Source organism: Nocardioides sp., assembly GCF_025965415.1.
GTDB lineage: Bacteria > Actinomycetota > Actinomycetes > Propionibacteriales > Nocardioidaceae > Nocardioides.
Genome location: NZ_JAOPWY010000012.1, coordinates 1 through 50,312 on the forward strand (window position 1 = coordinate 1; position 50,312 = coordinate 50,312).

Here is a 50,312-nt window from a genome sequence, read left to right on the forward strand (position 1 = left end):
AAGAAGCGGGTCACCCTCGACGGCGTCGAGTGCGCGCCGGGCTACCAGGTGAAGTTCACCCCGCACCTGCCGGTGTTCCGGCTCGAGCGGAAGCTGGCCCGCCTCGCGCCGAAGCTGCGGCAGTCGCCGGCCGTTGGTGTGACCAGCCGCGCCGTGGTCGCCGTGCGCCCGGTCGCGACGGTCCCGGTCCGCTGCATCCAGGTCGCGGCTCCCAGCGGCATGTTCCTCGTCGGCCGCACGTACGTCCCGACGCACAACTCCTCGCTCGGGCGGCTCGGCCTTCTCACCCACTCGACCGCGGGCTTCATCGACCCGGGCTTCAGCGGCCACGTCACGCTCGAGCTGTCCAACGTCGCCAACCTGCCGATCAAGCTCTACCCGGGTATGAAGATCGGCCAGATCTGCGTGCTGCCGCTGACGTCGCCCTCGGAGCACCCGTACGGCTCGGACGTCTACGGCTCGCGGTACCAGGGGCAGCGCGGGCCGACGCCGTCGCGGTCGTGGCAGCGGTTCTCGAGGACGCCCACGGCCTGAGCCTCCGTCGGCCAGGTCCGCTAGAGTCGGACCGTCTACGCGGGCGTAGCACAATGGTAGTGCGCTTGCTTCCCAAGCAAGACACGCGGGTTCGATTCCCGTCGCCCGCTCCAGCAGCCAGACGACAGCGGCCGCCCTCCCGGACTCGGGAGGGCGGCCGCTGCCGTTCGAGCTGGTGCCTAGGCGACCGGGGGCTCGTGCCCGCCGGGGCCCTGACCCTCGCTGTCGCCGCCGGGCGCGCTGCCCGGCTGGCCGGTGCTGTGCGCCGGATCGCTGCCGGGGTTCGCACCCGCCACCGGGTCGACGGTCGCCGCGGGGGCGCCCTCGGTGGAGACCGGACGGAGCGTCTCGCCCGAGGAGGCGGGGTCCTTCACGGTGCCCTCGCCGGTGATGCCGGCGGTCTGCGCCAGCTGCGCCTGGTCGGCGCCCGCGGTGGCGTCCGGGGTCGCGCCGACCGGACCGGGCGCCTCCGTCGCGGCATCGGCCAGGGCCGCACCCACGAGCGCCGGCTCCTTCGCGACCAGCGAGCGCGCCAGGATCTGCGAGACGTCGAGGACCTGGACGCCCTCCTTGGCGGTGCCCTCCTGCTGCTTGGCCGTGACGGCGTCGCTGAGCATGACGATGCAGAACGGGCAGGCGGTCGAGATCAGGTCGGCGTCGGTCGTGAGCGCCTCGTCGGTGCGCTCGACGTTGATCCGCTTGCCGATCTTCTCCTCCATCCACATGCGCGCGCCGCCGGCGCCGCAGCAGAAGCCGCGCTCCTTGCAGCGCTGCATCTCCACGGTCTGGAAGCCGGGGATGGCGTTGAGGATCTCGCGCGGCGGGGTGTAGACCCGGTTGTGCCGCCCGAGGTAGCAGGGGTCGTGGTAGGTCACCTTCTCGTCGACCGGGGTGACCGGAACGAGGTGGCCCTCCTCGACGAGCTTGCCGAGCAGCTGGGTGTGGTGGACGACCTCGTAGTGGCCGCCGAGCTGCGGGTACTCGTTGGCCAGGGTGTTGAAGCAGTGCGGGCAGGTCGCGACGATCTTGACGTGGTTCTCGCGGCCGGCGCCGACGCCGTTGAGGACCTCGACGTTCTGCATGCCGAGCATCTGGAAGACGAACTCGTTGCCCAGGCGGCGGGCCGGGTCACCCGAGCACGCCTCCATCTCACCGAGGATCGCGAACTCCACGCCCGCGGTGTGCAGCAGCTCGGCGAACGCGCGGGTGACCTTCTTCGCGCGGTCCTCCAGGCCACCGGCGCAGCCGACCCAGAACAGGTACTCGACCTCGTCCGGGATGGTGTCCTCGACGACGCGGACCTCGAACGGCAGGCCCTCGGTCCACTCCATGCGGGCGCTGTTGTTCAGGCCCCACGGGTTGCCCTTGTTCTCCAGGTTGCGCAGCATCACGCCGGCCTCGCTCGGGAAGGCGCTCTCGATCAGCACCTGGTAGCGGCGCATGTCCAGGATGTGGTCGACGTGCTCGATGTCGACCGGGCACTGCTCCACGCAGGCGCCGCAGGTGGTGCAGCTCCACAGGACGTCGGGGTCGATGACCCCGCCCTCCTCGGCGGTGCCGACCAGGGGGCGCACGGCCTGGTCGTGGTTGGTGCCCTTGACGCGCGCGTAGCCGTCCTCGGGCACGTCGTGCCCGGTGTCGGTGCCGGCGTCGTGGAAGTTCGGGACGTGGTCCTCCGGCGCGGTCTTGCTGCCCAGGACGTACGGCGCCTTGGCGAACAGGTGGTCGCGCAGGTTCATGATCAGCAGCTTGGGAGACAGCGGCTTGCCGGTGTTCCACGCCGGGCACTGGCTCTGGCAGCGGCCGCACTCGGTGCAGGTGGCCATGTCGAGCATGGCCGTCCACTTGAAGTCCTCGACCTTGGCGACGCCGAAGGTGTCGACCTCCGGGTCGGCCTCCTCGAGCTCCAGGACCTTCCCGCCGCTCATCATCGGCAGCAGCGCGCCGAGGGCAGGGGTGTCGCTGTCGGGGTTGCGCTTGGTCAGCACGTTGATCGGCGCGGTGAAGATGTGCAGGTGCTTGGAGTACGTCACGAGCACCAGGAAGCCCATGATCACGGCGATGTGCGCCACGATCATGACGTCCTCGAGGCGGGCGGCGAAGGTGTCCCCGAGCGGCTCGATCGCCAGGCTGATCGTCTTGCTCGCGAACGGCGCCCACGGCGTCTCCTGCCACGGCGAGGTGCCGTGCGCGAGCTGCGCGGCGCGGATGAGCAGCAGCGTCAGGACGACCAGGCCGATCATGCCGAGCACGCCCCAGGCGGCGCCGTTGTGCGAGCCGTAGAAGCGCGAGCTGCGCTCGATGCGGGCCGGGTCGTTGCGCTTGCGGATGATCGCGAAGGTGATCAGGCACAGCGCGATCGCGACGGCGAAGAAGTCCTCGAGGAAGCCCAGCGCGCGCGTCTGGCCGATCAGCGGGATGTGGAAGGCGTCGGTGAACAGGTGGCCGTACGCCTCGACGATCGTCAGGAACAGGACGATGAAGCCCCAGAAGACGAAGAAGTGCGCGATGCCGGGGACGTTCCACTTCAGCAGCCGGACCTGGCCGAGCACCTCGAAGGTGTGCGCCATGAAGCGCCGGCCGAAGTCGTCCAGCCGGCCGGGCGAGGGCTGCCCGGACGCGATCATGCGCGTCAGGAAGGCCACGCGCCGGGCGGCGATCGCCAGGCACACGACGGTGATCAGCAGGCCGAGCACCATGCGCACGAGGATGTGCGTCTCCACGGGGTCCTCCAGGTACGGGCGGCGCGCAGGCCGCAGCCTCGGAAGCGTACGGCGCGTCAGGACCCGCTCCTACCGGCGGGTAACCGACGCGCCGCGGGCGTCCGGCGCCCAGTGTCCTCGCCGCTCCGGCCGCCCGCGCGGCGGGCCTGCTAGATCGCCAGGTCGAGGACCCGCGCGGCGGCCTGGAGCAGGAAGACGGTCAGCGGGCCGGCCAGCAGCAGCGCGAGCACGACGGCGAGAACGCGCATGCGCCAGTTGGGGCCGCCGCGGTCGTTCCGCATCTCCGAGAGCACCTCCCCAGCATGCCAGAGCAACCTTGTTGAGCCGGGGACACTCACGTCGGTTTGACGCTTGTTCGACATGACGCCATCATGAGCGGCAAGCACTCAGGTTCGCACCCACTCGAAGGAGCACCACATGGCCCGCGCCGTCGGCATCGACCTCGGCACCACCAACTCCTGCGTCGCCGTCCTCGAGGGCGGCGAGCCCAGCGTCATCGCCAACGCCGAGGGCGCCCGCACCACCCCGTCGATCGTCGCCTTCGCCAAGAACGGCGAGGTCCTCGTCGGCGAGGTGGCCAAGCGCCAGGCGGTCACCAACGTCGAGCGCACCATCCGCTCGGTCAAGCGCCACGTCGGCACCGACTGGAAGCAGTCGGTCGACGGCAAGGACTTCACGCCGCAGCAGATCAGCGCGTTCGTCCTGCAGAAGCTCAAGCGGGACGCGGAGAGCTACCTCGGCGAGACGGTGACGGACGCCGTCATCACCGTCCCGGCGTACTTCTCCGACGCCGAGCGCCAGGCGACCAAGGAGGCGGGCGAGATCGCCGGCCTCAACGTCCTGCGCATCGTCAACGAGCCCACCGCGGCCGCGCTGGCGTACGGCCTGGACAAGGGCGAGAGCGAGCAGACGATCCTGGTCTTCGACCTCGGCGGCGGCACGTTCGACGTCTCGCTGCTCGAGATCGGCGACGGGGTCATCGAGGTCAAGGCCACCTCCGGCGACAACACGCTCGGAGGTGACGACTGGGACCAGCGCGTCGTCGAGCACCTGGTCAAGCAGTTCGAGCTCAGCAACAACGGGGTCGACCTGTCCGGCGACAAGATGGCGATGCAGCGCCTGCGCGAAGCCGCGGAGAAGGCGAAGATCGAGCTGAGCGCGTCGCAGTCGACGACCATCAACCTGCCCTACATCACGGCCAGCTCCGACGGGCCGCTCCACCTCGACGTGACCCTGACGCGGGCGGAGTTCCAGCGGATGACGCAGGACCTGCTCGACCGCTGCAAGGGCCCGTTCCAGCAGGCCATCAAGGACGCCGGCATCGCGCTGTCCGCGATCGACCACGTCGTCCTCGTCGGCGGCTCGACCCGCATGCCGGCCGTCTCCGACCTGGTGCGCGAGCTGACGGGTGGCAAGGAGCCCAACAAGGGCGTCAACCCCGACGAGGTCGTGGCCATCGGCGCCGCCCTGCAGGCCGGCGTCCTCAAGGGCGAGGTCAAGGACGTCCTGCTGCTCGACGTCACCCCGCTGTCCCTCGGCATCGAGACCAAGGGCGGCATCATGACCAAGCTGATCGAGCGCAACACCACGATCCCGACCAAGCGCTCCGAGGTCTTCACGACCGCTGACGACAACCAGCCGTCGGTGCAGATCCAGGTCTTCCAGGGCGAGCGCGAGATGGCGGCCTACAACAAGAAGCTCGGCATGTTCGAGCTGACCGGTCTGCCGCCGGCACCGCGTGGTGTGCCGCAGATCGAGGTCGTCTTCGACATCGACGCCAACGGCATCGTGCACGTGTCGGCCAAGGACCTCGGCACGGGCAAGGAGCAGTCGATGACCATCACCGGCGGCTCGGCCCTGCCGAAGGACGACATCGAGCGGATGATGCGCGACGCCGAGCAGTACGCCGAAGAGGACTAGAAGCGCCGCGAGGAGGCCGAGACGCGCAACTCCGCGGAGGGGGTCGTCTACACGACCGAGAAGTTCCTCGGCGAGAACGGCGACAAGCTGCCGGCGGAGGGCAAGGGCGAGGTCGAGTCGCTGCTGACCGACCTGAAGTCCGCCCTCGGCGGGAGCGATGTCGCGGCCATCCGTACCAAGGCCGACGAGCTCTCGCGCAAATCGCAGGACCTCGGTGCGGCCCTCTACGCCGACACCCAGGCACAGGGTGCTCCCTCCGGCGACGCCGGCCCGGGCGCGGCTGACGAGGGTGTCGTCGACGCTGAGATCGTCGACGAGGACGGCCAGGGCGCTGCATGAGCGGAGCATGCGCGCAGCGCCCTGCGACGAAGGAGCGGGCGTGCTGCAAGCTTGAGAAGCGAAGCGTGGATGTGATCGCATGACGGCACCCGACACCGAGTTCGACCCCGAGCGCGTCGTCGTCCGCGACAAGCGGCGCATCGACCCGGTCAGCGGCGAGGTCCGCGAGGGCTACGGCGCGGACGCACCCGCGGCCGCTGACGCCGGTGACGAGCTCTCCGCGGACCTCGACCGGGTCGCCGCCGAGCTCACGGCGGACCTGCAGCGGGTGCAGGCGGAATACGCCAACTACCGCAAGCGGGTCGACCGCGACCGCGCACTCGTCGTCGAGATGGCGACGGCCGGCTTGCTGAACGAGTTGCTGCCGCTGCTCGACGACGTCGAGCGGGCCCGTCAGCACGGTGACCTCGACGGCGCGTTCAAGAGCGTCGGCGAGGGCATCGAGGGGCTTGCCGACAAGCTCGGCCTGCAGCGCTTCGGCGCGGTCGGTGAGCCGTTCGATCCCGCCGTGCACGAGGCACTGATGACGGTGGAGCCCACAGGTGACAGCGACGTGGCGGTCTGCGCGCAGGTGCTGCAGCCCGGCTACCGGCTGACCTCTGGTCGCGTCCTGCGGCCGGCCCGCGTGGCGGTCGCCGAACCGGCGGCGTCACCGGAGCCGATGGCCGCCGTACCAGAAACGCCTGAGCAGTAAGGGAAGGAGGGACGCCATGAGTGCACGCGACTACGTGGAGAAGGACTACTACGCCGCACTCGGCGTCCAGAAGGATGCGCCGACTGCGGAGATCAAGAAGGCCTACCGCAAGCTGGCGCGCGACCTGCATCCCGACAAGAACCCCGACAACAAGGCGGCGGAGGACAAGTTCAAGGCCGTCTCCGAGGCCTACGACGTGCTGTCCGACGACACGAAGCGCAAGGAGTACGACGAGGCGCGCAGCCTCTTCGGCTCCGGGGGCTTCCGCGGCGGCTTCCCCGGTGGCGGGGGACAGCAGGGCCCGGGCGGTTTCACGTTCGATCTCGGCGACCTGTTCGGTGGCCAGCAGGGTGGCGGCATCGGCGATGTGTTCGGCGGGCTCTTCGGCGGTCAGGGCGGGCGTCGTGGCGGCGGCCGGGGTGCCCATCGGGGGAGCGACCTCGAGGCTGAGGTGACCATCGCGTTCGGTGACGCCGTGAGCGGAGCCACCGTGCCGCTGCGGCTGTCGAGCCCCGGCACGTGCGAAACCTGCGCGGGCTCCGGCGCCGCACCCGGCACCGCACCGAAGACGTGCGGTGTGTGCAACGGCGCGGGTGTGACGAGCCGCAACCAGGGCGGCTTCGCGTTCGCCGAGCCGTGCAAGGCCTGTCGCGGATCGGGTCGCGTCGTCGAGACGCCCTGCCCGACCTGCCGGGGCACGGGGGCCTCGACGAAGGAGCGGACGCTCACCGTCCGCATCCCGGCCGGGGTGAAGGACGGTCAGAAGATCCGTCTCGCCGGCCGCGGCGGGCCGGGCGACCGGGGCGGTCCCGCTGGTGACCTGCTCGTGCTCGTCCACGTGACGCCCCACGCCGTCTTCGGGCGCAAGGGCGACAACGTCACGATCACCGTGCCGGTGACCTTCCCGGAGGCCGCCCTTGGCGCCAACATCAGCGTGCCGACGCTGGACGCACCGGTCACCTTGAAGGTCCCGGCCGGCACGAGCAGCGGCCGCACCTTCCGGGTGCGTGGCCGCGGGGTGGCGAAGAAGACCGGCCAGGCCGGCGACCTGCTGGTCACCGTGGAGGTCGCGGTGCCGGCCCGCTTGAACGACGAAGCCCGCGAGGCCCTCGAGAAGTACGCCGCCGCGGCGGAGCACGATCCGCGTGAGCACCTGAAGGGCGTGACGCGGTGATCGAGGACGACGCCCCGGTCTTCGTCATCTCGGTGGCCGCGACGCTCGCGGGCATGCACCCGCAGACTCTGCGCCAGTACGACCGGCTCGGCCTCGTCACACCGACCCGATCCGGTGGCGGAGGTCGGCGCTACTCCGCGCGCGACGTCGCGCTCCTGCGCGAGGTGCAGCGCCTCTCGCAGGAGGAGGGCGTCAACCTCGCGGGTATCAAGCGCATCATCGAGCTCGAGAACCACGTGCAGGCCCTGCAGGAGCGGCTCGTCGAGGTGCACGCCGAGCTCGAGGGCACACGCGCGGCTCTCGCCACGGCGCACAGCACGGCGGTCGCCAGCCTGCGGCGGGACCTCGTGCCCCTGCGCGACAGCGCCCTTGTCGTCTGGAAGCCCGATCGTGGACGCTGACCGCCTCACCACCAAGTCGCAGGAGGCCGTCTCCGTCGCCGTACGACGGGCGGCGACCGATGGACATCCGGACGTCGAGCCCGTGCACCTCCTGCTCGCCCTGCTCGACCAGACCGAGGGCATCGCCACCCCGCTGCTGCAGGCCGTCGGCGCGCAGCCGGAGGCCGTGCGCAGCCGGGCCGAAGCGCTGCTGCGATCACTGCCGGTCGCCTCCGGCTCGACGGTCGCCGCACCGCAGCTGTCCCGATCGCTGATGGCCGTCATGAAGAGCGCTGCTGATGCGGCCGCCAAGGTGGGCGACGACTACGTCTCCACCGAGCACCTGCTCGTCGGGCTCGCCCAGGACGGCGGCGCGGTCGCGGAGATGCTCAAGGGCGTCGCCCCGGCCGGCCCGCAGCTGCCGAAGGCACTCGTCGACGCGTTCGAGAAGGTCCGCGGCGGCGTGCGGCGCATCACGACGCAGGACCCGGAGTCGACCTACAGGGCGCTCGAGAAGTACGGCGTCGACCTGACGCAGGCTGCCCGCGAAGGAAGGCTCGACCCGGTCATCGGTCGCGACACGGAGATCCGCCGCGTCGTGCAGGTGCTGTCGCGTCGGACGAAGAACAACCCGGTCCTCATCGGTGAGCCCGGCGTCGGCAAGACCGCCGTCGTCGAAGGGCTCGCGCAGCGGATCGTCGACCACGACGTGCCCGAGACGCTGCGCGGCAAGCGCGTCGTCTCGCTCGACCTCGGCTCGATGATCGCCGGTGCGCAGTACCGCGGCCAGTTCGAGGAACGGCTCAAGTCCGTGCTGAACGAGATCAAGGACAGCAACGGCGAGATCATCACGTTCCTCGACGAGATGCACACGGTGGTCGGTGCCGGTAAGGCCGAGGGCTCGATGGACGCCGGCAACATGCTGAAGCCGATGCTCGCCCGCGGCGAGCTGCGCATGGTCGGTGCGACGACCCTCGACGAGTTCCGCGACAACATCGAGAAGGACCCCGCACTCGAGCGCCGCTTCCAGCAGGTCCTCGTCGGGGAGCCCTCGGTGGAGGACACGGTCGCGATCCTGCGCGGGCTGAAGGGTCGCTACGAGGCGCACCACAAGGTGGAGATCTCCGACGCCGCGCTGGTCGCCGCCGCCACCTTGTCCGACCGCTACATCACGAGCCGCTTCCTGCCCGACAAGGCGATCGACCTCGTCGACGAGGCCGCCTCGCGGCTGCGGATGGAGATCGACTCGCGCCCGGTCGAGATCGACCAGCTGCAGCGGTCGGTCGACCGGATGAAGATGGAGGAGCTCGCGCTCGAGCGCGAGACCGATGAGGCGTCGCGGCAGCGCCTGGCCGAGCTGCGCCGCGAGATGGCCGACCAGAACGAGGAGCTCCAGGCCCTCAACGCGCGCTGGGAGCGCGAGAAGGCCGGGCTCAACCGGGTCGGAGAGCTGAAGAGCCGGTTGGATCAGCTGCAGACCGAGCTCGAGCGCGCCCAGCGCGACAACGACCTCGAGACCGCGTCGCGGTTGAAGTACGCCGACATCCCCGTCGTCGAGAAGGAGCTCGCCGAGGCCAGCACGGCGGCCGACTCGCGCGATGCGATGGTGAAGGAGCAGGTCGGTCCCGATGACGTCGCCGAGGTCGTCTCCGCGTGGACCGGCATCCCGGCCGGCCGGATGCTCGAGGGCGAGACCGCCAAGCTGCTGCGGATGGAGGAAGCCCTGGCCGAGCGGCTCGTCGGCCAGACCGCCGCCGTGCGCGCAGTGTCCGACGCGGTGCGCAGGGCCCGGGCAGGTATCTCCGATCCCGACCGCCCGACCGGCTCGTTCCTCTTCCTCGGGCCGACCGGCGTCGGGAAGACCGAGCTCGCGAAGGCCCTTGCGGCCTACCTGTTCGACGACGAGCGCGCGATGACGCGCATCGACATGAGCGAGTACGGCGAGAAGCACTCGGTCGCCCGCCTCGTCGGGGCGCCCCCCGGTTACATCGGCTACGACCAGGGTGGCCAGCTCACCGAGGCCGTGCGCCGCCGCCCCTACGCCGTCGTACTGCTGGACGAGGTCGAGAAGGCGCACCCAGATGTCTTCGACGTGCTGCTGCAGGTGCTCGACGACGGCCGGCTGACCGACGGTCACGGCCGCACCGTCGACTTCCGCAACGTGATCCTGGTGATGACGTCCAACCTGGGGTCTGCCTTCGTCAGCGACCCGACGCTGGACCCGGCCCAGCGGTCGGCGGCGGTGCTGGACGTCGTGCGGGCGTCGTTCAAGCCGGAGTTCCTCAACCGGCTCGACGACATCATCGTGTTCGACGCCCTCGGCACCGAGGAGCTCGCGCGGATCGTCGACCTGCAGATCACCCGGCTGGCGCGACGTCTCGCCGACCGGCGCCTGACCCTGACCGTCACCGACGCTGCGCGGGAGTGGCTGACCCTCGCCGGCTACGACCCGGTCTACGGCGCCCGGCCGCTGAAGCGGCTCGTGCAGTCGGCGATCGGCGACAAGCTGGCCCGCGCGCTCCTGGCGGCTGAGGTGCGCGACGGTGACGAGGTCGTCGTCGACCGGGTCCCAGGTCAGGACGAGCTCTCGGTCGCGACCGCGGTGACCGCGCAGGTCTAGACCGCGGCCGCGGCCTGCGACAGAGTGCCGCCATGAGCAGCGTGTCGGGAAGTGCCGTGCTGGAGTGCCCGCCCGAGCAGGCGTGGGCGCTCGTCGCCGACGTGACCCGGATGGGCGAGTGGAGCCCTGACTGCGAGTCGTGCGAGTGGATCGACGGGGCCACCGGCCCTGACGTCGGCGCACGTTTCACCGGCCATGACAAGCGCCGGCTGCTGTCGCGGTCGACGACCTGCACGGTCACGGAGTGCGAGCCCGGACGCGTCTTCGCGTTCGTCGTGGGTGACGCCGCCGACCCCGACAGCACCTGGAGATACAGCTTCGTGCCGCACGTCGACGGCACCATGGCGACGGAGACCTGCGAGATCCCGAAGCCCATGTCGACGGGAGCGAAGCTGGCCGCGCGACTCACGCATCCGGGCGGCGACCGGGAGGCCGATGTGCAGGCCGGCATCGACGCGACGCTCGCGAAGCTCCAGGTCGCCGCGCGCGCCGCGAGCCTCTGAGCGACATGAGGCTCCTCGTGCTCGGCGGCACCCGGTTCGTCGGCCGGGCGGTCGCGGACAACGCTGTCGCACGTGGCTGGGACGTCACCGTCCTCAACCGCGGCGCGACGGCCGTACCCCCGGCCGGGGTCAGCGCCCTGACCGCCGACCGCACGTCGTACGCCGCGCTGACCGAAGCCCTCGGCGCGCAGCAGTGGGACCTCGTCGTCGACACGTGGGCCGGCGCTCCGTCGGTGGTGCGCGATGCGGCCGGGCTGCTGGCGTCGCGCAGCGAGCGCTACGGCTACGTCTCGACCCGGTCCGTCTACGTCTGGCCCCCGCAGCCCGGCGCAGACGAGTCCGCGCCGCTCGTCGACGCCAGCCCCGACGCCGACCGGATCGACTACGCCGCGGACAAGCGCGGTGGCGAGCTTGCCGCGATCCGGGAGTACGGCCCTGACCGCGTGCTGATGGGACGCGCCGGTCTCATCCTCGGGCCGCACGAGGACGTCGGCCGGCTGCCCTGGTGGCTCGGTCGCGTCGCGCGCGGCGGCAGGGTCGTCGCCCCCGGCGATCCCGACCGCGGGCTGCAGTACGTCGACGCCCGCGACCTCGCGGCCTGGTTGCTCGACAATCTCGTCCGCCACACGGTGGGTCCGGTCGACATCGTCAGTCCTCGCCGGCACACGACGATGGGGGCGCTGCTCGAGGCGTGCCTGTCCGTCACAGGTGCCGACGCGGAGCTCGTCTGGGTACCCGAGAGCGTGCTCGAGGAGGAGGGCGCCGAGGGCTGGACACACTTCCCCTGCTGGGTTCCGAGCACGGGGGAGCTGGCGGGGATGATGGAGTCCGACACCTCGCTCGCCGTGTCGACCGGTCTGCGCTGCCGGTCGGCCGAGGAGACCGTCCGCGACACCTGGGACTGGGTGCAGCGCGCCGGTATGCCCGCGCCGCGCGAGGGCCTGCCCCTGAACGGCCTCCCGACCGAGCTCGAGCAGCGCCTGCTGGCTAGGGTCGAGGCGTGACCGACTCGACCGACCTGCTGGCCCTCGTCCGCGACCTCGCCGTCGTGCACGGCAGGGTGACGCTGTCCTCCGGCCGCGAGGCCGACTACTACGTCGACCTGCGCCGCGTGACGCTGTCCGGCCGCGCAGCGCCGCTGGTCGGGCGGGTGATGCTCGAGCTCACGGCCGACCTCGACTTCGACGCGGTCGGCGGGCTCACCATGGGCGCAGACCCCGTCGCCACGGCGATGCTGCATGCAGCCGCGGCCGAGGGGCGGACGCTCGATGCCTTCGTCGTACGCAAGGAGGCGAAGGCGCACGGGATGCAGCGGCGCATCGAGGGCCCGGACATCAGCGGCCGCCGGGTGCTCGTGCTCGAGGACACCAGCACCACGGGTGGCTCGCCGCTGGCCGCGCTCCAGGCGGTCCGGGAGGCCGGCGCGACTGCCGTGGCGGTCGCCGTCATCGTCGACCGCGACACCGGTGCCGGCGAGAAGATCGAGGCGGAGGGCGTTCCGTACCGCTATGCGTTCTCACTCGAGGACCTGGGCCTGACCTGATCGGTCGTTGACGCATCGCCTCCGGAGCGACAGCGTTCAGGTGTGGCCGCTCTTCCGATCGTCATCGTCGTGGTCGGGCTCGCGCTCGTCATCGTGGTCGCGGTCCTGAGCTACCAGGCCGACAAGAAGCGCCGAGCACTGCTGCAGGGGTTCGCCCTGTCGAACGGCTGGGCCTACACCGCCCGCGACGACAGCTGGTGCGAGCGGTTCGTCGGGACGCCGTTCGGCGAGGGGGACAACCGCAAGGCGGTCAACGTCCTGCAGGGCCCCTATCAAGGCGTCCCCATGGCTGCCTTCGAGTACAGCTACGAGACGCACTCGACAGACAGCAAGGGCAACCGGTCGACGACGACGCACCGCTTCGCCCTGTGCGCGCTGCAGCTGCCGGCCCCGCTGCCCGGCCTGGAGCTGTCGCCGGAGTCGGCCTTCAGCCGGCTGGCCGGGCACCTCGGGTTCGGCGATGTCGAGCTCGAGAGCGAGGACTTCAACCGGCGCTACCGCGTGACGGCGCGCGACCAGAAGTTCGCCTACGACGTCCTGAACCCGCGCACGATGGAGTCACTGCTGGCCCGGCCCACCCTGCACATGCGGCTGCTCGACGTCGACGCCGTCTGCTGGGAGAACGGCCGGCTCGACCCCGCGACCCTGCTTGCCAGGCTGTCGACCCTCCAGCTCGTCATCGCGGGCATCCCGTCGTTCGTCTGGGCCGACCGCGCACCATCCGCTGAACAACCGCCAGGGGGAGCACCCGCATGACTGCTCTGTACGTCGTCCTCGGTCTCGTCGTCCTCGCGCTCCTCGCGGTGGTCGTGAGCTACAACCGCTTCGTCCGGCAGCGCAACCTCGTGCAGGAGTCGTGGCGCCAGATCGACGTCGAGCTGCGTCGGCGCCACGACCTCATCCCCAACCTGATCGAGACCGTCAAGGGCTACGCGGCGCACGAGCGCACCGTCCTGCAGAACGTCGTCGACGCCCGATCCGCGGCCGTCAGCGCGGGCAACGGCGTCGCCGCCCAGGCGAAGGCGGAGACGCAGCTCGCGGGATCGCTGCGCGGGCTCTTCGCGGTCGCGGAGAACTACCCCGACCTCAAGGCCGCTGGGCCGTTCCAGCAGCTGCAGGCGCAGCTCGCGGAGACCGAGGACCGCATCGCGGCCGGTCGCCGCTTCTACAACGGCAACGTGCGTGCGCTGAACACGCGCGTCGAGGCCTTTCCCTCCTCGCTCGTCGCGTCGACGTTCCACTTCGAGAAGGCGGAGTACTTCGAGGTCGACGAGCCCGACGTGCGCGACCCGGTGAAGGTCGACTTCAGCTGATCAGGCCGGCTGGCGCGCCAGCTCGCGCCCGAGGCTGTCGTAGGCGACGTAGTAGGCGACCGGATAGGTGCTGTCGTCGACGCGGACCGACCACACCGGCACGAGGAACCGTGTCCCGTCGACGATCGTGGCCTCGTACTCCCGGCCGTCCTTCATGTGCACCCCGACTCGGGCCGCGCCTGGCGGGACCAGCCCGGCGACCACGTGCTCGCGGTCGACCGTGATCGACGCCGAGCCGGAGGGAAGCACCCGGCTGAACCCCTGGTGCTCCGGGTTGACGGGTCCGAAGCAGGCGTAGCCATGGGTCACCCGCGTCGTGACGGTGCACCAGTCCGAGCCCTGCCACCAGGTGAGAACCGACGCCTTGTTGATGCTCTGCAACGTCACGACGTCGGAGGTCGCGGCCGGGAAGCGCGGGTCGCGTGTGATCCCGGCCGACTGCCCCTTCTTCTGCTGCAGGTCTTGGATCGAGCTCGCGATGCCCGGACCGAGGAGGAGGCCGGCAGCGACGACGGCGGTCGCGACACCGGCGCCTGCGATCCGCGTGCGCGTGCGCCGGCGCCGGGCCCGCCGTCGTACGTCGTCCGGAAGCGACGCGGAGGGCTCGAGCGTCAGGGCCGGCGAGTGCAGCAGCACGCGAAGGTCGTCGTCGCTCATGCCACTTCTTCCCGTTGGGCGGACAGGCCGGGGTGCTCGCGGAGCTTGGCGATCGCCCGGGATGCGGCGCTCTTGACCGTGCCGGGTGAGCACCCGAGGACGCTGGCTATCTCGGCCTCCGACAGGTCTTCGTAGTAGCGCAGTACGACGACGGCACGCTGGCGGCGCGACAGGCCGCCGAGTGCGGAGAGCACCGCCTGGCGGACGTCGTACGCCGATGCCTGGTCGGGGACCGGCAGCTCGGGCAGCTCGGCGGTCGGCTCCTCGCGCCAGGGCTTGCGCCGCCACCAGTCGATGTGCGCGTTGGCAAGAGTGCGTCGCACGTAGCCCTCCGGGTCCTCCGACACGATCCGGTCCCAGCGCAGGTATGCGCGGGTGAGGGCGGTCTGCAGCAGGTCCTCGGCGCGGTGCCGGTCGCCCGTCAGCAGGTAGGCCGTCTGCAGCAGATGGCGGGACCGAGCCGAGACGAACGCGTTGAACGCCTGCTCCTGCTCGGGCTTCACGCCACCTCCCTCAGTGCCGAGGACGAGTCCGGACGGGGATCGGTTGCAGGACCGGCGGACGAGTCAGGCGCTCCGGCCTGCCCGGCGGGCGCGCAGCAGCTCGATCACGATTGGGAGCACGGAGATGCCGACGACGATGATCGCGACGTATTCGAGGTTCTTGCCGATGACGTCGACGCTGCCGAGGAAGTAGCCGAGCAGGGTGACCCCTGTGCCCCAGAGGATCCCGCCGACGACGTTCCACAGCGCGAACGTCCGCGCCGGCAGCTGGCCGGCCCCCATGAGCGGGTTGAGGAACGTCCGCACGATCGGGATGAACCGGGCCAGCACGATCGCCTTGCCTGCGCCGTAGCGCTCGACGACCTCCTCGGCCTTCGTCACGTAGGAGCGCTTGAACAGGCGTGACTCCTCGCGCTGGAACAGGCTCGGTCCGGCGCCGCGCCCGATGAGGAAGCCGACCTGCGCTCCCGCGATCGCCACGATGCTCACGAGGAGGCAGACCAGGGCGATGTTGGGGTGCAGCTTGTCGGACAGCTTGCCGGTCGCGGCGTAGCCCGCGGCGAACAGCAGTGAGTCACCGGGCAGGAAGAAGCCGAGCAGCAGACCGGTCTCGGCGAAGACGATGCCGAGCAGGCCGATGAGACCGAAGGTCTCGACCAGGTGCTGGCCGTCGAGGATGGCGGGGAGGGCGTGCGCTGGTTCCACCCTCGCAGGCTAGTGGCCGCGCTACGGTCCGGCCATGGAGCGCCTTGTCGTGATCGGCGGTGACGCCGCCGGGATGAGCGCCGCGTCGCAGGCCCGCAAGCGCCGCGGTCCCGACGACCTGTCGATCGTCGCCTTCGAGCGCGGCCGCGCGACGTCGTACTCCGCCTGTGGCATCCCGTACTGGATCGCCGGCACGGTCGGGACGGAGGCGGAGCTGATCAGCCGGTCGCCCGAGCAGCATCGCGCCAACGGCATCGACGTGCGCACGCGGCACGAGGTCGTCGGCATCGACCTCGGCGCCCGCACCGTCGCCGTGCGTGACCTCGAGGGCGGCACCGACCTCACTGAGCCCTTCGACTCCCTGGTCTACGCGGCCGGGTCGGTCCCGATGCGCCCGCCGGTGCCCGGTATCGATGCGGCGGGCGTCTACGGCGTCCAGGTCCTCGACGACGGCGCAGACCTGATCCGTGAGCTCGACAGCGGGGACGTACGACGGGTCGTGGTCATCGGCGGCGGCTACATCGGCCTCGAGATCGCCGAGGCCTGCCGCATCCGCGAGCTCGAGGTGACGGTCGTCGACCTGTCGGCAACCCCCGTCGGCACGTTCGACCCGGACATCGGCACGTTCATCGCGGACGCCGTGCGCGGACTCGGGATCGAGCTCGTGCTCGGCGACGGCGTCGCATCGATCGAGACCGACCCGGCCGGCCGTGCGGTGGCTGTGCACACGGCGAGCGGTCGCGCGCTCCCGTGCGACCTCGTCGTACTCGGTCTCGGGGTTCGGCCCAACGTCGCTCTCGCGCGAGACGCCGGCATCCCTGTCGGCTCCTCGGGCGGTCTGGTCGTCGACCGGCGGATGCGGTCGCCGGTCGACGGGGTGTGGTCCGCCGGCGACTGCGTCGAGAGCGTGCACCGGCTGTCGGGCCAGCGGGTGGTGGTCGCCCTCGGGACGCATGCCAACAAGCAGGGTCGGGTCGCCGGGATCAACATCGGTGGCGGCTACGCGACCTTCCCCGGCGTCATCGGCACGGCGGTCACGAAGGTCTGCGACCTCGAGGTCGCGCGCACCGGGCTGTCGATGAAGGAGGCCGACGCGGCCGGCTACCGCTACGTCACCGCCCACGTCGACTCGACGACGCGCGCCGGCTACTTCCCGGGCGCGAAGCCGATCCGCGTCAAGCTGCTCGCCGAGCAGCGCAGCGGCCGGCTGCTCGGCGCGCAGGTCGTGGGCCGGGAAGGCGCGGCGAAGCGGATCGACGTGTTCGCGACGGCGATCTGGAACGAGATGAGCGTCGACGAGATCCTCTCGCTGGACCTGTCCTACGCCCCGCCGTTCGCTCCGGTCTGGGACCCGGTGCTGATCGCCGCCCGCAAGGCCTTCGAGGCCGTCGAAGCCGACGTCCGCTCCTGACTACTGGAAGTAGCCGGCCAGGTCGGCGATGAGCTGGAGCGAGCCGCCCTCGTTGCGGAGCCTGACCCGGCCGTCGTCACCGGGCTTGACGATGGCGAGGTTGGCCCGGGTCGCGCCCTTGGTCAGGTTGAGGTTGCTGACCGTCGGCGGGGCGCCGCTGGTCGCCGGCTTCGCGTAGGCCCGGACGTCGGTGCTCGACGAGACGCTGGTCGCCGTGATGTTGACGACCGCCGCGAGTGCGCCGGCCGGGACGCCCCGGGTCCCGGCGACCTTGAGGTCGGCGTACTGGCCGGGACCGACGGCAGCGGCTGCCGACCCGATGCCGGTGCGCGTGTCGAGGAACCGGAGCGGTACGACGGGGACGTAGCTGCCTGCGCTGGACGCCGAGTAGTAGCCGGCGATGTCGGCGAGCAGGTTGACCTGGCCCGCGGCGTTGGCGAGCCGCACCTTGCCGCCGCTGCCGACGGCCACCGTGACGAGGTTGGGCGTGGTCTCGCCGGCGCGCAGGTTCAGGTTGCTGACGACCGGCCTCGGTGCCGACGGGTCGGCCGGGGTCGGGTAGATGCGCACGTCGGTGTTGGCGCTCGCGTTGGTGGCGGTCACGTTGAGGACCACGGCCGTCGCGTCGGCGGGGACGGTGACCGTCCCGCCGTCGGAGGTCGGCAGCGAGCCCGTGACCTGCAGGTCGATCGGCGTCGCCGCCTGGACCCGGCCCGGAGCGGGCACGCCGACCGCGGGCGACCGCGTGTCGAGGATGCGGCCGGGGTCGAGCGACGTGAAGCCCGAGTCGCCGGTCGTGGGGGTGTACCAGCCGGCGAGGTCGGCGATGAGGTCGACCGTGCCGCCACTGCTCAGCAGCGCCACCTTCCCGTCGGCGCTGAGGGTCGCGGTGACCAGGTTGGGCACGGTGGCGCCGGGCCCGGCGTTGATGTTGCTCGCGCCCGGCAGCGTGGCGGCGTCGCTGGGGTAGACGCGGACGTCGGTCGCGGAGGTCCCGTTGGTCACCGTGACGTTGAGGATCACTGCGGTGGCGTCGGCCGGTACGGCGCCGGCGTCGGTCATGATCCCGCGGATCGGTACGACGAGCGGCGTCTTGGCCTGCACCTTCGCCTTGGGTGCGCCGACGGCCTCACGGGTGTCGAGGATGCGCACCGGCGTCACCGCCTTGAAGCGGGAGGGCGTGCCCCCGGCCACCGGACCGGGTGCGGGGCCCTGCGCGAACGGCTGCCGGTCGTCCGTCGGGACGCTGACGAACCGGCCCGCCCGGGTGCCGGCGCGGTCCACGCTCCACAGGTCGCCCTGCAGCGGGTCGCCGGACGCGTTGTAGCCGTACAGGTCGAACAGGATGCTCTCGCCGTCGACCGACCAGGCGGGGTACTCCGCCACGGTCCGGGCCGACGTGGGGCGCGTGACCGCGAGGACGGTGCCGGTCCCGCCCGTCGCCGGGACGGTCGCGATCTGCGCGACATCGGCGTTGGCGGGGGTCGTGTCCTTGTCGGTGACCGTGGCGTAGGCGATCGTCGCGCCGTCGGGTGACCACGCCGGCAGGGCGCCCGTCGGGCCGAGCGCGACCTTGTTGCTGCCGTCCGTGTTCATCACCGTGAGGGGACCGCTGTCCTGGCCGGACGCCACGACGGCGAAGACGATCTTCGTACCGGTGGGGTCGTAGTCGGCGCTGAAGCCGCCGTCGCCACCCGGCACCGCCGTCACCGTGCCGCCCCCGGCCGGCACGGTCTGCAGCGCGTTGGCGAACGTCGCCGGGTCGCCGGTGTTGGCCGGAGCGGTGGCGATGAAGCGGGTGAACAGGATCGTGGCGCCGTTGGGCGACCACACCGGCACGATGTCGCTGACGTCGCTCGTGGCGGTGGACGTCGGCGTCGTCAGGGACCGCACGCCGGTGCCGTCGCGGTTGACCGCGACGATCGACCCGGTCTCGCCGCCGAACGAGTTGATCGCGAAGCGGGTCGCGACGACCTGGCTCCCGTCCGGCGACAGCTCGGGGTCGTCGTAGCGGATGCCCGCAGTGACGTCGGCCTTGAGGACGATCTTCGTCGTACGGGCCTCGGGATCGAACAGGACGACGTCGTAGTACTGGTCCTGCGCACCGGGATCGGTGGTGTAGACGATCTCGTTCGCGGTGGTGCTGGCAGACGCCGGGGCGGCGAGCAGCGCAGAGACGGGCAGGACGGCGCAGGCGACGGCCAGGAGGCGGCGAGAGGTGACCATCCGCGCATTCTTGCCCGATACGGGCGGCAGGGCTGGGACTTCGCCCAGGAAACCCCGTCCGGCATACTCGCGGCCGGTGCCACACCCGCAGCAGATGCCAGTACGGAGCCGCTCATGCCGATCGCCACGCCCGAGACCTACGCGCAGATGCTCGACCGGGCGAAGGAGGGTCACTTCGCCTACCCGGCGATCAACGTGACGTCCTCGCAGACGCTGAACGCCGCCCTCCGCGGCTTCGCCGAGGCCGAGAGCGACGGGATCGTCCAGGTCTCCACCGGCGGTGCGGAGTTCCTGAGCGGCACGACGATCAAGGACATGGTGCTCGGCGCCCAGGCGCTGGCGGAGTACGCGCACCACGTCGCCAAGGCCTATCCGGTGACGGTGGCGCTGCACACCGACCACTGCCCGAAGGACAAGCTGGACACGTACATGCGGCCGCTCATCGCCATCAGCCAGGAGCGGGTCGACGCCGGCCGCGACCCGCTCTTCCAGTCGCACATGTGGGACGGATCCGCGGTGCCGCTCGAGGAGAACCTCGAGATCGCCAAGGAGCTGCTCGCCGCCTGCGCCAAGGCGCGCATCGTGATGGAGATGGAGATCGGCGTCGTCGGTGGCGAGGAGGACGGCGTCGAGAACGCGATCAACGAGAAGCTCTACACCACGCCGGAGGACGCGCTGCGCACCGCCGAGGTGCTCGGCACCGGTGAGAACGGCCGCTACCTGCTCGCGGCGACGTTCGGCAACGTGCACGGCGTCTACAAGCCCGGCAACGTCAAGCTCAAGCCCGCGATCCTCAAGGAGATCCAGGACGAGGTTGGGCGCAAGGTCGGCAAGGAGCACCCGTTCGACCTGGTCTTCCACGGCGGCTCCGGCTCGCTGCTCGAGGAGATCCGCGAGACCCTCGGCTACGGCGTCGTGAAGATGAACGTCGACACCGACACGCAGTACGCCTTCACCCGGCCGGTCGCGGATCACATGTTCAAGAACTACGACGGCGTGCTCAAGGTCGACGGCGAGGTCGGCAGCAAGAAGGTCTACGACCCCCGCTCCTGGGGGAAGGCGGCGGAGACGTCCATGGCCGCCCGGGTTGTCGAGGCATGTCAGGACCTGCGTAGCGCCGGCACCACAAAGCCCTAGCCGCCCTAGCCGCAGCGAGACGGCTCCGTTACATTCTGTGAGCCCCGTCGTACGGCGGGGTGCTCGCCCCTGCCCGCCGAGTCCTGCCTCCGGGAGCGAGTTCACGAACGCTGCTCGAGGCAGGAGCGGGGGACCCACAGGTCCTTCCGGACGGATTCCGTCCTTGGGGTGAAGGTCTCTTGCGAGACCCGGGCTACCCGGCCCGAACCCGACAGCTCACCCCGCAGGCGCGAGGGAAGGACCCACCCGGTGTCGCACGCGCCCGTCCTCCGTGTCCGCAAGCACGCCCGCCACGCCAGGCCCTCGAAGGCCGCGCCCGTCATGGCTGCCGCCGGGCTCTCCGCCTCGTTCGTGGCCGCCGACGCCGCGATGCTCGCCTCCGGTGCCTCCGCCGCCACGGCCGACGACTTCGCCCGGCTCCGCCAGTGCGAGAGCGGCGGCAACTACGCGATCAACACCGGCAACGGCTTCTACGGCGCCTACCAGTTCGACCGCGGCACCTGGAACGGCCTGGGCTACCCCGGTCGCGCCGACCAGGCTGCGCCGGCGACGCAGGACGCCGCCGCGGCGAAGCTGCAGTCCCAGCGGGGTTGGTCGCCCTGGCCGGCCTGCTCGCGCAAGCTCGGCCTCGGCCGCTCGTCCTCCACCGTCGCGGCCGACAACGCCGTGGCGCCGAGCCCGGTCCCGGTGGCCACCCGAGCCAGTCGCAGCCGCACCCGGCTGGCGCCGGTGCACCACGCGAGCCCGCGGATCCGCGTGGTGGTGGCCCCGATGACGCCGCCGCCGTTCCTGCACAAGCAGCTCAGCGTCGCCGACCAGCCGCACTTCCGCATCGGGGTTCACATGTGGCAGGCCCGGATGGCCGCCCGCGGCTGGCCGATCTCTGTCGACGGCTACTTCGGGCCGCAGAGCGCCGCCATCGCCAAGCGCTTCGCCGCGGAGAAGGGCATCCACCTCACGGCGCTCCCGGGCGAGGTCGACAAGGGCGTCTGGGACGCCGCCTGGCGCCTGCCCGTCAGCTGAGCCGGCTCCGCCGCCACGCCCACAGTGAGATCCTCAAGGCCCATGCCCTGAGGATTTCACTCTGAGGCCGAGCACAATGAGCACCATGCAGCCGGTGCTCGCGCTCGAGGACGTGCGGGTCGTCCGCGGCGACGTCGCGGTGCTCGACGGCATCAGCGCGCAGATCACGGCCGGCCGCTGCACGGCGCTCGCCGGCCCGAGTGGTGCCGGCAAGTCCACGCTGCTGCGGCTGCTCGACCGCCTCGAGGAGCCGACCTCGGGTCGCGTGCTGCTGCACGGCCGGGCGCTTCCGTCGTACGACGTCCTGGAGGTCCGGCGCCGGGTCGGCCTCGTCCAGCAGGCACCGGTGCTGCTCGGCGCCACCGTCCTCGAGGACCTGCGCACCGGCCGGCCGTCGCTCAGTGAGGACGAGGCGCGCGACCTGCTGGCCCGGGCAGGTCTCGGCGACCAGGGCCTCGATCGGCTGACGGTGTCGCTGTCCGGCGGGGAGGCGCAGCGGCTCTGCCTGGCGCGGGCGCTCGCCGTCGGGCCGGAGGTGCTGCTCCTCGACGAGCCGACGTCGGCGCTCGACGCGGTCGCCGCGATGTCGGTCGAGCGGGTGGTCCGCTCGCTCGTCGCGGAGGGGCTGACGGCCGTTCTCGTCAGCCACGACCTGCGCCAGGCCAGGCGCCTCGCGGATGACGTGGTGGTGCTCCGGGCCGGCCGCGTCGAGGAGGCCGGTCCGGCCGCCGAGAGCGAGTACCTGGCGGGAGCCTCATGAGCGGCGGCTCCTTGAGCAGCCCGTCGGTTCCGAGCTGGTACGGCGTCGCGGCGTCGGTGCTGCTCGTGGGGATCGCGTTCTTCCTGGTCCTGCGGGAGCGACTGGGGCTCGGGCGCGAGGTCCTCGTCGCGGCGGTCCGTGCCGCCGTGCAGCTCGTCGCTGTCGGCGCGCTGCTGCTCGTGCTGTTTCGGCACACCGGACTGCCCGGGGCGCTGGCCTGGGTGACGGCGATGGTGCTGCTTGCCGGTCGGGTCGCGGGTCGACGGGCGAAGGGACTCCCGCACGCGACGAGGGTCGCGACGATCGGTGTCGCTGCGGGGGCGGCAGCAACGCTCGGCCTGCTGATCCTGGCGCGCGTCATCGACACGTCGGGTCGCGTCGTCGTACCGGTTGGCGGCATGGTCGTCACCGGCGCGATGCAGGGCGCTTCCATGACGTTGCAGCGGATGCGGGACGAGGCCGTGACAGGGCGCCGTGCGGTCGAGGCGCGGCTCGCGCTCGGCCTGGCCGGCAGTGCGGCTTTCGCGCCGCACCTGCGCACGTCCTTGCGGACCGCGCTCATCCCCGCCATCGACAGCACCAAGGTCGTCGGCCTGATCAGCCTGCCGGGTGCCACCGTCGGCTTGCTGCTGGCCGGAGTCAACCCACTGACCGCGATCCGTTACCAGGTCGTCGTGATGTACATGCTGCTCGGTGCGGCCGCGGTCGCCGGTGTGGTGGCCGGCCGGCTCGCGGTTCGGATGATGTTCGACGACGCGCATCGGCTCAGGGCCTGATGCTCATCCATCCCTGGGACGCGGCGCAGAGCGACGACGAGTGGAAGGCGTGGCTGCGGCCGCGCGACTTCGGCACCCTTGTCGCCGCCGGCCGTGACCGCTCGGTGCCGGTCGTCGTGCCGACGCACTTCGTCCACGACGGCGACGCGACCGTGCTGCTCCATCTCGCGCGCCCCAACCCGGTCTGGCGGGCCATCGACGAGAACCCGCATGTCGTGCTGTCGGTCGTCGACGACATCGCCTACATCCCGTCGGCGTGGAAGACGGTCGGGGAGGACGTTCCGGGCCACGGGATCCCGACGTCGTACTACGCCGCCGTCGTCCTGACCTGCACTGCTGAGGTGCTCACGGGCGAGGTGCTCCTCGAGGTGCTGCGCACGCAGCTCGCGCACTTCGAGCCCGGGTCCGGCGTGGCCGACCCGTCGGTGCACACGCGCAAGCTGCCGGGCATCCGCGGGATGCGGCTGTCGGTCGACGCTGTCGCCGCGAAGTTCAAGTACGGCGGCAACGTCGACGACGCGCACCGCGCGCGCGTCGCGGCCGAGCTCGCGGCCCGCGATCGGCCGGGTGATGCCGCCTCGCGCGCGCACCTGCTCCGCCGAACCCCGCTGACCTGAGAAACCCGCACCCTCGCCGGGCTCCCACCGTGTCGTCACCCGTATGTCGAACTGCCCACTCCGGGTGGGAGCGGCAATCTGGGTGGGGAGCGGCAGGGCGTATGTCGAACTGCCCACTTTGGGTGGGAGCGGCACGTGTATGTCGAACTGCCCACTCCGGGTGGGGAGCGGCACGCTGGGTGGGCAGTTGGACATACGTGCGTGACTGCCTACGTGGGCGAGGCAGTCGCCCGGTCGAGGAAGCCGCGGACGACGCGGACGTACTCCTGCGGCTGCTCGACGAACGTCATGTGGCCGGCGCTCTCGAAGATGTGCAGCTCGCCCTTGGGCGCGAGCTCGGCGATCCGCTCGGAGGCAGCGGGCACGCAGGTGCGGTCGTGCCGACCGGTACACGCGAGGAGCGGCTGCGGCACGCGGGTCAGGGCGTCCTCGACGTCGATCGAGAGGCCGCCGCCCTCCAGCGACGATGCCCGCAGCACCGCGGCGGAGTAGCGCATGTGCTCGGTCTGCCCGACGAACTCGGCGATGCGTGGGTCGCGCGGATCGGCGAAGTGCCAAGGCAGCTGGTCGAGGAGCAGCTGCCGGCACTCCTCATCGGTCTCCAGGGTCGCCTCGCGCTCCCACGACGCGGCGACCTGACCCCGAAGATCCTCCGGCTCGAACACGGCCAGCCCCTTCGGCACCTCGTCGAAGAAGCGGTCCTCCGGCACGCCGCTGCTGACCACGGTCGCGACCGCGGCCCCCGGTGCGTCGGCGGCATGCTGCAGCGCGACGAGCGCGCCGAACGAATGACCGAGTACGGCGTAGTCCTCGGCGCCCAGAGCCGCGGCGACCGCGCTGACGTCGCTGGCGTGCTGGGCCAGCGTCCACGAGGACGGGTTGCTGTCCCGGTCGCTGCGGCCCTGGGCGCGGCCGTCGATGAGGACCAGCCGGTAGCGCTCGCCGAGCGCGTCCAGGTAGTCGCCGAACATGGTGTGGTCCAGGCCCGGCCCGCCGTGCAGCACGAGCAGCGGCAACCCGTCGGCCTCCCCCCGCTCGACGACGAACAGGTGGGTGTCGTGCACCGGGACGAGGCGGCCGGTCGGTTCTGCGGGCATGAGGCATTCTGCGCACATGAGCATCACGGGTAGAGACCTGCTGGGCGGACCGCCTCCGACGCTGCTGCCGGAGGAGGCCGGCGCGACGCTGCTCGCGCAGGGCGGCGACCCCGCGGAGGTCGCGGCGAAGCACCCGACCTCGAGCGCGGCCTGGGCCGCGCTGGCCGACGCCGCGTTCGAGCGCGGCGCCGTCGTCGAGTCCTACGCCTACGCCCGGACCGGCTACCACCGCGGTCTCGACGCGCTGCGCCGGGGCGGCTGGAAGGGCTACGGCCCGGTGCCGTGGTCGCACCAGCCCAACCAGGGCTTCCTGCGGGCCCTGCACGCGCTCGGCCGGGCAGCGGACACCATCGGTGAGACGGACGAGGCGGAGCGGATCGCCCAGTTCCTCGACGACAGTGACCCCGCGGCGCGCGAGGGGCTCAGGAGCTAGGAACCCCGGTCGAGCCCTCCGGCGGGACGATCACCTTCGGCGGAGACTTGCGTCGCCCGAGCAGCGCGGCCCCGGGCAGCCCGGCGAGGGTGCGGCTGGTCTCGTCGACGAAGGTCATGATCCGCTCGGTCGAGCCCGCGATGAACGCGACCCGCTCGTGCGTGTCGGCCAGCGTCCGCAGCACAGGCAGGATGTCGGCCTGCACCTGCTTGAGCGTCGCCGGGATCTGCTCGATCATCGGGTCGTCGAGCACCGCGGCCATCCGCGCCATGCCGGGCGCCAGTGCCTTGAGGGGCTCCTCGAGCTCGCTGACGATGCCGTCGATGCGCGTGACCATCCGGTTCATCGTCTGGACCGTCTCGGCGAGGCCGCGGACCGCGGCGCTCAGCGACGTCACCGCACCGGGCAGCGTCGCGAGCGCCTCGGTCTGCGCCTGAAGGACGCCGATGACGCTGCCGAACACGCCGTCGATGCCCGGGAGCTTCGCCATGGACGCGAGACTAGGCCCGGGCGGCTAGGCTTGCTCCGCAAGAGGCCCTGCTGCGTCCTGCACAGGGTCCTTCGTCTGTTCTGGAGGGGCTGAGATGCCCGCACTCGTCCTCATCGGCGCCCAGTGGGGCGACGAAGGCAAGGGCAAGGCGACCGACCAGCTCGGTGGCTCGGTCGACTACGTCGTCAAGTTCAACGGGGGCAACAACGCGGGGCACACCGTCGTCATCGGCGACGAGACCTACGCCCTGCACCTGCTGCCGAGCGGCATCCTCAGCCCGGGCTGCACGCCGGTCATCGGCAACGGCGTCGTGGTCGACCTGTCGGTGCTCTTCCAGGAGATCGACGACCTCGAGGCCCGCGGCTTCAGCTGCGAGCGCCTCGTGATCAGCGCCGATGCGCATCTCATCGCGTCCTACAACCGCACGCTCGACCGCGTCGCCGAGCGGTTCCTCGGCAACCGCAGGATCGGCACCACCGGCCGCGGCATCGGGCCGACGTACGCCGACAAGATGAACCGGATCGGCATCCGCGTGCAGGACCTGTTCGACGAGAACATCCTGCGCCAGAAGGTCGAGGGCGCGCTCGACCTGAAGAACCAGCTGCTCGTGAAGGTCTACAACCGCAACGCCGTGACCGTCGACGCTGTCGTCGAAGAGCTGCTCTCCTACGTCGACCGGCTGCGGCCGATGGTGGTCGACTCGGCGCTGCTCCTCAACGCGGCGCTCGACCGCGGCGAGACCGTGCTGCTCGAAGGCGGCCAGGCGACGCTCCTCGACGTCGACCACGGCACCTATCCCTTTGTGACGTCCAGCAGCGCGACGGCCGGCGGCGCCTGCACCGGCAGCGGCATCCCCCCCGGTCGGGTCGACAAGGTGATCGCGGTCATCAAGGCCTACACGACCCGGGTCGGCGAGGGGCCGTTCCCGACCGAGCTGCACGCCGCCGACGGGGAGAAGCTGCGCGCCGACGGCGGGGAGTACGGCACGACGACGGGGCGACCGCGGCGCTGCGGTTGGTACGACGCCGTCATCGCCCGCTACGCCGCCCGGATCAACGGCGTCACCGACTTCGTGCTGACCAAGCTCGATGTGCTCACCGGCTGGGAGTCGATCCCGGTCTGCGTCGCCTACGAGGTCGACGGCAAGCGCCTCGAGGACATGCCGATGACCCAGACGGAGTTCCACCACGCCGTACCGGTCTACGAGTACTTCGACGGCTGGACCGAGGACATCTCGCGGGCGCGGACCTTCGGTGACCTGCCGAAGAACGCGCAGGACTACGTGCGGGCGCTCGAGCAGATGAGCGGCGCGCGGTTCAGCTCGATCGGAGTGGGGCCGGATCGGGAGCAGACGCTCGAGCTCCACGCGCTTCTCTGAGCTGCCGCGCGCGGGCGACTGCCGTGCGCAGGTGCTCGGGTGGCACGAACGCGACGTAGCTGCTGATGACGGCCAGGGAGAACCAGCCGATCAGCAGCGACGCCTCGATGCCCAGGTGCAGTCCGACGCCGGCAGCCATCACCCAGTAGCGCAGTCGCGGCAGCCAGAGCCCGAAGGCCAGTGACGCCTCGACCGCGAGCGAGGAGTAGGTCAGCACCGCTGAGACGAGCAGCGAGGTCGACAGCGCGGCAGGCAGGGTGAAGCGCTGCAGGTCCTCGAGCTGCAGCGCTATGCCGACGGCGGTCCCGTTGTTCCAGTCGACGCCGCGGACCTTGGCCCAGACCGAGAACAGGTACAGCGCGCTGACCTGCATCTGCACGAGCCGCAGCGCCCACGGGGCGCGCAGCCGTTCGGGGAGACCTCTCGCGACGCGCCGTCTCGCGTCGAGCGACCAGGTCTCGCCGGCGGGCATGAGCATCACGAAGAACGCGAGCTCGCGCAGCAGCAGGTCGCCCGAGTTGAGCACCCACGGGTCGCGTCGCTGAACGGCCAGGAGCAGTACGGCGACGACGACCGACGCGACACGGGTGCGCCAGCCGAGGGCGAGGGCGACTCCCGCGCCGAGCAGCACGGTGAGGACGATGTACGGCGGCCCGAGCTGCACCGCCCACGCGCCGCTGTCGTAGTGGGGCAGCCCGCGCTGCACACCGGACCGCGCGAGAAACGTGTTGGCGTCGGGCAGCAGCGAGAGCGTCCACCCGACGGTGAGGATCCCGATGGCGATGCGCAGCGCGGCCATCGGAGCCGTGTCGATCGGCCCGAACGCCCAGCGCGACCAGCCGCTCCAGACCCGGGCGATCGGCGGCCGTCTCACGGCAGGTCCAGCGTGTAGAAGGCGAACTCTCCGCGGGCGACGCGCTTCTTCCCGGTGCCGGGGGTCACCGCGTCGCGGAACGTGCGGACGAGGACCACCTTCGTGACGCCCGGACCGGCGTCGCGCGCGATCCAGCGCGCAGTGGGCTCCCAGAGACTGGAGTAGTCGTCAGCCCGCAGCCTCTCGACGTACTTCTGCCAGCGGTAGGTGCGGTAGGGCGCGAGCAAATACCCGTTGTGCGGTGGCACGCGGACGCGTTGCCGCCCGTCCGCGTAGGTGATGCGCGCGTAGACGCCGACCGAGAACGCGCGGGGGTCAGGGGCGAACAGCGCCCAGTCCTGGTCGAGGCCGATCGGGTAGAGGACGTGGGCGGCGGCCGGGCGGACCGCATCGCGCGGCTTGCCGGCGGGCATGTTCCAGATCAGGACGGCGACCGCGAGCACCGCCATCATCGTGGTGAGCACGACGCGCCCGGCGATGCTCGCCTCGAATCGCTCCCCCACGGGGCGCAGTGTGAACTACTCGGCCGGTCCGAAGGGGAAGGACGCGCGTTCTGCCCACGCGCCGGCGTCGTCCTGCTGCCACAGGGCGGCACTCGAGGCGACGATGTGGAACGGGAGCCCGGGGCTGACTGCGTTGGCCGCGGACTGTCGCAGGGCCCGGTCCTCGGTCTGGACGATCGTCAGGTGCGGGATCAGCTCGTCGGCCGGGATCTCGCCGCCGTACGGCGGGCACTCGGGCCAGCGACGGGCCAGCGCCCGCGTGAGCTGGACGAGGGCGTCGCTCGTCGGCTCGATCCACACGACACCCGCGTCCTCCCATCGCCGGACCTTGGTGAAGCTGACCGGGAAGGAGTCGATGCCGCGGAAGAACCAGCCGAGCTCGGCCAGCACCCCGTCGTCCACCCGCGCCGCAGGCAGGAACGGGTAGAGCAGGGTGACGTGCGCCGGCACGCCGTGCGCCGCCGACGGGTCTCCCTCGAGCCGCCACTCGTGGACCAGCGGCTCGGCCTCCGGCACGCAGAGCAGGATCGCGGTCTGCACAGGAGCCCCCCTTGTCGACAGCACGCTAGCGTCGGCCCCCGTGAACGTCGTCGTGCTGGGTTCCGGTGGCCGCGAGCACGCCCTCGTCCAGGCCCTGTCGCGTGATCCCGCGGTGACCCGGCTCGTGTGCGCGCCGGGCAACGCCGGAACCGTCGCGCAGGCCGAGAGCCGCGAGCTCGACCCCACGGACGCGGCCGCCGTCGTCGACCTGGCGCAGGACGTCGCCGCGGACCTGGTCGTCATCGGGCCTGAGTCGCCGCTCGTCGCCGGTGTGGCGGATGCGCTGCGGGACAAGGGGTTTGCGGTGTTCGGTCCCTCGGCGGACGCCGCCCGGATCGAGGGCAGCAAGTCCTACGCGAAGGACGTCATGCGGGCCGCCCGCGTACCGACCGCCGCGGCCATGGTGTTCGACGACGACAACGACTGCGCCGCCTACCTGGCCGGCGCGACGCCGCCGTACGTCGTGAAGGCCGACGGCCTCGCCGCAGGTAAGGGCGTGCACGTCGGGCTCGATCTCGCACAGGCCGTCGACTTCGCCCGCGACGCGTTGCAGGCGCTCGGCGGCCGGGTGGTCGTGGAGGACTACCTCGACGGTCCGGAGGTGTCGCTGTTCGCGCTGAGCGACGGCGCGACCGTCGTCCCGCTGCTGCCGGCCCAGGACTTCAAGCGGGCGTACGACGGCGACGAGGGTCCGAACACGGGTGGGATGGGCGCCTATGCACCACTGGCGTGGCTGCCGCCCGGGATGGTCGACGACATCACCGCGCGGATCCTGCAGCCGGTGGTCGACGAGATGGCGGCCCGCGGCACGCCGTTCTCGGGGCTGCTGTACGCCGGCCTGGCGATCACCTCCAGTGGGCCCTCGGTGATCGAGTTCAACTGCCGGTTCGGCGATCCCGAGACGCAGGCGGTGCTGGCGCTCCTCGAGACACCCCTTTCCGGGCTGCTCATGGCGTGCGCCACCGGCAGGCTTTCCGCCGTCGGGCCACTGACCTGGCAGGACGCCGCCGCCGTGACGGTCGTGGTCGCGGCCGACAGCTACCCGAACGCTCCCGTCACCGGCGACGCCGTGGTCATCGGTGGTCTGCCCGACGGCGTCACGATCCAGCACGCCGGCACGACCACGGTCGACGGCCGGGTCGTGAGCAGCGGCGGCCGCGTCCTGGCGGTGACCGCGGTCGCGCCCGACCTGGCGGCGGCGCGCGAACGCGCCTACGAAGGGCTGGCGGCGGTGCGGCTTCGAGGAGCACACTCGCGGACGGACATCGCGCTGCGCGCCGTCCGGGGGGAGGTGACCGTCGATGGGTGATCCCGTCTTCGACGGTGACGGCCGCACACCGCGCGTCGCCATCATCTACAGCAGCCCGGCCGACCACGACACCATGTCGCAGGCGGGTGCGCTCCTGTCGCGCTTCGGTGTCGCCTACGACGAGCAGTCCCTGTCGCCGCACCGGGCCCCCCGCGCCCTGGCCGACTGGATGGCCGAGCTCGAGCCGCGCGGCATCGAGGTCGTGATCGCAGGATCCAGCGGCTCGGCGGCTCTCGCCGGTGTCGTCGCGGCCCACACGACGCTCCCCGTCATCGGCGTACCGCTCTCCACCGGCGGGCTCGACGGCCGCGACGCGCTGCTCGGGCTGACCCAGCTGCCCCCCGGCGTCCCCGTGGCCGCGGTCGGCATCGACAACGCGATGAACGCGGCCGTCCTCGCCGTGCAGGTGCTGGCCGTGGCAGATCCCCTGCTGCGCACGAGGCTCTGGCGCTTCAAGGACGACTTCGAGAAGGCCGCCCGCCACTAGGCTGACCCCCTACCTGGGGAGACGACGTGATCGAGCGCTACACCCTGCCCGAGATGGGCCGGGTCTGGAGCGAGGCCCACAAGTACGAGCTGTGGTGCCAGGTCGAGGTGATGGTCCTCGAGGCGCACGCCGCCGCCGGGGTCGTCCCGGCCGACAGCGTCGAGCCCGTCCGCGCCGCAGCGCCGCCGACGCCGGAGGCCGTCGCCGAGATCGAGGCGGTGACGCAGCACGACGTCATCGCGTTCCTGTCGGCGTGGGCCGACAACACGTCGCCGCGCGAGGCCGCCGCCTACGTCCACTTCGGCATGACGTCGTCGGACCTGCTCGACACCGCGCTGGCGCTGCAGCTCGTCGAGGCGACCGACATCCTGCTGGCGAAGGCCGACGCGCTCGTCGCGGCCCTCCGCGACCTCGGGCTGACCCACAAGGACACCGTGCGGGTGGGCCGCACCCACGGCATTCACGCCGAGCCCACCACGTGGGGTCACCGCGTCGCCGACATCGCCTTCGCCATGGCCCGCTCCCGCGACCGGCTTCGTGCCGCGCGCCAGGCCGTCGCCGTCGCGAAGATCAGCGGTGCTGTCGGGACCTACAGCAACATCTCGCCGGACGTGGAGGTCGCCGTCGCGTCCCGGCTCGGGCTGGCTCCTGCGCCGGCCGCGACGCAGGTCGTGATCCGCGACGGCATCAGCGAGTGGGTCTCCGCCCTCGCCGTGATGGCCACGGTCTGCGAGGCGTTCGCCCTCGAGGTGCGCCATGGCCAGCGGACCGAGGTGCGCGAGCTCTGGGAGCCGTTCGGCAAGGGCCAGAAGGGCTCGTCGGCGATGCCGCACAAGAAGAACCCCATCGCCTCCGAGCGCATCGCCGGGCTCGCCCGCATCGTGCGAGCGCAGGTCGTGCCGGTGATGGAGGGCATCCCGCTCTGGCACGAGCGCGACATCAGCCACTCGTCGACGGAGCGGATCGCCCTGCCGGACGCCGCGATCGGCACCGACTACCTGCTGCACCTGACGACCCGCCTGGTGACCGGACTCGTCGTCGACGTCGACCGCATGCGCAGCAACCTCGAGTCGTCCGGTGGGCTGATCTACACGTCGACCGTGCTGCTCGAGCTCGTCGACGGCGGGCTGTCGCGCGAGGACGCCTACGCCTTCGTCCAGGCCGCCGCCATGCGCACCTGGGAGACCGGGATCCCCTTCCGGGAAACCCTGACGGCGCAGGCGAAAGAGGCCGGCAAGGAGCTCGATGAGGCGCGTCTCGACGAGGTCTGCCGCCCGGAGCGCTACCTCGCGCGTCTCGCGCCCGTCTTCGAGCGGCTGGCTGCTCTCACGTGACGCTCCCTCTCCCGCTGCTCGCCAAGGGCAAGGTCCGTGACGTCTACGCCGTCGACGACGACCACGTGCTGCTCGTCGCGAGCGACCGGCTCTCGGCGTACGACGTCATCCTGCCGACCGGGGTGCCCGACAAGGGCGCGGTGCTGACCGGGCTGTCGGTGTGGTGGTTCGACCAGCTCTCCGACCTCGTGCCCCATCACCTCGTCACGGCGCGGGTGAGCGAGATGCCCGCCGTCCTGCACCCGCATGCCGAGGAGCTCCGCGGCCGCACGATGCTCTGCCGGCGGCTGGACATGGTGGCCGTCGAGTGCGTCGCGCGCGGCTACCTGACCGGGTCGGGCCTGACCGACTACGGCAGGACCGGATCGGTCTGCGGCGTGCCGCTTCCCCCCGGACTGGTCGAGGGCTCGCGGCTCCCGGAGGCGATCTTCACCCCGACGACCAAGGCGCCCGTGGGCGAGCACGACCTGCCGATTACGTACGACGACGTGGTCGCGCAGCTCGGCGCCGAGCTCGCCGCGGAGGTGCGCGAGACGACGCTGGCGATCTACCGCCGCGGCGCCTCCGTGGCCGAGCGGGCCGGGATCCTGCTCGCCGACACCAAGGTCGAGCTCGGACACGGCCGGGCCGGCGAGCTCACCCTCGGCGACGAGGTGCTGACACCGGACTCGTCACGCTTCTGGCCCGCGGTGTCGTGGGTCCCGGGTGGGCCGCAGCCGTCGTACGACAAGCAGTACGTCCGCGACTGGCTCACCCAGTCCGGCTGGGACCGGACGGCCCCGGGGCCGGAGCTGCCCGCGGAGGTGGTCGAGAAGACGCGACAGAAGTACGTCGACGCCTACGAGCACCTCACCGGCTCCTCGTTCGACACCTGGCTCCGCGCCTCCGCCTGATCGCCGCCACCGCGGGCCGTCGGTAGGGTTGCGCTGTGGCCGCTGTGAAGATCGTCGTGGACGTGATGCTGAAGCCGGAGATCCTCGACCCGCAGGGCCAGGCGGTGGCCAACGCGCTTCCCAGTCTCGGGTTCGCTCCCGCCACGAGCCTGCGGATCGGCAAGCACGTCGAGCTCGAGATCGAGGCGCAGGACGAGCAGAGGGCGCTCGAGCAGGCCGAGAAGATGGCGGAGACCCTGCTGGCCAACCCCGTGATCGAGGACTACACGGTTCGGCTGGCCTGAGCCCCGACGCGCCAGCCGACCGGCCCGTCCGGGGCAGGCGCCGCCGGTAGGCTGGCCTCATGCCAGCACGGATCGGTGTCGTGACCTTCCCCGGCTCGCTGGACGACCGAGACGCCCAGCGCGCCGTACGGCTGGCCGGCGCAGAGGCCGTCGCCCTCTGGCACGGCGACGCCGACCTGCGCGGGGTCGACGCAGTCGTGCTTCCCGGTGGGTTCTCCTACGGCGACTACCTGCGCTGCGGTGCCATCGCGCGCTTCGCCGCGGTCATGACGACGATCGTCGAGCAGGCGCGCCAGGGGCTGCCCGTGCTCGGCATCTGCAACGGGTTCCAGGTGCTGTGCGAGTCGCACCTGCTGCCCGGCGCGCTGACCCGCAACCAGCACCTGCACTTCGTCAACCGCGACCAGGGGCTGCGGGTCGAGTCGACGAAGACCGTCTGGACGAGCGAGTACGCCGACGGCCAGGAGGTCGTGATCCCCGTCAAGAACGGCGAGGGCTGCTTCGTCGCGGACGAGCGCACCCTCGACGCCCTCGAGGCCGAGGGCCGCGTCGTCGCGCGCTACATCGGCGGCAACCCCAACGGCAGCAGCCGCGACATCGCCGGGATCGCCAACGCGGCCGGCAACGTCGTCGGCCTCATGCCGCACCCGGAGCACGCGATCGAGGACCTCACCGGTCCGGGCACCGACGGGCTCACGTTCTTCACCTCCGTTCTCAAGTCGCTCGTCAACGCATGACGGACACGGTCGACCGCGCGACGCAGACGCCCGACGAGGAGCAGCCCTACCTCGAGCTCGGGCTCAAGGACGACGAGTACGCGAAGGTCAAGGCGATCCTCGGCCGGCGGCCGACGCAGACCGAGCTCGCGATGTACTCGATCATGTGGAGCGAGCACTGCTCCTACAAGAGCTCGAAGGTGCACCTGCGCCAGTTCGGCGACGGACCCAAGAACGAGCGGCTGCTCGTCGGCATGGGCGAGAACGCCGGGGTCGTCGACGTCGGCGAGGGACTCGCCGTGACGTTCAAGGTGGAGTCGCACAACCACCCGTCGTACGTCGAGCCGTACCAGGGCGCAGCGACCGGCATCGGCGGCATCGTGCGCGACATCCTCACCATGGGTGCGCGGCCGATCCTGGTGATGGACCCGCTGCGGTTCGGCGACGCCGACCACCCCGACACCAAGCGCGTCCTGCCCGGGATCGTCGCGGGCATCGGCGGCTACGGCAACTGCCTCGGACTGCCCAACATCGGTGGCGAGGTCGTCTTCGACCCGTCCTACCAGGGCAACCCGCTCGTCAACGCCCTCTGCCTCGGTGTGATGCCGAAGAGCCGCATCCAGCTCTCGGCCGCGACGGGCGTCGGCAACGTCGTCGTGCTGCTCGGCGCGAAGACTGGCCGCGACGGCATCGGCGGCGTCAGCGTGCTCGCGAGCGCGACCTTCGACGCGGACGGCCCGGCCCGGCGCCCGAGCGTCCAGGTCGGCGATCCCTTCATGGAGAAGCTGCTCATCGAGGCCTGCCTGGAGATGTACGACGGCGGCCTGGTGCAGGGGATCCAGGACCTCGGCGGTGCCGGACTCACGTGCGCGCTGACCGAGACGTCAGCAGCCGGCCGCTCCGGGATGCACGCGCACCTCGAGCGGATTCCGCTGCGCGAGGCGTCGATGGAGCCGCACGAGGTCCTCGCCAGCGAGTCGCAGGAGCGGATGCTCGCGATCGTCACCCCCGCAGACCTGCCGGCGGTCCTTGCCATCGCCGACAAGTGGGGCGTCCTCGCGACGGCGATCGGCGAGGTCACCGAGGGCGACCGGCTGGTCGTCACGTGGCACGACGCGGTCGTCGTCGACGTGCCGCCCGGTTCACTTGCCGACGACGGACCGGTCTACCAGCGGCCGATCGAGCGCCCGGCCGATCAGGACGAGCTCGCCGCCCACGCGCTGCCTGCCTACCCCGCAGCCACCAAGGACCTGCTGCTCCGCATGGTCGCGAGTCCCAACCTCTGCAGCCGCCGCTGGGTCGTCGAGCAGTACGACCGGGTCGTCATGGGCGACACGGTGCTCGCCTGGCCGGAGGACGCCGGAGTCGTGCGGCTGTCGGAGGAGACCAACCTCGGCATTGCGCTCGCGACCGACGGCAACGGCCGCTACACCCGGCTCGACCCCTACGCCGGCGCACAGCTGGCGCTGGCCGAGGCCTACCGCAACGTCGCAGCCACCGGCGCGATACCGATCGCGGTCACCAACTGCCTCAACTTCGGCAGCCCCGAGGACCCCGCCGTCATGTGGCAGTTCGCCGAGGCGACGCGGGGTCTGGCCGACGGGTGCCGTGACCTCGGCACCCCGGTCACCGGTGGCAACGTCAGCTTCTACAACTCGACCGCCGGCGCTGCGATCAACCCGACGCCGGTCGTCGGCGTCCTCGGTCTCCTGGACGACGTCACGCGCCGCACGCCGATGGGCTTCACCGAGGCCGGACTGACCGTGTTGCTGCTGGGCGACACCTGGGACGAGCTCGGCGGCTCGGAGTGGGCCTGGGCCGAGCACCGTCACCTCGGCGGCCGGCCCCCGGCGGTCGACCTGCTCTGCGAGAAGGCGCTCGGCGAGGTGCTGATCGCCGGCGCCCGTGACGGGCTGCTGTCCGCAGCCCACGACCTGTCCGACGGCGGGCTCGCGCAGGCCCTCGTCGAGTCCTGCCTTCGGCACGGCGTGGGCGCCCGCGTCAGCCTGCCCGACGGACCCGCGCCGTTCGTCGAGCTCTTCAGCGAGTCCGCGGCCCGCTGCCTCGTCGCCGTCACGGGCGCGCACGAAGCAGCGGTCACGGCCCTGTGTGCTGCCCACGACGTGACCTGCACGCGCCTCGGCGTGACCGGCGGTGACGCCCTCGAGCTGACGGGGCTGTTCACCGCGACCTTGAGCGAGCTCCGCGAGGCCTACGAGGGCACGCTGCCGGCGCTCTTCGGACCGCTGGCCGGTGCGACCCGCGAGGCCCCGGCGGCGCCGGCGCTCTGATGGCCAGAAGCGCGGCGTACGACGGTGCGGTGCGCGCTCTGGACGCACAGTGGTCGCGGCTGCTCGAGGTCCTGCCCGGCCTCGATCCGGCGGCCGACAGCCGCGTCGCCGGCTGGCAGGTCCGCGAGGTCGAGGCGCACCTGACGGCGACGACCGCGGGCCTGGCCCGGATCATCGATGCCGACGCACTGGCCCAGGCCGACACGGACATCGCCGGCTGGGCGAGCGCCCTGCCCGGACTCGCTGACGTCGCGGACGCCGACGCACGGGCCGGCGCCGCCGACCTGGCGGGTGCAGTCGCGGCGGCGCGGGTTGCCCTCGAGGGCGCCGACGAGAAGCGCGTCGTGCAGCAGCGGACCGGCGCGCACACGCTGTTCGACGCGGTGCGGTTCCGCCTCATCGAGGGAGTCGTCCACGGCCTCGATGTCGGCATCGACCCCGACCCGATCGCGCAGCGCCTCGCGGTGAAGGCGGTCGTCGAGATCCTGGTTGCACGGGCACCGGGTCATGCCGTGGAGCTGCGCATCCCGCCGTACACCGCTGTCCAGGTCGTCGAGGGCCCGCGGCACACGCGTGGCACTCCACCGAACGTGGTCGAGCTGGGGCCGCGGGCGTTCCTCGACCTCGCGTCCGGGCGTGCGCAATGGCACGACGCAGTGCGCGACGGACAGGTGCGTGCGAGCGGCGAGCGCGCCGATCTGAGCGCCTACCTGCCGCTGATCTCGTAGCCGGCTGTTTCGCGGCACCGGGTGTCGGTCGTCCGCGCGGAGCCTCCCCACCACTGAGGGCCGCCGGTATGTCGAACTGCCCACTCTGCGTCGGGGGTTCACGGTGGGTCGCGGGGCCCACTCTGCGTCGCGGGGTTCACGGTGGGTCGCGGGGCCCACCGTGCGTCGCGGGGTTCACGGTGGGTCGCGGGGCCCACCGTGCGTCGCGGGGCCCACTCTGCGTGGGCAGTTCGACATACACCTGGGCAGGGACCAGGCACCGCATCCCGCTGTGACAGCCTCGGCGGATGAAGGAGCTGATCCGGCACCGGCAGCTGCTGCCCTCCGTCGTGTCCGACCGTCAACCGAGGGAGCACCCGTGGACGTCCCCAGCCTGACGCAGAGCGAGGCGAGCACCCGCGGCGCGCTGCTCGAGGTGCAGCGCTACGACGTCGCGGTCGACCTGACCGGACTCCTCGAGGGCACCGCCCTTCACGTCTCGTCCACGATCGCGTTCCGCTGCAACGAGCCGGGGGCGTCCTCGTTCGTCGACTGCGCGGTGGAGCTGCAGTCCGCGGTCCTGAACGGCGTGCCGATCGCGGGTGCCGCCGGGCCCCGGCTCGAGCTGGCAGGCCTGCAGGCGGACAACGTGCTGGTGGTCACGTCCGTGCAGACCGACACCGGCTCGCGGACCGCCGTCCACCGGTCCGTCGACCCGTCCGACGGCCTGGTCTACGTCTGGACGTCGTTCGAGCCGGATGAGGCCCAGCGGGTGTGGGCCTGCTTCGACCAGCCCGACCTCAAGGCCGTCTGGGCCTTCGAGGTCATCGCGCCGGCGGACTGGACCGTCCTCACGAGCACCGGGCCGGTCCAGGTGGTCGACGTCGACGGCGGACGTCGCTGGGTGTTCGCGGACACACCCCCGCTCTCGTCGTACGTCCCCGCCCTGAACGCAGGCCCCTTTCACGAGGTACGGCGAGAGCTCGGCGGCTTCGACCTCGGCCTCCAGTGCCGTCGCTCGCTCGCCGCCAACCTGGACCGCGACATCGACGAGCTGTTCGCGGTCACTGCTGCCGGCCTCGCGTTCTTCGGCGAGCGCTTCGGCATGCCGTTCCCGCAGCGACGCTACGACCAGGTCTTCGTGCCCGACATGGGCGGCGCGATGGAGAACTACGGCTGCGTCGTCTGGTCGGACTCGTTCGTCTACCGGACGCCGCCGAGCTACGGCGAACGCGAGTCGCGGGTGCAGGTCCTGCTGCACGAGATGGCGCACATGTGGTTCGGCGACATGGTCACGATGCGCTGGTGGGACGACCTCTGGCTCAACGAGGCCTTCGCCGAGTGGGCCAGTCACTGGGCCGCCGTGAACGCGACGGAGTACGTCGACATCTGGGCGTCGTTCCTGGCCGGCTGGAAGCTGGGTGGCTATGCCGCCGATCGCGCCCCGAGCCGCCATCCCATCCGGCAGGCCGCCCCGGACGTCGCCACCGCGAGCGCCGGTTTCGACAGCATCACCTACGCGAAGGGAGCCAGCGTCCTCAAGCAGCTGGTCGCCTACGTCGGCGAGGACGACTTCGTCGCTGCGCTGCGGGCCTACTTCGCCAAGCACACCTGGGGCAACGCCACCCTCGACGACCTGATGGGCGAGATCGCTGCGGCGAGCGGCCGCGACATGTCGGGGTGGACGCGCGACTGGCTGGAGACCGCCGGCACCGACGTCCTCTCGCTCGACGGCTCGACCCTGCACGCGGTGGGACCGGACGGCACGACGCCGAGGCCTCACCGTGTGGACGTGGGCGTCTACCGCGAGAGCGGCGGCGGCTTCGCGCTGGAGCAGACGGTCGCGCTCGAGATCGCAGCGGCAGCGGTCGACCTGCCCGCGACCGCCGACGATGCGCTGCTGCTCGTCAACGACGGCGACCTGACCTTCGCGGAGGTGCGACCCGCCGCCGCTGCCCTGGAGCGGCTGCTCGCCGCGGCCCCGGCGCTGCCGACCGCGATCGCGCGAACCGTCGCCGTGACGACCGCATGGCAGCGGCTCGTCACCGGCGGACTGGACGCCGCGACGTTCGTCGACTGCGCGGACCGGGTGCTCGAGGTCGAGTCGGTCGACATGGTGGTGGAGCCCCTGCTGCGGCTGGCGGTCCAGGCCGCTGACCTGTGGTCGCCGGACGCAGCTCGTGACGATCTCCTGGGCCGCGTCGCCGACACCTGCCTGCGACTCGCGCAGGACCCGGCCCGGCGGGTCGCCGCCGTACGGGCGCTGGCCGAGACAGCCACCACCCGCCGCCAGCTCGACGCCCTGGCCGAGTACGCCGACGGGGACGTCGACCTGGGCTGGCGGCGCCTGGTCCGGCTGGCCGCGCTCGGCCAGGTCGACCTGGTGGAGCTGGCCCGGCTCGAGGCGGAGGACCCCGACCCGGACTCCTGGGTGCGCGCGCTGACCGTGCGCACCGCCCAGCCGGACCCGGCGGCGAAGTCGGCGGCGTGGGACGCCGTGCTCTCCGGGACGACCGTGCCGCTGGGCAGCAGCTCCGACGTCGCGCGGGCGTTCTGGCAGCGGTCCCAGGCCGAGGTGCTGGCGCCCTTCGGGCCGCGCTTCGTCGACGCCCTGCAGGCGATGGGGGCCGGCGGCATGATCCCCGCGATGGTCGCCTCGTCGGTCCTGTTCCCGCGGGTGGGCGTGGACGCGCCGTTCCTGGACGGCCTCGTCAGCGCCCTGGACGCTCCGGGCATCAACCCGATCGTGGCGCACACCGTGATCGAGCGAGGAGACGAGCTGCGACGCATGCTGGCTGCCCGCCAGTAGCGGCCGGCGCCGGTACACTCGGACCAGTCGGCTTCCCCGCCAACTCCCCGAGGAGCTCCCCGCGTGCCATCCGCACAGGGCCAGCCCGGTACTGACGATCTCGAGCGTCCCATCGGCGAGGAGTGCGGCGTCTTCGGCGTCTGGGCTCCCGGCGAGGACGTCGCCAAGCTGACCTACTACGGCCTCTACGCCCTTCAGCACCGCGGTCAGGAGGCGGCGGGCATGGCCGTCAGCGACGGCAGCGCGATCGTCGTCTACAAGGAGCTCGGGCTCGTCGCGCAGGTCTTCGACGAGTCCACCCTCGGCAGCCTGCGTGGCCACCTCGCGATCGGTCACTGCCGCTACAGCACCACCGGCAGCAGCACGTGGGAGAACGCCCAGCCTTCGTTCCGCACGCTGGCGACCGGCGGCAGCCTCGCGCTCGGCCACAACGGCAACCTGACCAACACGAGCGAGCTGGCCCGGCGGGGCCGCGACCTCAAGACCGACCACATGGGCGCGACGACCGACTCCGACCTGATCACCACGATGATCGCCGCGGCCGAGGACGTGCCGATCGACCTGGCGGCCATGGACGTCCTGCCGCAGCTCAAGGGCGCCTTCTCGCTCGTCTTCATGGACGAGCACACGCTGTACGCCGCGCGCGACCCGCACGGCGTACGCCCACTCGTCCTCGGTCGGCTCGAGCGCGGCTGGGTCGTCGCGAGCGAGAGCGCCGCCCTCGACATCGTCGGCGCCTCGTTCGTCCGCGAGGTCGAGCCGGGTGAGCTGCTCGCGATCGACGAGCACGGCGTGCGCAGCCAGCGGTTCGCGGAGAGCACGCCGAAGGGCTGCCTGTTCGAGTACGTCTACCTCGCCCGCCCGGACACGACGATCGCCGGCCGGTCGGTCATGACGACGCGCGTGCACGTCGGGCGCACCCTCGCCTTCGAGGCGCCGGTCGACGCCGACCTCGTCATCCCGGTGCCCGAGTCCGGCACCCCGGCCGCCATCGGCTACGCCGAGCAGAGCGGCATCCCCTACGGCCAGGGGCTCGTGAAGAACGCCTACGTCGGCAGGACGTTCATCCAGCCGTCGCAGACGATCCGCCAGCTCGGCATCCGGCTCAAGCTCAACCCGCTGCGCGAGGTCATCAAGGGCAAGCGGCTCGTCGTCGTCGACGACTCGATCGTGCGCGGCAACACGCAGCGGGCGCTGGTGCGCATGCTCCGCGAGGCCGGCGCGGCCGAGGTCCACGTCCGCATCTCCAGCCCGCCGGTGATGTGGCCCTGCTTCTACGGCATCGACTTCGCCAGTCGCGCCGAGCTCATCGCGAGCGGCCTCGGTGTGGAGGAGATCCGCGCGTCGATCGGTGCCGACTCGCTCGCGTTCGTCAGCCTCGAGGGGCTGACCGCGGCGAGCAACCAGCCGGCGGCCAACCTCTGCCGCGCGTGCTTCACCGGTGACTACCCGATCGAGATCCCGCAGCCCGACCTGATCGGCAAGCACGTCCTCGAGGGCATCGCCCGGACCGCGAGCGCCGAGCACATCGTCGACCACGCGCACGCCGACGGACGCAAGGTCGTGCACAACGGCGGCGACGGTGTCGACGGCATGGACGCGCTGCTCCCGGCAGGCGGCGCCGAAGACGCCCTGACCCGACCGTGAGCGGCACGACGAAGGCCAGTTCGTCGTACGCCGGCGCGGGCGTCGACATCGACGCGGGTGACCGCGCCGTCGAGCTGATGAAGAGCAAGGTCGCGCGGGCCGGCCGGCCGGAGGTCGTCGGCGGCCTGGGTGGGTTTGCCGGGCTGTTCCGGCTCGACGTCGCGAAGTACCGCCAGCCGCTGCTCGCCAGCAGCACCGACGGCGTCGGCACCAAGCTCGCCATCGCGCAGGCGATGGACCGGCACGACACCGTGGGCATCGACCTCGTCGGGATGGTCGTCGACGACCTCGTCGTGTGCGGAGCCGAGCCGCTCTTCCTGCAGGACTACATCGCGTGCGGCCAGGTCGTCCCGGAGCGCATCGCCGCGATCGTCGGCGGCATCGCGGAGGGCTGTGCGCAAGCCGGCTGTGCGCTGGTCGGTGGTGAGACCGCCGAGCACCCCGGGCTGATGAGCCCCGAGCACTACGACATCGCCGGCACGGGAGTCGGGGTCGTCGAGGCCGACGACGTGCTCGGCCCCGACACCGTGCGCGAGGGCGACGTCGTCATCGCGATGGCGTCCAGTGGCCTGCACAGCAACGGGTTCTCGCTCGTGCGGCACGTGCTGCTGCAGGGGGCTCGGCTCCGCCTCGATGCCGAGGTCGACGAGCTGGACCGTCCGCTCGGCGAGGAGCTGCTCACCCCCACCAGGATCTACGCCAAGGACTGCCTCTCGCTGATCGAGGAGACGAGCGTCCACGGGTTCGCCCACATCACCGGCGGTGGCCTGGCGTCCAACCTGGCGCGTGTCCTGCCCGCCCACCTGTCGGCGACGCTCGACCGCGGCACCTGGACGCCGCAGCCCGTCTTCTCCCTCGTCGCCGGGCGCGGGAAGGTCGAGCCGGCCGAGATGGAGCGCACCTTCAACATGGGGGTCGGCATGGTCGCGCTGCTGCCCGCCGCCGACGTCGACCGCGCTCTCGCGGTGCTGCTGGCCCGGCATGTGCCGGCCTGGGTGGTCGGCGAGGTGACCGCCGGCTCCGGCGACGTCACGCTGACCGGGGCACACCCGGCCTAGCCGCTACTTCGCGGCGAGGTCGTCCTCGTCCTCGTCGTCGTCGTCCGACGCGTAGGGGTCGTCGAACTCGTCGTCATCGACGGGGGCGGTAGCCGGGGCGGCCGGCGACCCCCCGGTCAGCTCGGCCTTCAGACGCTCGAGGTCGGTGCCGCCGCTGTTGTACTTCAGCTCGCGCGCGACCTTCGTCTGCTTGGCCTTGGCACGGCCGCGCCCCATGGCTCGACCCCTTCGATCCGACGGGGCCTCATCGCTGAGTGCCCCGGAGGCGGGTGTTCCGACAGCGGGCCGCGCCCGACATGTCCTCGGACGCTCCGCAGGGACACAACGGTACAGGGTTCGCCGTCGTACGACACCCCGGGTCCCGGCCGCCGACGGCACGGGGACATATGCGGATCTAAGCGGGCGAACTAGCCCAGTTGGTGGAGCGGGCCGTCACCGTTAGCCCAAACAGTCGTTCTCGGCAGGCAGGAAAGCCCCGGGCGATGACGAATCCCCGGTTCACCCAGTCACCTCGTCAGGAGCCTCTCCGATGCGCAACCGCCTCGTCCTCGCCGCCGCCGCCCTCAGCGCCCTCGCACTGGCGGCTCCCGCCGCCCTGGCCGGTCCCGCCACCCCGACCCTGGACGGCAAGAAGACGACCAAGCTGACGGTCTCGCTGGCAGGCGGGCTGCAGGACAACGACAAGGACGCCGCCGACCTCTCCGGCGCCGACCGCGCCGACTGCGCCGCGCCCCGCTGCGGTGTCCTGAAGTTCGTGTTCAAGCCGGCCGCGGGTGTGAAGGCGGACACCCTGTTCAACATCAAGTGGACCAACCCCGCCTCGGACATCGACCTCTACGTCGCCGAGGTCGGCAAGAGCGGCATGAGCGACGTCGCCCACTGCGGCGGCATCGGCAACACGAGCGAGACGGTCTTCATCCCGGCGGGCACCTTCAAGCCGGGCAAGACGTACGCGCTCGTCGCCGACTTCTTCCGGTCGGTCAACGAGACGGTGACGGGCACCGTGACCATGCCGGCGGCCGCCCCGTCCGCCCCGGTTCCGGCTGCTGCCGACAGCGCGGTCTACCCCGTCAACTGCACGCTCTGACCCACCCCACCAGCTGAGGACACGACATGCGCACTCGTACCGCTCTCGCCGCCGCCGCGGTGCTGCTCGCCGCTGCGGGTTCGATGACCCCCGCGCTCGCCGGCCCGACCGGTGGCGCCACCAAGGGCAGCTGGACGTTCACCGCCACGCCCAACCCGACGGGTGACACGCCCTCGCAGGCGGGTGGCACCGGCAAGTGCGCACCCGCCGGCGGCGTCGGCCGGGCGACGCAGGAGTTCACCGTCCCCGGGCCGGGCACGCTCGACGTCGCCCTCAACAACAAGGCCGACTGGTCCGGCGACATCCGCACGAAGTCCGATGGCGAGGTCCTCTCGGACTCCGACGGCAGCGGCCCGACCGACGCCGAGGCCATGTCTGCCAACTTCAAGAAGAAGACCGTCGTGATCGTCGGCGCCTGCAACCTCGAGGGCGAGCCCTCCGTCACGGCGACCTACGTGTTCACCCCGAAGAAGAAGTAGCTCCTCGCGCACCGAAGGCCGGCTCCCACGGGAGCCGGCCTTCGCGGTGTGTGCCGCGACGTCAGGGACGGCCGGGCAGCAGCACCGTGCGCAGCCGGCCGACGTCGGCCATCCGCCGCTCGGCGACGCGGTCGGCGGCAACGGCCGGCGGAACGCCCTCGGACTCCGCAGTGCGGAAGATCGTGAGCGTCGTGTCGTAGATCTTCGCGGCCTTCGCCTTCGCCCGCTCGAAGCGGAAGCCCTCGATCTCGTCGGCCACCTGCACGAGCCCGCCGGCGTTGGCGACGTAGTCGGGCGTGTACAGGACACCGCGGTCCGCGAGCACCTTCTCGAGCCCGGGGTGCGCGAGCTGGTTGTTGGCCGCACCGCAGACGATCTTCGCCTTCAGCTGCGGAGCGAGGTCGTCGGTGACGGAGGCGCCGAGAGCACAGGGCGCGTAGACGTCGCAGTCGCTCGCCGGCAGGTCGCCGACCGAGACCACCTCCACGTCGGGGAACGCCGCCCGGACCCGCTCGACCGCAGCCGGGTTGACATCACTGACGACGACGGCCGCGCCGTCCTCGACGAGGTGCTCGACGAGGTGATGGCCGACCTTGCCCACGCCCTCGACCGCGACCTTCCTGCCGTGCAGCGTCGGGGCGCCCCAGGTGTGCTCGGCGGCCGCGCGCATCGCCTGGAAGACGCCGTACGCCGTGAGGACTGCGCTGTCACCGGCGCCGCCGTGCTCAGGCGACCGCCCCGTGACGAAGCGCGACTCCTTGGCGATGACGTCCATGTCCTGGACGTAGGTGCCGACGTCGCATGCCGTGTAGTAGCGACCTCCCAGCGACTCGACCATCCGGCCGTACGCGCGCAGCAGCGCCTCGGTCTTCATCGTCGCGGGGTCGCCGAGGATGACCGCCTTGCCGCCGCCGAGGTCGATCCCGGCGCAGGCCGCCTTGTAGGCCATCGCCTTGGACAGCTTGAGCACGTCGGAGAGCGCAGCGGCCTCGTCGGCGTACGGGTAGAAGCGGGTGCCGCCGAGCGCCGGGCCGAGGGCGGTGGAGTAGATCGCGATGATGGCCTTGAGCCCGCTCGGGCGGTCCTGGCAGAAGACGACCTGCTCGTGGCCGGCGTCCTTGAGGTGGTCGGTGCGGTCGAAGACGCCCATGGGACAAGCCTAGTAGCGGGTGCGGGGGAGGTGTCGGGCTCCGCGTGGAGAAGAGTGGTCGTACGTCGACCGCTTGGAGCCACCATGGCCCGCCGCAACGCCACCCTCGCCACCCTTGCCGCCGCCGCACTGATGATGGGCGCAGGAGCCACCGCTGCGTTCTCGGCGACGACCGCGCCGCCGGCCGCGACCTTCACCGCGCCGATGGTCCTGGCGGGCGGCGGTGCCGAGCCGAGCATCCGCGTGCCCAAGGACGGGCTGTCCGCGGCCTACGTCTCTGCGCCGACCGGCCTGGGCAGCAACTTCTGGCGCATCACCGAGCAGAAGAACGCAGATGGATCGAGCAGCCTGATCCAGGGTCCCGTGCAGCAGCCCGACCTCGGCACCGGCGGCGGTGACTCGGAGATCAGCGTCGGCAACGCCCGCTACGCCGAGGCCTCCCCGTGCGACGCCATCTCCTACTCCGGTCTGCACAACATCGACCTGCTCAACAACTTCACGGTGGCCCGCTCGACCGACTGCGGCAAGACCTTCTCGCTGCTCAACCCGTACGGCACCCAGAACACCCTGACCGACCGGCAGTGGCAGGCCTTCGACGGCGCCCACACCAACTTCCTGATCTTCCACAAGGTGGACACGAGCCAGATCGTCGTCTCCGAGTCGCCCGACGCCGGCAACACCTACGTGTCCCTGTCCCCGGACGGCGCGCACGGGATCATCGACCCGACGACCCTGCCGTCCGTGGCCAACACCAACCAGGTGGGCAACATCGTCACCGACTACTCCCACCCCACCGGTGCCAACAACCTGCTGTCGATGGAGCCGACGCACGTCATGTACGCGACGTTCGGCGGGCCGCGCGACCCGGCCGACAACGCGCAGGCGCAGGCGGACGCGAACGTTCCGGGCACCAACTACAACCACGTCGACACCATCTACGTCGCGAAGAGCTCGGACGGCGGCGTCACGTGGACCGACACGAAGGTGTTCTCCACCGACCCCGGCAGCAAGCGGGAGCTGAACCTGCTCTTCCCCGTCGTCGAGGTCGACAAGGCCGGCAACGTCTACAGCCTCTGGTCCGACGGCTACAAGATCCAGTACGCCGTCAGCACCGACGGCGCGAAGACGTGGTCGAAGCCCTACCAGGTCAACACCGACAACCGCGGCACGAAGCCCGACGTCGGGAAGGGCAACCTGTTCCCGTGGATGGCCGCGGGAGCCGACGGGATGCTCGACGTCGTCTGGTACCACGGGCAGGGCGGCGCACCGGGCTCGGAGCTCAACTACCGCAACCAGGGTGACAAGAGCACCCACTGGACGGTGGCGTTCGCGCAGCTGGGCAAGGCGACCGCGAAGAGCGCAGCAGGAGCCGCAGCGCCGACGGTGCTGAGCTACAGCAACGCCGTGACCCCGATCATGCACACAGGGACGATCTGCAACAACGGCACGTTCTGCGACCTGCCCGTGCCGGGGTCCTCCGGTGACCGCTCGTTGCTCGACTTCTTCCAGGTCGCCATCGACGGCGCCGGTCGCGCCAACATCGCGCTGGCCGACAACGAGGCGTCACCCGGCTCCAACATCACGGCCTACACGCGGCAGACCAGCGGCTACTCCCTGACGAGCGGGGCGCGCCTGGCGCCCGCGCGGGTCACGCTGCCGAAGCTGGTCTGCACCGCCGACGCCGCCTTCACCGACCCGTCCGGCGATGCGACCCAGGTCGTGGCGGACACCCCCCTGCCGAGTGCACCGGCGCTCGACATCACCAAGGGCTACGTCACCTACGACGCGGCGAAGAAGGTCGTCGTCTTCCACACCAAGGTGCTCGACCTCAAGCAGGATCCGCCGGCTGGGGGCACGGGCGAGGAGATCGAGTTCACCTTCACCTACGCGGGCGTGGCCTACACAGCCATCGGCGAGCACGACGCGTCCTCACCGACCGACAGCTTCCACATGGAGTCCCCGCTGCGCACCACCGTGGGAGGTGCGCTGACCGGCAGCTTCGACAAGGCGGCGTCCGAGGTGCGGGTTGCGGTGCCGGCCACGTTCTTCGCCGGGCTCGCCAAGAAGGGCCCGGTGGTCGGCAACGGCTCGAAGTTCGCCGGTCTCACCATCACGACCCGGCGCGACATCGCCAGCGCGATCGTGCCCAACGCAGACACCGCGGGCTCGCTCGGCTGCCCGTTCGTCGTCGGGGCCAAGGCGGCGACCGGCCCGACGCCGACGACTCCCAAGACGGTGCCGGCTCCCGTGGACAACCGGCCCGTGCCGGGGCGCCTGCCGGCGACCGGCCCGGGCGCCGGGCTGCCGTTCCTCGCCGCTGGTCTGCTGGTGCTCGGTGTCGGCGTTCGGCGGGCTGCCCGCGGCTGACGCGTGCGACGATGCCCGGCGTGACGGCTTTCGCGGCGCACCTGCGCGTCTACGAGCCGGTCGCCGCGTTCGACCGCGAGGAGCGCAGGCACTGGGAGGCCTACGTCCGCGCGGGCAACATCCCGACGGTGCAGGGCGGCATGGCGATGGAGCAGGCCGCCGCCGTCCGCGCCGTGCTCGGCCGGGTGCCCGGGGTCATGCCGGTCGTCGGCGAGCACGCGTTCGTGACGGAGGTCGACGGCGTCACCCTCGTCTGCCCGTGGCGCACCCGCATCCGGGCCTGCGAGGCGATCGGCGACTTCCGCGACCCGCTGCCCGAGGAGCTGGCGGACATGTTCGTCCCGCGCGCGGCGTCGGAGGTCGCGGAGGACGAGCTCGAGCAGTGGCGGGTGGAGCACCCCGACCTGCACACCCACATCATGAGCAGCACCTGGCAGGTGCCGCTGCGCTGGTTCATCCTCGTCGAGGCGGACGAGCGCGAGGTCAGTCTCGGTACGGCGGCAGCCGGCACGACCCGGGTGACCGGCCGCTCGCTCGTCTACCGCACCGCGATGTCGCGGGCCCGCCGTCGTACGGCCCGGGCCCTGGCCGTGCTCCGCCGCACGCTCGACGACGGGCTGGTGACCGCGGGCGTGGAGGACCTGGGGCGGTGGCTGGAGGAGTTCCACCCGCGGTCGCTGGTCGAGCTCGACTACGGCGGCCTCGTGCACCTGCTCGATGACGCCGAGCTGCGGCAGGACGAGTCGGCCCGCGACGTGGCGGAGGCGCTGGCGGCTCTGGCCGACGGGGAACCGGTGAAGGCCGCGGGGGCCTACGGTCGCGTGACCGCCCGGATGAAGGCCCTGCAAGGGGTCGAATCGGCCAACTGAGGCTCCCGGCACGCTCGGCCCGGTGTCCTGACTAGTCCCAAGATGGCCCGCACGGGCCATTCCGGAGAAAGCAGACATCGCGCACTATCAGCCGTGGAGCAGGCGCCATGCCGGCTCGCCAGCTCCAGACGAGAGGACGCACTGCCATGAGCACCCGTACACCCGACGCCGAGGCACTGCTGACACCCGCCGAGGTCGCCACGATGTTCCGCGTGGACCCGAAGACGGTCACGCGGTGGGCCAAGAGCGGCAAGCTCACGTCGATCCGCACGCTGGGCGGCCACCGCCGCTACCGCGAGGCCGAGGTGCGTTCGCTGCTCGCGGGCATCCCGCAGCCGCGCCCCGCCAACAGCTAGCAGCCTCCCAGCCCGCGGCGTACCCAGACCGCGCGACTCAGGACGGCGCCGCCTGCCTCCACGGGCGACGCCGTCCTGTCGCGTCTGCGGCGCCCTGACCGAGCCCCGTCGGACTCCGGCGGGGCTTTCGTCGTGCCGATGATCAGGACATGACCGAGGGCATCCGTGCGGCTGGTGGGGTCGTCTGGCGGCGTGGGCCCGACGGCCCAGAGGTCGCCGTCGTACACCGGCCGCGCTACGACGACTGGTCGCTGCCCAAGGGCAAGCTCCACGCCGGCGAGCTGCATCTGCCGGCGGCGATGCGGGAGATCCGCGAGGAGGCAGGCGTCGTCGGCGCCGCGCGGTCATCGGTGGGCGGCACCGAGTACGACGTGGACGGCGTCGGCAAGGAGGTCCGCTGGTGGTCCGTCCGCGCGGCCACCGAGCACTTCGCGCCCAACGACGAGGTCGACGAGCTCCGCTGGCTGCCGCCCCGGGCCGCCCTCGAGCTCGTCCACGAGCCCAAGCCCCTGCGGCGCTGGCTCGAGCTGCCCCTCGACGCGGCCGTGGTCCTGCTGGTGCGCCACGCCAGCGCCGGCGACGCGTCGACCTGGCGCGGCCCCGACAGCGCGCGTCCGCTCGACGAGAGGGGCCGCGGTCAGGCCGACCTCATCGCGAGCGTGCTGCCGCACTTCCGGCCGGTGCGGGTGCTCTCGGCCTCGCCGCTCCGCTGCCTGGACACCGTCAGCCCGCTCGCCGCCGTCCTCGGCCAGCGGGTCGTCGTGGACGACCGCTTCGCGGAGGCGTCGGAGCCGGTCGATCCCGAGCGCAGCCTGCTGGAGGTCGCCGAGCCCGGTGAGGCCGTGGTGGTCTGCAGCCAGGGCGGCATCATCCCCCGGATCCTGCAGGCGCTGGGACTCGAGCCGGAGCGGATACGCGCGCGCAAGGGCAGTGTCTGGGTCCTGACGCTGCACGACGGCCGGCTGGTCCAGGCCGAGGACGACGTACTGGCCTGAGGGGGTTGGGGTGGTCAGGGACGGGATCGAACCGCCGACCCCACGCTTTTCAGGCGTGTGCTCTACCAGCTGAGCTACCTGACCGGGTGTGCCTAGCGACCCCGACGGGACTCGAACCCGCGACCTCCGCCGTGACAGGGCGGCGCGCTAACCAACTGCGCTACGGGGCCTGAGGATCCAGACCGTGGAACGTGCCCCCAACGGGATTCGAACCCGCGTAGCCACCTTGAAAGGGTGGAGTCCTGGGCCGCTAGACGATGGGGACTGTCTGGCCGTCGGAGACCCCGAGAGCATACCGGACCGAACGGCGCGTCAGACCAGGACGCTTCGTAGCCTGGCTCCTCGGCGGGCTCGCGATGATCGAAGTCGAGGCACGGGAGGTCTGACTCCCCGCAGTCCACGCACGCGTGATCACGCAGGTAGGCCGCGAGCATCGCTCGCACTTCTTGTTTCTCGGTCCGACATTTCCGGCGGGCCCGTCGAGGAGGCGCAGCGTCCGCGGCATGATGGTTGTTCGGGGCCGCTAGCTCAATTGGTAGAGCGCACGCCTTTTAAGCGTCGAGGTTCAGGGATCGAGGCCCTGGCGGCCCACTCGCAGGTG

Annotated in this window: 48 protein-coding genes, 5 tRNA genes, 1 pseudogene and 1 riboswitch; of the genes and pseudogenes, 38 read left to right on the plus strand and 16 right to left on the minus strand. The window is 71.6% G+C overall.

The window, feature by feature from the left end; translation table 11 throughout:
- Both dcd and JWN97_RS01185 read left to right on the plus strand, forming a co-directional pair.
- A partial coding sequence (gene dcd, locus JWN97_RS01180; RefSeq protein ID WP_297616920.1) for a dCTP deaminase occupies nucleotides 1-534 on the plus strand: 534 nt, incomplete at its 5' end.
- Between the two features lie 39 nt (nucleotides 535-573).
- A tRNA-Gly gene (locus JWN97_RS01185) sits at nucleotides 574-647 on the plus strand.
- A gap of 66 nt (nucleotides 648-713) precedes the next feature.
- Here the strand turns inward: JWN97_RS01185 and JWN97_RS01190 are convergent.
- A complete protein-coding gene (locus JWN97_RS01190; protein WP_297616923.1) occupies nucleotides 714-3,257 on the minus strand; it encodes a heterodisulfide reductase-related iron-sulfur binding cluster in 2,544 nt (847 codons plus the stop codon).
- A 149-nt stretch (nucleotides 3,258-3,406) separates the two neighbouring features.
- Nucleotides 3,407-3,538 (minus strand): hypothetical protein, encoded by a 132-nt coding sequence (locus tag JWN97_RS01195; RefSeq protein ID WP_297616926.1) that lies wholly within the window; start codon nucleotides 3,536-3,538, stop codon nucleotides 3,407-3,409.
- Nucleotides 3,539-3,674: 136 nt separating this feature from the next.
- On the opposite strand from JWN97_RS01195, the pseudogene dnaK reads away from it, so the two are divergent.
- From dnaK to JWN97_RS01245, 10 genes and pseudogenes are all read left to right on the plus strand, one after another.
- A pseudogene (gene dnaK / locus JWN97_RS01200) lies at nucleotides 3,675-5,516 on the plus strand (molecular chaperone DnaK).
- Between the two features lie 79 nt (nucleotides 5,517-5,595).
- Nucleotides 5,596-6,210 (plus strand): nucleotide exchange factor GrpE, encoded by a 615-nt coding sequence (gene grpE, locus JWN97_RS01205; RefSeq protein ID WP_297616929.1) that lies wholly within the window; start codon nucleotides 5,596-5,598, stop codon nucleotides 6,208-6,210.
- 16 nt (nucleotides 6,211-6,226) lie between these two features.
- Nucleotides 6,227-7,384, plus strand: a complete 1,158-nt coding sequence (gene dnaJ, locus JWN97_RS01210) for a molecular chaperone DnaJ (protein WP_297616938.1) — start codon at nucleotides 6,227-6,229, stop codon at nucleotides 7,382-7,384.
- Entirely contained in the window at nucleotides 7,381-7,785 is a 405-nt protein-coding gene (locus JWN97_RS01215; protein ID WP_363321236.1) for a helix-turn-helix transcriptional regulator, read from the plus strand. Before dnaJ ends, JWN97_RS01215 begins: the two co-directional genes overlap by 4 nt.
- A complete protein-coding gene (clpB, locus tag JWN97_RS01220) occupies nucleotides 7,775-10,384 on the plus strand; it encodes an ATP-dependent chaperone ClpB (RefSeq protein WP_297616941.1) in 2,610 nt (869 codons plus the stop codon). Before JWN97_RS01215 ends, clpB begins: the two co-directional genes overlap by 11 nt.
- Nucleotides 10,385-10,416: 32 nt before the next feature.
- Nucleotides 10,417-10,887, plus strand: a complete 471-nt coding sequence (locus tag JWN97_RS01225) for an SRPBCC family protein (RefSeq protein WP_297616944.1) — start codon at nucleotides 10,417-10,419, stop codon at nucleotides 10,885-10,887.
- A gap of 5 nt (nucleotides 10,888-10,892) precedes the next feature.
- The gene (locus JWN97_RS01230; protein WP_297616947.1) at nucleotides 10,893-11,891 is read left to right on the plus strand and encodes an NAD-dependent epimerase/dehydratase family protein; all 999 of its coding nucleotides are present in this window, start codon (nucleotides 10,893-10,895) and stop codon (nucleotides 11,889-11,891) included.
- Nucleotides 11,888-12,430, plus strand: coding sequence for an orotate phosphoribosyltransferase (gene pyrE / locus JWN97_RS01235; protein ID WP_297616950.1), 543 nt, complete (start codon nucleotides 11,888-11,890; stop codon nucleotides 12,428-12,430). The genes JWN97_RS01230 and pyrE overlap by 4 nt, the downstream gene beginning before the upstream one ends.
- A gap of 42 nt (nucleotides 12,431-12,472) precedes the next feature.
- On the plus strand, nucleotides 12,473-13,186 hold the full coding sequence (locus JWN97_RS01240) for a DUF3137 domain-containing protein (RefSeq protein WP_297616954.1): 714 nt from the start codon (nucleotides 12,473-12,475) through the stop codon (nucleotides 13,184-13,186).
- Nucleotides 13,183-13,743: a LemA family protein gene (locus JWN97_RS01245; RefSeq protein ID WP_297616956.1), complete on the plus strand. Its 561-nt coding sequence runs from the start codon at nucleotides 13,183-13,185 to the stop codon at nucleotides 13,741-13,743. Before JWN97_RS01240 ends, JWN97_RS01245 begins: the two co-directional genes overlap by 4 nt.
- Here JWN97_RS01245 and JWN97_RS01250 read toward each other — a convergent pair whose 3' ends face one another.
- The 3 genes from JWN97_RS01250 to JWN97_RS01260 form a co-directional block, all read right to left on the minus strand.
- On the minus strand, nucleotides 13,744-14,400 hold the full coding sequence (locus tag JWN97_RS01250; RefSeq protein ID WP_297616959.1) for a hypothetical protein: 657 nt from the start codon (nucleotides 14,398-14,400) through the stop codon (nucleotides 13,744-13,746).
- A complete protein-coding gene (locus JWN97_RS01255) occupies nucleotides 14,397-14,903 on the minus strand; it encodes a SigE family RNA polymerase sigma factor (protein WP_297616962.1) in 507 nt (168 codons plus the stop codon). Before JWN97_RS01255 ends, JWN97_RS01250 begins: the two co-directional genes overlap by 4 nt.
- Nucleotides 14,904-14,966: 63 nt before the next feature.
- Complete coding sequence (locus JWN97_RS01260; protein ID WP_297616965.1) at nucleotides 14,967-15,608, minus strand: VTT domain-containing protein; 642 nt, start codon at nucleotides 15,606-15,608, stop codon at nucleotides 14,967-14,969.
- A gap of 34 nt (nucleotides 15,609-15,642) precedes the next feature.
- Between JWN97_RS01260 and JWN97_RS01265 the strand changes: the two genes are divergently transcribed.
- Complete coding sequence (locus JWN97_RS01265) at nucleotides 15,643-17,019, plus strand: FAD-dependent oxidoreductase (RefSeq protein WP_297616969.1); 1,377 nt, start codon at nucleotides 15,643-15,645, stop codon at nucleotides 17,017-17,019.
- Here the strand turns inward: JWN97_RS01265 and JWN97_RS01270 are convergent, their stop codons facing one another.
- A complete protein-coding gene (locus JWN97_RS01270; protein WP_297616971.1) occupies nucleotides 17,020-19,245 on the minus strand; it encodes a hypothetical protein in 2,226 nt (741 codons plus the stop codon).
- Nucleotides 19,246-19,359: 114 nt separating this feature from the next.
- On the opposite strand from JWN97_RS01270, the gene fbaA reads away from it, so the two are divergent.
- From fbaA to JWN97_RS01295, 5 genes are all read left to right on the plus strand, one after another.
- On the plus strand, nucleotides 19,360-20,382 hold the full coding sequence (gene fbaA / locus JWN97_RS01275; protein ID WP_297616974.1) for a class II fructose-bisphosphate aldolase: 1,023 nt from the start codon (nucleotides 19,360-19,362) through the stop codon (nucleotides 20,380-20,382).
- A 98-nt stretch (nucleotides 20,383-20,480) separates the two neighbouring features.
- Nucleotides 20,481-20,626: riboswitch (cyclic di-AMP (ydaO/yuaA leader) on the plus strand.
- A gap of 5 nt (nucleotides 20,627-20,631) precedes the next feature.
- Nucleotides 20,632-21,405: a transglycosylase family protein gene (locus JWN97_RS01280; RefSeq protein WP_297616976.1), complete on the plus strand. Its 774-nt coding sequence runs from the start codon at nucleotides 20,632-20,634 to the stop codon at nucleotides 21,403-21,405.
- A 76-nt stretch (nucleotides 21,406-21,481) separates the two neighbouring features.
- Nucleotides 21,482-22,165 carry an ATP-binding cassette domain-containing protein gene (locus tag JWN97_RS01285; RefSeq protein WP_297616978.1) on the plus strand — a complete coding sequence of 228 codons (684 nt, stop codon included), beginning with the start codon at nucleotides 21,482-21,484 and terminating at the stop codon, nucleotides 22,163-22,165.
- Nucleotides 22,166-22,176: 11 nt separating this feature from the next.
- Complete coding sequence (gene fetB, locus JWN97_RS01290) at nucleotides 22,177-22,941, plus strand: iron export ABC transporter permease subunit FetB (protein ID WP_297616981.1); 765 nt, start codon at nucleotides 22,177-22,179, stop codon at nucleotides 22,939-22,941.
- On the plus strand, nucleotides 22,941-23,558 hold the full coding sequence (locus tag JWN97_RS01295) for an FMN-binding negative transcriptional regulator (protein WP_297616984.1): 618 nt from the start codon (nucleotides 22,941-22,943) through the stop codon (nucleotides 23,556-23,558). The genes fetB and JWN97_RS01295 overlap by 1 nt, the downstream gene beginning before the upstream one ends.
- 209 nt (nucleotides 23,559-23,767) lie before the next feature.
- Here the strand turns inward: JWN97_RS01295 and JWN97_RS01300 are convergent, their stop codons facing one another.
- The gene (locus JWN97_RS01300; RefSeq protein WP_297616987.1) at nucleotides 23,768-24,655 is read right to left on the minus strand and encodes an alpha/beta fold hydrolase; all 888 of its coding nucleotides are present in this window, start codon (nucleotides 24,653-24,655) and stop codon (nucleotides 23,768-23,770) included.
- A 16-nt stretch (nucleotides 24,656-24,671) separates the two neighbouring features.
- Between JWN97_RS01300 and JWN97_RS01305 the strand changes: the two genes are divergently transcribed.
- Nucleotides 24,672-25,088, plus strand: a complete 417-nt coding sequence (locus JWN97_RS01305) for a DUF3151 domain-containing protein (RefSeq protein WP_297616990.1) — start codon at nucleotides 24,672-24,674, stop codon at nucleotides 25,086-25,088.
- On the opposite strand, the gene JWN97_RS01310 is transcribed toward JWN97_RS01305, so the two are convergent.
- Nucleotides 25,078-25,578, minus strand: coding sequence for a hypothetical protein (locus JWN97_RS01310; protein ID WP_297616993.1), 501 nt, complete (start codon nucleotides 25,576-25,578; stop codon nucleotides 25,078-25,080). The two genes, JWN97_RS01305 and JWN97_RS01310, sit on opposite strands and share 11 nt — an antisense overlap.
- Before the next feature lie 94 nt (nucleotides 25,579-25,672).
- Between JWN97_RS01310 and JWN97_RS01315 the strand changes: the two genes are divergently transcribed.
- A complete protein-coding gene (locus JWN97_RS01315; protein ID WP_297616997.1) occupies nucleotides 25,673-26,956 on the plus strand; it encodes an adenylosuccinate synthase in 1,284 nt (427 codons plus the stop codon).
- Here the strand turns inward: JWN97_RS01315 and JWN97_RS01320 are convergent.
- From JWN97_RS01320 to JWN97_RS01330, 3 genes are read right to left on the minus strand one after another with little or no spacing between them, the layout of a single operon-like run.
- Nucleotides 26,895-27,830 (minus strand): HTTM domain-containing protein, encoded by a 936-nt coding sequence (locus tag JWN97_RS01320; protein ID WP_297617000.1) that lies wholly within the window; start codon nucleotides 27,828-27,830, stop codon nucleotides 26,895-26,897. The two genes, JWN97_RS01315 and JWN97_RS01320, sit on opposite strands and share 62 nt — an antisense overlap.
- A complete protein-coding gene (locus tag JWN97_RS01325) occupies nucleotides 27,827-28,333 on the minus strand; it encodes a hypothetical protein (protein ID WP_297617003.1) in 507 nt (168 codons plus the stop codon). Before JWN97_RS01325 ends, JWN97_RS01320 begins: the two co-directional genes overlap by 4 nt.
- 15 nt (nucleotides 28,334-28,348) lie before the next feature.
- On the minus strand, nucleotides 28,349-28,873 hold the full coding sequence (locus tag JWN97_RS01330) for a 2'-5' RNA ligase family protein (RefSeq protein ID WP_297617006.1): 525 nt from the start codon (nucleotides 28,871-28,873) through the stop codon (nucleotides 28,349-28,351).
- 40 nt (nucleotides 28,874-28,913) lie between these two features.
- On the opposite strand from JWN97_RS01330, the gene purD reads away from it, so the two are divergent.
- From purD to purM, 11 genes are all read left to right on the plus strand, one after another.
- Nucleotides 28,914-30,182 carry a phosphoribosylamine--glycine ligase gene (gene purD, locus JWN97_RS01335; protein ID WP_297617010.1) on the plus strand — a complete coding sequence of 423 codons (1,269 nt, stop codon included), beginning with the start codon at nucleotides 28,914-28,916 and terminating at the stop codon, nucleotides 30,180-30,182.
- Entirely contained in the window at nucleotides 30,175-30,669 is a 495-nt protein-coding gene (locus JWN97_RS01340) for an AIR carboxylase family protein (RefSeq protein ID WP_297617013.1), read from the plus strand. The genes purD and JWN97_RS01340 overlap by 8 nt, the downstream gene beginning before the upstream one ends.
- Before the next feature lie 26 nt (nucleotides 30,670-30,695).
- Nucleotides 30,696-32,003 (plus strand): adenylosuccinate lyase, encoded by a 1,308-nt coding sequence (gene purB, locus JWN97_RS01345; RefSeq protein ID WP_297617016.1) that lies wholly within the window; start codon nucleotides 30,696-30,698, stop codon nucleotides 32,001-32,003.
- Entirely contained in the window at nucleotides 32,000-32,896 is an 897-nt protein-coding gene (locus JWN97_RS01350; protein WP_297617021.1) for a phosphoribosylaminoimidazolesuccinocarboxamide synthase, read from the plus strand. Before purB ends, JWN97_RS01350 begins: the two co-directional genes overlap by 4 nt.
- A gap of 65 nt (nucleotides 32,897-32,961) precedes the next feature.
- Nucleotides 32,962-33,180, plus strand: coding sequence for a phosphoribosylformylglycinamidine synthase subunit PurS (purS, locus tag JWN97_RS01355; protein ID WP_363321237.1), 219 nt, complete (start codon nucleotides 32,962-32,964; stop codon nucleotides 33,178-33,180).
- 59 nt (nucleotides 33,181-33,239) lie between these two features.
- Nucleotides 33,240-33,917: a phosphoribosylformylglycinamidine synthase subunit PurQ gene (gene purQ, locus JWN97_RS01360; RefSeq protein ID WP_297617027.1), complete on the plus strand. Its 678-nt coding sequence runs from the start codon at nucleotides 33,240-33,242 to the stop codon at nucleotides 33,915-33,917.
- A complete protein-coding gene (purL, locus tag JWN97_RS01365) occupies nucleotides 33,914-36,187 on the plus strand; it encodes a phosphoribosylformylglycinamidine synthase subunit PurL (RefSeq protein WP_297617030.1) in 2,274 nt (757 codons plus the stop codon). Before purQ ends, purL begins: the two co-directional genes overlap by 4 nt.
- A 29-nt stretch (nucleotides 36,188-36,216) precedes the next feature.
- Nucleotides 36,217-36,915 carry a sterol carrier family protein gene (locus tag JWN97_RS01370; RefSeq protein ID WP_297617033.1) on the plus strand — a complete coding sequence of 233 codons (699 nt, stop codon included), beginning with the start codon at nucleotides 36,217-36,219 and terminating at the stop codon, nucleotides 36,913-36,915.
- Between the two features lie 358 nt (nucleotides 36,916-37,273).
- Nucleotides 37,274-39,703: an aminopeptidase N gene (gene pepN, locus JWN97_RS01375; RefSeq protein WP_297617036.1), complete on the plus strand. Its 2,430-nt coding sequence runs from the start codon at nucleotides 37,274-37,276 to the stop codon at nucleotides 39,701-39,703.
- Between the two features lie 63 nt (nucleotides 39,704-39,766).
- Nucleotides 39,767-41,350, plus strand: coding sequence for an amidophosphoribosyltransferase (gene purF / locus JWN97_RS01380; RefSeq protein WP_297617039.1), 1,584 nt, complete (start codon nucleotides 39,767-39,769; stop codon nucleotides 41,348-41,350).
- On the plus strand, nucleotides 41,347-42,408 hold the full coding sequence (gene purM / locus JWN97_RS01385; RefSeq protein WP_297617043.1) for a phosphoribosylformylglycinamidine cyclo-ligase: 1,062 nt from the start codon (nucleotides 41,347-41,349) through the stop codon (nucleotides 42,406-42,408). The genes purF and purM overlap by 4 nt, the downstream gene beginning before the upstream one ends.
- A gap of 3 nt (nucleotides 42,409-42,411) precedes the next feature.
- On the opposite strand, the gene JWN97_RS01390 is transcribed toward purM, so the two are convergent.
- Nucleotides 42,412-42,624, minus strand: a complete 213-nt coding sequence (locus JWN97_RS01390; RefSeq protein ID WP_297617046.1) for a DUF3073 domain-containing protein — start codon at nucleotides 42,622-42,624, stop codon at nucleotides 42,412-42,414.
- Nucleotides 42,625-42,937: 313 nt separating this feature from the next.
- On the opposite strand from JWN97_RS01390, the gene JWN97_RS01395 reads away from it, so the two are divergent.
- Nucleotides 42,938-43,495, plus strand: a complete 558-nt coding sequence (locus JWN97_RS01395) for a hypothetical protein (protein WP_297617048.1) — start codon at nucleotides 42,938-42,940, stop codon at nucleotides 43,493-43,495.
- A gap of 26 nt (nucleotides 43,496-43,521) precedes the next feature.
- Nucleotides 43,522-43,974, plus strand: coding sequence for a hypothetical protein (locus tag JWN97_RS01400; RefSeq protein WP_297617051.1), 453 nt, complete (start codon nucleotides 43,522-43,524; stop codon nucleotides 43,972-43,974).
- Between the two features lie 61 nt (nucleotides 43,975-44,035).
- Here JWN97_RS01400 and JWN97_RS01405 read toward each other — a convergent pair whose 3' ends face one another.
- A complete protein-coding gene (locus JWN97_RS01405) occupies nucleotides 44,036-45,124 on the minus strand; it encodes a Glu/Leu/Phe/Val dehydrogenase (protein WP_297617054.1) in 1,089 nt (362 codons plus the stop codon).
- Nucleotides 45,125-45,208: 84 nt separating this feature from the next.
- On the opposite strand from JWN97_RS01405, the gene JWN97_RS01410 reads away from it, so the two are divergent.
- The 4 genes from JWN97_RS01410 to JWN97_RS01425 all read left to right on the plus strand — a co-directional run bounded on the left by JWN97_RS01410 (nucleotide 45,209) and on the right by JWN97_RS01425 (nucleotide 49,711).
- Entirely contained in the window at nucleotides 45,209-47,491 is a 2,283-nt protein-coding gene (locus JWN97_RS01410; protein ID WP_297617057.1) for a sialidase family protein, read from the plus strand.
- Between the two features lie 20 nt (nucleotides 47,492-47,511).
- The gene (locus tag JWN97_RS01415; RefSeq protein WP_297617060.1) at nucleotides 47,512-48,360 is read left to right on the plus strand and encodes a hypothetical protein; all 849 of its coding nucleotides are present in this window, start codon (nucleotides 47,512-47,514) and stop codon (nucleotides 48,358-48,360) included.
- 146 nt (nucleotides 48,361-48,506) lie between these two features.
- Entirely contained in the window at nucleotides 48,507-48,716 is a 210-nt protein-coding gene (bldC, locus tag JWN97_RS01420) for a developmental transcriptional regulator BldC (RefSeq protein WP_297617063.1), read from the plus strand.
- Between the two features lie 149 nt (nucleotides 48,717-48,865).
- The gene (locus tag JWN97_RS01425) at nucleotides 48,866-49,711 is read left to right on the plus strand and encodes an NUDIX hydrolase (protein ID WP_297617066.1); all 846 of its coding nucleotides are present in this window, start codon (nucleotides 48,866-48,868) and stop codon (nucleotides 49,709-49,711) included.
- Between the two features lie 11 nt (nucleotides 49,712-49,722).
- On the opposite strand, the gene JWN97_RS01430 is transcribed toward JWN97_RS01425, so the two are convergent.
- The 3 genes from JWN97_RS01430 to JWN97_RS01440 all read right to left on the minus strand — a co-directional run bounded on the left by JWN97_RS01430 (nucleotide 49,723) and on the right by JWN97_RS01440 (nucleotide 49,976).
- A tRNA-Phe gene (locus JWN97_RS01430) sits at nucleotides 49,723-49,795 on the minus strand.
- Between the two features lie 12 nt (nucleotides 49,796-49,807).
- Nucleotides 49,808-49,881: transfer RNA gene (locus JWN97_RS01435), tRNA-Asp, on the minus strand.
- 22 nt (nucleotides 49,882-49,903) lie between these two features.
- Nucleotides 49,904-49,976, minus strand: a tRNA-Glu gene (locus tag JWN97_RS01440).
- A 252-nt stretch (nucleotides 49,977-50,228) separates the two neighbouring features.
- On the opposite strand from JWN97_RS01440, the gene JWN97_RS01445 reads away from it, so the two are divergent.
- Nucleotides 50,229-50,302 (plus strand) — tRNA-Lys (locus JWN97_RS01445).
- Nucleotides 50,303-50,312: the final 10 nt, after the last annotated feature.

Coding starts and splice junctions, on each gene's coding strand:
- JWN97_RS01195 (WP_297616926.1), bottom strand. CDS start 3,538: ATGCGGAACGACCGCGGCGGCCCCAACTGGCGCATGCGCGTTCTCGCC.
- grpE (WP_297616929.1), top strand. CDS start 5,596: ATGACGGCACCCGACACCGAGTTCGACCCCGAGCGCGTCGTCGTCCGC.
- dnaJ (WP_297616938.1), top strand. CDS start 6,227: ATGAGTGCACGCGACTACGTGGAGAAGGACTACTACGCCGCACTCGGC.
- JWN97_RS01225 (WP_297616944.1), top strand. CDS start 10,417: ATGAGCAGCGTGTCGGGAAGTGCCGTGCTGGAGTGCCCGCCCGAGCAG.
- JWN97_RS01230 (WP_297616947.1), top strand. CDS start 10,893: ATGAGGCTCCTCGTGCTCGGCGGCACCCGGTTCGTCGGCCGGGCGGTC.
- JWN97_RS01245 (WP_297616956.1), top strand. CDS start 13,183: ATGACTGCTCTGTACGTCGTCCTCGGTCTCGTCGTCCTCGCGCTCCTC.
- JWN97_RS01250 (WP_297616959.1), bottom strand. CDS start 14,400: ATGAGCGACGACGACCTTCGCGTGCTGCTGCACTCGCCGGCCCTGACG.
- JWN97_RS01265 (WP_297616969.1), top strand. CDS start 15,643: ATGGAGCGCCTTGTCGTGATCGGCGGTGACGCCGCCGGGATGAGCGCC.
- JWN97_RS01270 (WP_297616971.1), bottom strand. CDS start 19,245: ATGGTCACCTCTCGCCGCCTCCTGGCCGTCGCCTGCGCCGTCCTGCCC.
- fbaA (WP_297616974.1), top strand. CDS start 19,360: ATGCCGATCGCCACGCCCGAGACCTACGCGCAGATGCTCGACCGGGCG.
- JWN97_RS01285 (WP_297616978.1), top strand. CDS start 21,482: ATGAGCACCATGCAGCCGGTGCTCGCGCTCGAGGACGTGCGGGTCGTC.
- JWN97_RS01295 (WP_297616984.1), top strand. CDS start 22,941: ATGCTCATCCATCCCTGGGACGCGGCGCAGAGCGACGACGAGTGGAAG.
- JWN97_RS01300 (WP_297616987.1), bottom strand. CDS start 24,655: ATGCCCGCAGAACCGACCGGCCGCCTCGTCCCGGTGCACGACACCCAC.
- JWN97_RS01305 (WP_297616990.1), top strand. CDS start 24,672: ATGAGCATCACGGGTAGAGACCTGCTGGGCGGACCGCCTCCGACGCTG.
- JWN97_RS01310 (WP_297616993.1), bottom strand. CDS start 25,578: ATGGCGAAGCTCCCGGGCATCGACGGCGTGTTCGGCAGCGTCATCGGC.
- JWN97_RS01315 (WP_297616997.1), top strand. CDS start 25,673: ATGCCCGCACTCGTCCTCATCGGCGCCCAGTGGGGCGACGAAGGCAAG.
- JWN97_RS01340 (WP_297617013.1), top strand. CDS start 30,175: ATGGGTGATCCCGTCTTCGACGGTGACGGCCGCACACCGCGCGTCGCC.
- purS (WP_363321237.1), top strand. CDS start 32,962: ATGCTGAAGCCGGAGATCCTCGACCCGCAGGGCCAGGCGGTGGCCAAC.
- purQ (WP_297617027.1), top strand. CDS start 33,240: ATGCCAGCACGGATCGGTGTCGTGACCTTCCCCGGCTCGCTGGACGAC.
- purL (WP_297617030.1), top strand. CDS start 33,914: ATGACGGACACGGTCGACCGCGCGACGCAGACGCCCGACGAGGAGCAG.
- JWN97_RS01390 (WP_297617046.1), bottom strand. CDS start 42,624: ATGGGGCGCGGCCGTGCCAAGGCCAAGCAGACGAAGGTCGCGCGCGAG.
- JWN97_RS01395 (WP_297617048.1), top strand. CDS start 42,938: ATGCGCAACCGCCTCGTCCTCGCCGCCGCCGCCCTCAGCGCCCTCGCA.
- JWN97_RS01400 (WP_297617051.1), top strand. CDS start 43,522: ATGCGCACTCGTACCGCTCTCGCCGCCGCCGCGGTGCTGCTCGCCGCT.
- JWN97_RS01405 (WP_297617054.1), bottom strand. CDS start 45,124: ATGGGCGTCTTCGACCGCACCGACCACCTCAAGGACGCCGGCCACGAG.
- JWN97_RS01410 (WP_297617057.1), top strand. CDS start 45,209: ATGGCCCGCCGCAACGCCACCCTCGCCACCCTTGCCGCCGCCGCACTG.
- bldC (WP_297617063.1), top strand. CDS start 48,507: ATGAGCACCCGTACACCCGACGCCGAGGCACTGCTGACACCCGCCGAG.
- JWN97_RS01425 (WP_297617066.1), top strand. CDS start 48,866: ATGACCGAGGGCATCCGTGCGGCTGGTGGGGTCGTCTGGCGGCGTGGG.